A 52,831-nucleotide genomic window follows, 5' to 3' on the forward strand; every position below is an offset into this window, starting at 1 on the left:
GGGGAAGGATGCGGGTCCTTTTACTTCGAGGCCCCCCCCGCCCCCGCCGGCTCCGCCGCCGCCCAAATCGGACAAACTCTCCTACAAGGATCAGCGGGACTACGAGCTGCTCCCCGCCCGGATCGAGGAACTGGAAGCGGCGATTGCGCGGGGTGAGACCATCCTCTCCGATCCCGAGCTCTACACCAGTGACCCGCAGAAATTTGCGAATATCAGCAAGGGAATTGAAAACGCCCGAAATGAGAAAGACGCGGCGGAGGAACGCTGGCTGATGCTCGCAGAGCAAGTCGAAGGGTGAATGCCGAAGCGCTGAAACGCGAGATCCGCGCGTGCACCTTCTGCGCCGAACACCTGCCCCTCGGCCCCAAGCCCATCGTGCAGTTCTCGGCCTCGAGCCGTGTGATCGTGATCGGCCAAGCACCGGGGCGCATTACGCATCATTCCGGTATCCCGTTCGACGACAAGGCGGGCGATAGGCTGGCGGGATGGCTCGGCCTGACCTTCGAGCAGCTTCACGATCCCGCGCGGATCGCCATCGTGTCGATGGGTCTGTGCTATCCCGGCAAGGGGAAAGGGGGCGACAAACCGCCGCGCCCCGAATGCGCGCCTTTGTGGCACGAAAAGGTTTGGCGCGAATTGCCCGACGACAGGCTTATCCTGCTCGTCGGGACATATGCCCAGAAAGCCTATCTGCCCGAAACCAAAAGCTGGACGATGGCGAAACGAACCGCCGCTTTTCGCGAATTTCTGCCGCGCTACCTGCCTCTGCCACACCCTGCTTGGCGTAGCGTCCTCTTCATGCGCGACCATCCGTGGTTCGAAGCGGACCTGCTGCCCACATTGCGCCGCGCGGTGGCGGAGAGAATTTCGGCCTAGCTCAACCCTTCTTCGTCCATCGCCTGCTTCACAGCCGGACGCTCCAGGTTGCGAGCGCGAAAATCTTGCAGCGATTGCGGCAGATCGATACCGAATTTATCGGCCCACAATGTCGTGACGAACAGGTAATTGTCGGCCACCGTCGGATTGTCGCCGACCAGCCATTCGCGGCCGTCCATGAGCGTTTCGGCCATCGAAAACTTGTCCGCGACCTTCGCTTTCGCCTTTTCCTTCGCCTCGCCCTCGGCACCGCCGAACAGGGGGCCGAAAGCGCCGTGGATTTCCGTCCCTACGAAGCCCAGCCATTCCAGACGCTTGTAGTGATCGGCGTGGTTCTCGAGCTTGGTGGTGGCGTTAGCGATGTAAGTGAGCACCGCGGGGTTTTCCGTCAGCAGGCCCATATCGTCCGTTTGGATAGCCGGCACATAGCCTCGCGGACTGATCGTGCGGAAATCCTCGCCGTTTTCCGTTTCATGTGAGGCCAGATCGACCTTGGTTTTCTCATAGGGCTCGCCGCTTTCAACGAGGGCGATGTGGCTGGCGAGGCTGCAGGCACCGGGCGAGTAGTAAAGCTTCATTCGATATCTCCGTGGTTGCCTTCGAAGCGCGCGCGGGCATCGGTGGTTCCTTGACCTCAACGTATGCGATAGAAATCCGCGACCCGGTCGAGCCCGAGTTTCAGAACCAGCTTTCCGCTGCGCGCCGGCCACCCCAACTCCTTTTCGGCATCGCTCATCGCCCCGCCCTCGCACACGACACGCCATAGGACATCCTTCAGCCCGTTGCCGGCCTCCGCCATCGCGCCGTCGAACCGATCCTTAGCCGCTACCTGCCTCTCGGACGGCGTAAGGTCGCCACCCCCGCCTCCGTCGACGCGCACTGGGTTCCAGCTCATCGTAATACTGGGCGCGAGCTGCGCGCGTTCGTAATCGAGCCGCAATCGCTCGCCCGCATCGAGCTGCCGATCATCGATATGGCCGCGCGAATGCAGCCAGGTTAGCGGCGATTCGCCGACATTCACCGTTACGCTGCGCGCGCGGCGATCCATACCGCCGACGCGCTTCGGGCCAACCTTCGTAAGTTCTCGCTCTACCAATTGCCGTTTCATCGCTGTCGTCCTTTTCCGTTACGCCTAACCCTTGAAAAGAAATGGTTCCTGTAGGAAAGACCGAAAACCGATTTGGTTATAGGTATGGGACGATGATCAACCGTATTCGCGATATTCGACAGCAGAAATCCATGACTCTCGCCGATGTCGCGGCGGCGTGCGATCCGCCGACAACGGCGCAAACGATCGGGCGTCTCGAAACCGGAATGCGGAATCTGTCCTTGAAATGGATGGAGCGGATCGGCGCAGCGCTTGGAGTCGAGCCGGAATTGCTCGTTCGATCGGAAGAGGCCGCGGCACCGCAAATCGTCGCCAGACTGACCGTGGCAGGACCGGAAGCGCTGAGCGACCCGCGTGATGCCATCCTGGCAACCGATTTCGGCGGCGATGGCGCGCTGGTCGTGCTGACGATCGACTACCCGCATGGTGAATACCGGCAGGGCGACCAGCTTTGGCTGCGGCAGATCGATCCGCAACACGCTGCACGGGCGGTCAATCGGGATGTGCTTGTTCCGCGAAGCGCCGGGCGTTTCGCGTTCGGCCGGTTGATCGATCGTCAGGGCAACCGCGTTGGACTCCTGCCGCCCAGTCACGGCGAGAAGCAGGTCGTCGTCGATAACCCAGCCTGGATCGCGGTCGCCGAAATGCTCGTCCGGCGACTATGACCTAGACTTCGCCTCGGGCGATGCGTTCCTGCCTGTCGGCGACCGATTCCTGCGGCACGAAACTGTTGGAATTGACGCCCAGCCACACCAGCAGCGGCGCCGCCATGTAGATCGAGCTGTAGGTACCGACGAAAATGCCCAGCGTGATCGCCGCAGTAAGACCGAACAGGCTCGCAGGTCCGAACAGAAGAAGCGGAACCAGCGCGATGAGCAAGGTCAACGAGGTCATCACCGTGCGCGCGAGCGTCTCGTTGACCGAGAGATCGAGCAGTTCGGGCAGTGCCATCTTGCGATATTTCTTCAGATTTTCGCGAATGCGATCGTAAACGACGATGGTATCGTTCAAAGAATAGCCGATGATCGCGAGGATCGCGGCGATGATCTGCAAGCTGAATTCCATCTGGAAGAGCGCAAACATGCCGAGCGTCAGCGATACGTCGTGGAACAGCGCGAAAAGGCCGCCGACGCCGAACTGCCATTCGAAGCGAATCCAGATGTAGATCGCGACGGCCAGCATGGCGGCGACGAGGGCGAAGATCGCATCCTGCCTGAATTCGCCCGAGACCTTGCCGGAGACGTTGTCGTTTCCGTCGAGGCGGAAATCGGGATAGTTGGTACGCAATTCGGCGACGATCGCGTTCGCCGCCTGCTGGGCGGCATCCTTGTCGGCCGAAACCTCGTCGGGCAAGCGGACGCGGATCGAGACCTGGTTGTCCTCGCCGAAGCGCTGCACCACCGGGTCGCCATAGCCGAGCTGTGCGACATCGTTGCGCAATTCGGTGACCGGCGCCTGCGCACTTTCGGTAAAGGTCGCTCGGATTTCGAGACCGCCGGCAAAATCGACGCCGTAGTTGAGACCTTGTGTGAATACGAGCGCCCAACTCGCCGCAATCAGCAAAATGCTGACTAGGAAGAACGGCACGCGCCATTTCAGGAACTTGATGTTCGTGTCGTCGGGGACGAGCTTGAGAAGTTTCATCGTCCGGTGCCCTTAGAGATTGAGATCGCTCGGCCGCGCGCGGCGCAACCAGCCGGCGACCCACATCCGCGTGAGCGGAAGCGCAGTGAAAACGCTGGTAAAAAGTCCGATGACCAGGACGACCGCGAAGCCCTTGATCGGGCCCGAACCGAACTGGAACAGCAGCACTCCGGCGATGAAATTGGTGATGTTCGCATCGTAGATCGCGCGGCTCGCTTCCTTGTAGCCGGTTTCCACTGCGGAGATGACCTTGCGCCCGCGTTTTCGTTCTTCGCGAATGCGTTCGTTCACCAGCACGTTGGCATCCACCGCCGCACCGATGGTCAACACGAAACCGGCGATGCCGGGCAAGGTCAGCGTGGCATTGAGCGCCGCCATGATACCGAGCAGCATAAGCACGTTGATGACCAAAGCGACCGTCGCGTAGACGCCGAACCGGCCGTAGGTCACGATCATGAGACCGATAACGAGCAATGTGCCGACCCCCATCGCGATCAGTCCCTGCCGGATCGAATCCGCACCGAGGTCCGGCCCGACCGTGCGCTCTTCCACCACCGCAAGATCGACCGGCAACGCGCCAGAGCGCAGGGAAATCGCCAGCTGATTGGCACCCTCGACGGTGAATCCACCGGAAATCTGCGCACTGCCGCCGCGGATCGGTTCGTTGATGTTCGGAGCGGAAAGCACTTCGCCATCGAGGATGATGGCGAAGGGCTTGTTGACGTTCTCGCTCGTCAGTTTGGCGAAGCGCCTGCCACCGTCGGCATCGAACTGGATATTGACCACCGGCTCGTTGGTCTGCGCGTCGAAGTTCTGCTGCGCCCCCGTCAGGTTGTCGCCGCGGATCCCGCCGAGCCGCTGCACGGCGATCGACTGGCCGGGAAAGTCCGAACTGGCGGCATAAGGGACAATTTCGCTACCCGGAGGCGCGATGCCCTGCTGCACATCGGCGGGAAGCGCATTCAGATCGACGAGCTTGAATTCCAGCCGCGCCGTCTTCCCGACAAGCTCTTTCACCTGTCGCGGGTTCTGGAGGCCGGGCACCTGGACGACGATGCGATTGTCGCCCTGCCGGATGATCGTGGGCTCGCGCGTTCCCAGCGCGTTGATACGGCGGTCGATGACTTCCTTTGCGCTGTCCATCGCCTGATCGACGGCTTCGGTCAGGCCTTGTTCGGTCGGGGTCAGGACAAAGCGTTGGCCATCGACCACCTGCAAATCCCATTCGCGCACCGTGCCGGTGCCGTTGATTAGCGGCAGGAGAAGTTCGCGCGCGCGGTCCACTTCGCTCGCGTCATCAACCATGAAGCTGAGCCGGCCCCCGCGTGTCGACACGTCGCCGATGCGCAGGCGGGGCTCGGCCCCGCGCATGGTGCTGCGCACGCTTTCTTCGAGATTGTCGATCCGCTGCGTCGCCACCTGGGCGGGATCGGCTTCGAGCAGGATGTGACTACCGCCCGCAAGGTCGAGACCGAGATTGATGGTCGGATCGGGCAGACTGTCGGGCCAGCTTGTACCGGTCAGCGAGAGAAGCGACGGCAGAGCGGCCAGCATGCCGAGAACGGCCACCAGCCACAGCATTGCCTTTTTCCAGGTCGGAAAATCGAGCATGAGGTAATGCGTCCCCGGGTCAGTCGTTCGCGGGCTTCGCCGCGTCAGGCGACAGTACGTCCCCGATCGTGCTGCGCACTGCCTTCACCCGCATACCCTTCGCGAGTTCGAGTTCGACGAACTGCTCGTCCACCTTGACGATCTTGCCCACCAGTCCGCCGCCGGTGACGACCTCGTCGCCACGCTTCAATCCGGCAACCTTCTGGGAATGCGCCTTCTGCTGGCGCATTTGCGGGCGAATGATGAGGAAATAGAGGATTAGCAGCATGCCGACCGGCAGCACCCATGCCGTCCATGCCGGCGGCTGCGAAGCGGCGGAGCCGGCGGCAGCGAGAATATCGATCATTCGAACCCGTCCTGAGAAATAAGCGTCCGCGAAATAGGAAAGGGCTAGCGTCCTTCAACCGCTGCCGACCGCCCCACATCGCGTAATGCCGCGCCGGGTAGCAGCATTGCCGATGGAGAGCAACGCGCCTTGCGCTCGCCGAACAACGCCCTTATAGGCCGCGCTTCCACTGGTATCGGGACGTGGCGCAGTCTGGTAGCGCACTATACTGGGGGTGTAGGGGTCGCTGGTTCGAATCCAGTCGTCCCGACCAGTGGAATTCCTCTCGTTATTGTCGTGAAATTGCGCGTCGCCTGTGATGGTGACTTGGGACGCTTCCTCTGCGCGATATCTTTCCGACCGATCCGAAAAAAGTCGCCGCTCGCACCGGGGGTGAGGGATGTGGGGGTAGTTTTCGATGCGAGCGGCGAGGACGAAGGGGCGAGCTAGGCTCGAGCCCCTCCGAAGGTCGGCGTATAGGTCGCCGGCTTCTCGGAAAGACTTATGCTGCGGATCAAGTCGATCCAAGCTGACACGATATTCTCATGCTGCGACAGGACGCCGCGCCGCGCCGACTGGCCCATCTCGTCGAGATCGCATGCCGACAAGGTGCGGATAGCTTCGGCAATGCTCGCAGGGCTCGTCATTGGACAGACAAGGCTTCCACCCTGCGCCGCTTGTTCGGGCAGGCCGTCGACATGGGCGAGTAAAGTGGCCCTGCCCGCCAATCGTGCCTCGGTAGGCACCAAGCCGAATGCTTCGAACTTGGAGGGCACAACGACGGCGTCGCACTCGGCGAGAAACGGCGCGGGGTTGTCCGTAGCCGGTTTTATGCTGATACGCCGGTGCGAAGCCGCAGCGAGGCGCAGTTCCGCTTCCTGCGGTCCGGCCCCGAATACGACAAGTTCCGCAACGCCTTGCGGCAGCGAAGCGACCGCCTGTACGAGTGAGAGAAAACCTTTTTCTTCGGAAAAACGCCCGTATGTGAGGAGTTTCAGAGGCCCCGAATGGTGTTTGCGAGCGGGAACGTTCAGGAGATCGAAACGACCGCTCCACGGATGGATGACCGACAACTTTTGGTCGGACACGCCAACTTCCGCCAGCCAGACAGACTGCGCTTTGGATACAGCGATGACTTCGTCGACGAGCCTGCTGGCCAGCCGTATCAGACGGCGGAACCGGCCCGGCGCGGAGACCCTGTGTTTCTCGAACCCTCGTGTATAGCTGTGCTCGACCTGTACGATCCGTGTTCTCGGGTTCAACGCTCGCAAGGCAACCAGATATGGCAGCCTTTTCCAACGCGGGGGAACGTGGATCACAATCAGATCCGCATTCAGGTGCCTCGCGTCCGTAACCGCGCTTCCGATCAGCTTCACTTCGGAATTCGCATGAGCGCGAATACGCGGATCGTCGAACAATGAGAGTGCGCGTGTCACTCCGCCCATTCCGAAGTCGTCGAGGAGATGAACGATACTGATCATGCTGCTGCCTTCAGATACGGTTTCATGAGTTTGCGGAAACGGTCTTGTCCTACCAATCGCACGGCTTGGACCGCAGCCCATGTCACCGCCGTGCGTTTCGGCTCTTCCATGAAGATTTTGGGATCGGCATCCATCGCGCGTTTGAAGAACGCGTGAGCCAGTTCGCTATCGCCCAGTTGCACAGCGCGACGGGCAAGATAGCGCAACTGGTAGGCGCGCGCGGTCTCGCCATGTTCTGCTATCAATTCAGGCGCCTGCTCCTTTGCGATCGCAAGCATCTGTGTCCACGTGTTGTATTGCTTGACTACACTGGCGGACAGCGCGTTGCGGATAATCCGGTATTCGGTGAGAAGACCCTCGATCCCTTCGAACTTCACGCCGTGAACAGCACTCAGACGCACCCAAAGTTCGATATCCTCGGATTGGCGGAAATCCTCGTTGAACCAGCAGAGGCGATCGGGATCCTGGGGATGCGGAGAAACCGCCGCATTCAGCGCCTCGCGGCGGAGAACCGGAGCGCTGCCATTGCCCACGGGATTGCGACACAAAACGTCGCGCGGCGTTATACCGGTTAGCTTGGGCCGCATGGCAACGCGCATCGGAACGCCGTTGGCATCTATCAATTGCGAGCCCGAATAGCTGACACCGACATCCGGACTCGCACGCATGTGTACGTAATGCAGGAGTAATTTGTCCTGATGCCAGCGATCGTCGGAATCCAGCAGTGCGACGAGCGGAGCGGACGAATTGGCGATCCCCGTATTGCGTGCACCTGCCAAGCCGCGATTTTCCTGTCGTACGATCTTGATCCGATCGTCGGAGAATGCAGCTGCGATCGCCATCGAATTGTCATTGCCACCATCGTCGACGATGATCAGTTCGAAGTTCTCGAAGGTCTGATCCAGCACCGACTGTATGGCTTCTTCGATATATGCCTCGACATTGTATACGGGCATGACGACGGATATCTGTGGAGCGGACACATTAGGTCTCCTGATAGAGCGATTACGCGAAAAGAGCGGCTCGAGCGGGTTTCGGAACGGCCGACGCCACCACCGCGGCGCCTGCGGTAAGCAATCCCCGTGAACCGCCGGAAAGGAACGCGCGGTGATCGCTCGACAAACCTTGGCGCACGAAATTGCGAGCCACAGTCGGCGCACCGCCCGAGCGGAGGGAGCGGCGGGCGAGATAACGGCAATAAAGGGCCTCGCCTTTGCGCAGGTCGATCGACTCTTCCCATCGACCGGCCAGTTCGCGCCATGCCGCGTACATGCTCTTGAAATCGCAGCTTAGCCCGTCCTCGCTCAGGCGATAGCCCACGAACGTCTGCGGAATGCCCCGAACCAGATGGCCCGCACCCACGAAGCGAGCGAGCAAATCCTGATCTTCGACATGACGCATGCTTTCGTCGAAGCCGCCCAGCTCCAAAAAGGTATCGCGCCGCATCACAAGATTGGACATCGTGCAGACGGCATTCTCGATGAGGACGTCCTCAAGCGTACAGAACCGGTCTGGAACGGCGGACTTGGTTCGTCCGGCCTTCAGTTTGCCATCGACTTCCGTACAGAAAGCGACACGTGCGAAGCTTGCTTTCAATTCAGGGTTAGCGGCGTGGAGATCACGGTGGGCCTGGAGTTTCTCGGCGTGCCAGATATCGTCTGCATCCAGAAACGCGAGATAGGTGCCCCGCGCTTTCATCACTCCATTGTTTCGCGCTGCAGAGACCCCGGCATTCGGTTGCGCGGCGACCTTGATGCGAAAGTCGTCCGACGCTTTTGCAAGACAGGTCGCCAGCGTCCGATCGGTCGAACCATCGTCGATGATGATGAGCTCGAAATTCTCTTCAGTCTGCGAGAGGACGCTATCGATGGCCGCGCCGATCGTGGCATCTGCATTGTACGCTGCAATTACGACCGAAAACATCAGTTCTTTCATGAGACTTATCCCCTCGCTATGGTTTTTGCAGAAAAGCTGAATTTTTCGGATGTCAGGCTCGCGGCCGCGATCGGCACGAAGACGATGGCCAATCCGGAAGCGAAGCCGATGCATACGCCGATCAGTCCCGATTGCGCTCCGACCGTCAGGCCGATCATCGCGGCAGCAGTAGCGCAGCCTGTCATTATGGTTTCGTGCTGCGGCAGGCCGACAGTCCGAAGCTTCGCTCCTACGAGCGAGCCGGCATAAAGCGGCAAGGCAGCGCAGGACAGCAAGGCTACATAAGGAGCGGCTACGGTCCAGTTGTCGCCGAACACGATCGGAACATAGATCGGAGCGAGCAAGGCTTGCGCCAGACAGACCGGGCCGATGAACGCCAGACCGATCGCAAAAGCCTTTCGGTATTCTTTCAGACTGTCTTTCGCGGCTGCCTTAGCGAAGTGGGGAAAGACAATCAGGTTGCACGCGGCGACAAAACTTTGAGTCAAACCAAGCCCGGCGTTGAACGCGAAATAGTAAATGCCCAGCATTTCCTGTCCGAGCAGCGCGCCGACCACCAACTTGTCGCCATGCAGGCGCACGGCTGTCAGTATTTCGGTTCCGAGAATAGCGATCCCGTACGTCCGAAACTCGGAAGCTGGAGCCAAGACAATTCCCGAAGGAGCCCACGCGCTGGTACGGCGCGCCAAAATCGTCCAAACCGGCGCGGTCAACAATTTGGGCAGCACGATAGCCCAAGCTGTCGGCCAAACGACGACGAGCATAACCGTCAGCAAGCTATCGGCGATATTCTGCGCAGAGGTGATGCGCGCGACGGCGCCCATACGATTGGCCCGGATGGTCAAAAAGATTTGAACAAGCCCAGGCGGCATGATCACATATACCAGCGATAAGATGGCGAGCATCGCCGCCGGTTCGTGTAGCGAGAAGAAAGCTGCGAGTATCGCTGCCACCGAAAGCTGGACTGCTGCAGTCGTCAGGCAAACGGCCCAGAACAGCCTGTAAGCAGTCTCGCAGAGAGCCGGCAGGTCCTCGTCGGAGGCGATCACCAGCCGCTGACCTATTCCGACGTTGGTCAGTACGCGAACGAGCTCGAACAGGCTCAATGCCAAGGCCGCCGCGCCAAAAATTTCCGGTGTTACCAGTCGTGCGATTATCAGCAGCGACATCAAACGCACGATGCGCGTGGCGGCTTCGGCGGAACCGAATGCGATGAAGGCTCGGACCAGCGGCGAGCTGGCAACCCCTCCAATATGTGCGCGAAAGCTCTGCATCGTGGTCCTCGGAAACTGTCGACATCGGCTATTCAAGGATCGTGCCAAGGCCGGAAATCTGGGCGCTCCCCTTTATAGATACCGAGAACTTTCGGTCTTTTTGCGATTTGCATCCGCAATTGTCGCAGGTTGCGACAAAACACATTTGCAAATTGCGAAATCTCGCCATTCAAATCTGATCGGACAGATTTTCTTACGTTAAATCAGCTTCTTGCAAATTTGGCACGCGCATTGCGAAGGATCGGGCAGAACTGAAGGAGCCCGGTCATGAAATACATTCCAGCGTCTGCTATCCGTGCAAAAGATCTGACGCAGATCCTGAGCCGCAGCGTGCATTATCGCGCTGCCAAGACCTGTAGTGTTTTCGGTCTGTCGCTTTCTTACGACAAACCGCAAATAATGGTCGACCGTATCTTTAACATGGTAGAGTCCGGTTCGCGTTCGGTCATTAATTTCGTCAATGCACACTGCATCAATACAATGAACGACGATGCAGACTATCGCCGTGTTCTTGAAAAGAGCGACATGTTGCTGCCCGATGGTATCGGCATCGATATCGCCGCGCGCGCATTCAAGCAGGAGAAGCCCGATAATTTGAACGGCACCGATCTTTTCCCGCTGCTGTGCGATCGCGCTGCCGTGGAAGGCGCCGGTATCTTCCTATTGGGGGGCAGCCCCGGAGCCGCCGAAGGCACGGCCGCCTGGGCTCGCGAGAACTGGCCCTCTTTGCGCGTCCGCGGCACGCAGCACGGCTTTTTCGATCCTGCTGACGAGGAGGCGATCATCGAACGGATCAACAACTCGGGCGCCGCCATGCTGTTCGTCGGAATGGGAGTGCCGCTTCAGGAAAAGTGGATCGCGCGCAACCGCCACCGTCTAACCGTACCGGTTGCGCTCGGTGTAGGTGGCCTGTTCGACTACTATTCCGGCCGTATTCCCCGTGCCCCGGCAGCGGTGCGCGCCATGCGCTCCGAATGGATCTGGCGCCTCGCCATGGAGCCGCGCCGGATGGCGGATCGTTATATCGCGGGCAACGCACGCTTCCTGGGCCGCGTGGCGAAGGAAGCCGTGCAAGTCCGAGGCTTTGCAAAGACCTGCGATGACGCTGCAAAACGCGCTTTAGACATTGTCGCCGCAACGCTTGCGATCATCGGCCTATTGCCGATCTTCCTCGCCACTGCTTTGGCTATCCGGTTGGAGGACAAGGGGCCGGTATTCTTCAAGCAAATGCGTATCGGAGTGAATGGCCGCCCCTTCGGAATGCTGAAGTTCCGTTCCATGTTCACAGATGCCGAAAAGCGCCGGGCGGAATTATTGGCACAATCGGATCGCAAGGGAACATGCTTCAAGATGCAAGACGATCCCCGGATTACGAAGACAGGAAAGCTCATCCGTCGCTATTCGATCGACGAATTGCCCCAGTTGATCAATGTCCTTCGCGGGGACATGTCCCTCGTCGGACCGCGGCCCGCCCTAGCCACGGAAGTACGGGAATATGCGGGTCGTCAAATGGAGCGGCTGCGCGGCAAACCCGGCATCACATGCAGCTGGCAGGTCAAGGGTCGGGCAAGTATCCCCTTCCATCGTCAGGCCATCATGGATCGCGCTTATCTTCGCAAGCGCAACTTCATCACCGATCTGCGACTTCTTGCAGCAACAATCCCGGCCGTCGTCACAGCCCGCGGCGCCTATTGAACCTAAGTAATAAGCTCGTCGTAGAGGTCGTCGAAAGCCAGCAGGCTTGCGGCGACTTCGGCGCGAAAGGCTTCGGGAGATGTGCGAGGCTGAGGCGTCTCCCGGTACTTCGTCAATTCCTCGACTATACCGATTGCCCCGACATTCATCGCTACCCCGGTAAGCGAATGTGCTGCGCTGGATAGCTGGCCGTCGTCCTTCGCGTCGATCGCTTCCAGAACTTCGGATGCATACCGGGTGATGTCGATTTTTGCAGCGTCGCGCATTCGGGTCCGAAAAGCCGGCGGCAAATCGTAAAAGGTTCGGCGAAACAGTTCGTGGTCGAAACGAGGCTCGAGGCGTCGCGCATTTCGCCCTGCGAGCAAGGAAGTGCGAATGGCTGTGGCTAATGCATCGCGGCGGATCGGCTTTGCGAGGCAGGCGGTCATCCCGGCAGAAAGTAGTCGCTCGCGTTCATCCTGAAGGCTGTGTGCCGTTATGCCGATGATTGGCGTTCGTGCAGCGCCGCCCTCAAGATTTCGGATGGTTTGTGTCGCTTCCTCGCCATCCATGATCGGCATCATCACATCCATGAGTACGGCGTCGAATTCACCCGTGCGAACCGCCTCGACCGCGGCCGCACCGTTATCGACAGATACGACTATGCAATTCATCTCCTCGAGCATCCGTTCGATGACATAGCGATTGCTTGCGGTATCTTCAGCGAGGAGAATTTTTGCGGGCGCCTCTTCCTCCTCGGAAGAAACGTTCGAGGAAGCTCCTTCCTCATCAACTGATGTTGGAAAATCTTCCCCAATATCCTCAACCGTATCGGATTCTTCTATCAGGGACGTCGCGATTTCCTCGAGATCGGCGAGAGACGCCAAGGCCACGGCCATATCCGGATCTTCTGCCGGAACCTTCGTCGTCAGCAATTCCAAACCACCGACAAGCCCTCCCAGCGGTGTCCTGATTTCGTGCGCCATACGTGTAAGAAAACGGGTTTTTCGCCCCAGAGCATTGGCGACTTCGCGGTTCGCCTGAATGATCTCCTGCTGAAGTTTTCCGAGTTGCGTTACCCGCCGTTCCGCGCGCAGCTGTAAAGCTCGGACCTGGCGTCGGTTCTGCCGCTCTTCCGTGATATCGCGCACGGAGCCGAGAACATAACTCGGGCGATCCCCATTGCCCCTCTCTCGCTTGATGGACCAGCTCAACCAGCGAGTTTCGCCTGTATTGAAACGTTTTATGCGGTGCTCATACGTATAGGCCGTGCCAACTTCAGCATCCTTGAAGAAGGCATTTCCCTCTCGCAGGATACGCTCTTTGTCCAAAGGATGAAGGGATTGGATGAGGTGAAGAAGCTCGGCCTGCGACCCAGACGGCAAACCGAGCATTGCCGCCGCTCCGCTCGAAATCGTGAAGCCACGATCCCGTTCTCCGTAAATGGTCACCATGGACACGGTATCGAGGGCGCTGAGTAGCAAAGAGCTTTCTATGGCAAGACGACGGGCAAGCTCGCTTTCGCGGACTTGCAACTCTTCGTTAGCCTCGAACAGCTCCCTCATCCGTTTCTCAAGAGCGGCCTCGGCATCCCGCAACGCGCGTTCGCTCCGCGCAACGCGCTTCTCAAGAATTTCGGCCCGCTGCTCCGCAGGAAGGTTAGACAAACTATCCACCGCAAGCCTCTCTCAAAAGCCCCGGGAGCTCTGCGATGAGATCGTTGTCGTTCTCGAAACGATAGCTTGACGAAGAGAATTTAACTTCGACAGTGTTTTCGCATTCGTTCACGATTTCGCAGACTGCTTCTTCGCCATCGACGGAATTCGGTGCGAGCTCGAAGGTCTCGAACCCAAGTTCGCATGCAACCGCTTCGACCTTAATCGCGAGGGTCATGCTTTTTATCTTGAGGGCGATCTTGCCCTTGCATTCAATCTTGTCCGAATGGCTGATCACATCGTCCAACGGCAAGGTGAGGATCATGCGGGTACCCGTCGATCCATCGCTCAGCGCTTCTAGTTCTCCATCCATGTCGCGCGCGAGTTCGCGGGAAATGGACAGGCCCAGACCACTCCCGGAATGGCGCCCCAAGGTGTCCGCGTTGCTTCCTGCGAAGGGATGAAAAATGCGAGCGAGCCGATCCTTCTTGATGCCAGTTCCGGTATCCGAAACAACGAACTCCCACAGGTTTTCCGTTCCCTCCAGATGTCGGCAACTAATGCACACCTTACCCTTGGCCGTGAATTTGATAGCATTGGAAGCGAGGTTTGCGAGGATCTGTTGTATACGCGCCGGGTAGCCTGAAACCGATCCTGCATCCGAAGCCATTTCTATCAACAACCCCTTCCGACGTGCCAAGGGTCGAAAGAGCTCCGCCACGCGCTCTACGAGACTACGCGGTTCGAATTCCTCTTTGCTTTCCGAAACGGTTTCGCGCTCAGACCGCATTCGCTGGAGCGTGGAGTCCAGGGTGGTCAGCAAAGCTTCCGCCGAATCTTCAATTAGCGCCAAAGCTCTTTCTTTATCCCTCTGGGAATGATCGCGCCGCATCTGTTCGATAAGGCCAAGAATGCCTGAGACAGGTGTACGTATCTCGTGTGAAACTACGGCAAGCAAATTGCTTCGGGCTGTTGCCTCGGCCTGCGCTTCCTCCGTCGCCTGGCGAAGTGCGCGCTCGCTGGCTTTTTCGGCGGAGACGTCCCGCACTATTCCCAGGACTTTCAGACCGTCTTTGAACGGCGAGGCTTCTTCGATGGTCCCACTCACCGCCACGTCGATAAATCCGTCGACTGAGCAAAGGGTGGTTTCGATCGTGAAATCGTCTCGCGCGATGATTGCTTCGCGAAACGCTTTCCTCGTAGCCCTACTTACGGGTTTCGCGATGAATTGCGCAGCTTCACGAACCGTCAGACTGTTTTGAGAAACCCCTAGATGGCCTGCAATCCAATCCGAAACGATTAGATGGTCGTTTTTTAAATCCAGCGCGAAGTGTCCGATACCAGCACTGGTTTGGCCTAATTCCAGATACTTAAGGTTCTTTTCTATCTCAATTTGCGCTTTCAACTGGTGGGTTACATCGTGCGCAATGAAGGCGGTGCCGAAAACGTTTCCATCATTATCTTCCAGCGGAAGGATAGCTTCTTCGAGCCAAAGAGGCTTGCCTGCCCAAACTGTTCGATCTGAGATCTGTGGCGGCTTACTTTCGAGGGTTCTGCTTGCTCCTAAAAATTTGGCTTCCATCATCGAAGCCAGAATTTTTAGCCCCCGTTCGCCGATTAATTTTTTAGCACCCTGATTACTACGAACGATCGTTCCGTTGTCGTCAAACAGGACCATCACGAAATCGTTCGCTGCATCGATGATCGTATCGAATGACCTTCGTTCCTTGAACTTTTCTTCCTCCAACCGCCTTTCCATAGCGTCGAATGCTTGCTCGAGCTGCTGGATCTCGTTTCCATGAACATCGTCGCGTACGACGAAGCCCCTTGACGAAATGCTGGTGGCTCTATTGGCCAATCTGGATATTTTCGAAGCGACGGTCCTGTCGAATATCACAGCAAGAAGCATCGCAAGAATTGCGATCCCTAGACTTGCCGCTAGAATAACCTCGCGGGCAGTTTTCCATGCCCGTCCCGCCAGCGCCGATCGCGGCAGTGCAGTCAGCACAACCCAATCGGGAGTTTCGAGGTCGCGAGCGACGATAAACGAGTCTATCGATGAGGAAAATCCGTCGAGATCCCCGCCTCGTTCAAGCAAAAGGGGAATGTTTTTCAGCAGAGCGTCCCCTGAAGATGAGAGGTCGCTGTTTGCTTCGATGCTTCCCTGTCTTTCGACCAAGCGGCTGTCATGGATCAGTTTTCCATCACGGCTGACGATGACGGTTCGCGCATCGGGCGGCGGCGCCCTCAGGTTATCGACCAACTTCGTCAACGGTATGCTGGTGCCCCACGCCCCGCGTCTAGCTCCGTCAAATTCGAAGGGCGTCATACATCCGGTAGTCCAATTCGAACCGCTTTGGTCGTAGATTGGCTTCTGCAGGCTCGTACAACGCATTTCTCCGCCAGGGTTGAAAGACGACGAAACGATTTCACCCAATTCGGAGTTCTGGAATTCGAAATCCGCAGGGGCGGTTCTGTAGAAACTGAGTTTGTCCCCCCTTCGGGGAGCGAACATGAGCAGATCGTTCTGGGGAGTGTAGAAATAAAGACTTTCGATTACCGAGGGCAAACCCGATCGGAAATCGATCAATGTGGCAAAGGCGTTAGCCGATAACTTGTCGCGTCCATCCTTCGTGGCTCCGGGCGCAACAAACCCCCCCATCCCGCTTACGATCGATCCGTCGGCCATCCTTCGGCCGTCCCACAGATCGTCATAGGTATGATAAGCTCCATCATCGGCTTCGGCGAAAAACCGACCGAATGATGGCGGAGAACCGGCTGAAAGCCGGCGGCCAAGATCTGCTGACGCTTTCCGATGCGTTTCGGCAATCATACGGATTTCCCGCGCCAACGCCTCGTAGTTTGCATCGTTACTATTGCGCAGTTCGACAACTGCGAGGTTGCGATACGATGATACCGTGGAAGTGTATGCCAGCCAGGTCAAACCACCGATTACGAGCGTGATCAGCGGTAATGCGATCAGCAATCCTCGCAAGGAGAGCGTCAAATGGGGTACTTGAATGCGTCGCCAGCGTGTCATTTTCTTGCAGCTTCTATTCGAAGCGATGAACCCTTAAACGAGGAATGCGACATTGGCGTTCTCATTCCTTATGCTGGCGAGATCGCCCGGAAGCACACAACCAATTTATGCCCAAAATGGCCTAAATACCGCCTTGCGTAGTTTTACGCAGTCTCCTCTAGCCGACGTAAACGCCCACAGGTTTCCGCTTTCATTTTCAAGAAATATTCGAGGTTTGAAATGACCCTTTCGCGCACATCAACCAATCAGCCATGCTGCGTATCGAGTGCAGAACCAATGGAATAGCCTCGACTGCGACTATTGAGGTGGTTTTGTCTCGGTTCAGACGTACTTGTACGATCAGACAAGGACTTACCGATGATTAGAAGAGCCGGCCAAAACAAATATGCTAATATTTCAAGATTTTCACCGAACGAATAGATAATAAGCACGAAGACCATCGATAGTGCGGTTTTGTGCAATGCGCCATGCCGCGCCTTCACCAGCAAGACAGCTAACGTCGCGAACAATGGAATTGCGAGCGACAAGGCTCCCGTAATCCCTTTCACGAACAGCAATCCGTACCAGCTATGATGGCTTCCGATTGGCATATATTCGACGAGGTGCGGTCCATTCTCCACCACACCATGACCGAACCAATACGCCTCGGTCTGCCACCTATCCACGGCAATCCGACCGAGTGCCGCACGCACACGGCTGGAATCCGCGCGTGCCGAAGAGAAGTCGTTCATCAGCTGTTCGATGAGGATCAGCAGATCGTTTCCGAATATTCCCAGCAACAAGATAGCCGGTGCAGCCAGGAACCATGTGGATGGCCTGTCGACGCGCGCAATTGCCCAAACGATCGGTATGAGCAGGGCCAATGCAACAAGGGCCAAGCGGGACTGCGACAAGATCGCGATCATCAGGAAGGCCGAGATTCCAACGATCTTCAACCACCGGTCTCGCTCCTGCGCAGCCAGGAAAATATAAACAACAGCCACCATACCGGCAGCTGGCGACCACGGCGCGAAGAATTGCCAGCGTGGCGTGCCGACCCCCGGCTCCTTGGTATACAGGATCGTCGCAAAATATTCCGGCCCGGGTCCACCAACTGCTTTGAGAGGCGACACCCACAGCATTTCAGGCAATCCGATAAACGGTGCGGCCACGAAGAGCGGAAGCATCACCCACGTCCAGACGCCCAACCGACATACGGCGCGTGCAATAACCTCCAACCGGATATCGAGAATTGCGCCGGCGAACGGGAAAAGGGCGATAAGTGCCCAGCCTTTTGCCCAACCGATCGAGCTTTTTATCGTTGCGCCGGTTCCGAGAGAGAAATTGCGGTGGCCGGCCCAGAGGATGACCAGCATCGCGGCCATTCCGATCAGCCAGAGGACGATTGGCCAGGTAATGCGCGCAGCGGGTTTTAAACCCAGATAGAGATAGGCGAATGCCATTCCGGCGAGAATCCAACAAATGACCGGCCCGGCAATGTACAAGGCGCCGACCAGCCACAGCAGCCACGTGGCTGCTATCGTCCTGCCGACTATCCGTTCGGCAGGAGTTTGCGGATCAAGGGCTGGCGCAGCCACAGGAGCAAGAACCCTAACAGAGTGATGACGCTCGCCCCGATCGCGCCCGCGATCGCCAGCAGCGGTGATGGGGCGGACCGATCCCGGGGCAATGACGGTTCCTCCAAAGTCTGTACCAGAGGATAGGATGCGAAGGGATCGGACTTGTTGGTATCCAGCCGCGCAAGCGCCGAACTGAACACGGCCTCGGCCACGCGCAGGTCGCGGAGCAATTCGGCGAGGCGCGACGCCTGCTCGACCTGTTTGCGCGTACTTTCGCCCTGCTCCGCGATCTGGTTCCTGAGCTCGCCCAAAGCCGCCGCGTGGCCCGACGCGTCGGCATCGCGTTCCGTCAACGTCGCGAAAAGCTGCTCACGCGTATTTGAGACCGTCAGGTCCGCGAAAGACAGCACGCTTTCCGGACGCAATCCCGAAACCGCCGTGCCCCTTTGTGCCAAAGCCGATCGCAAATCGGCCGTCTCGACGGAAAGTTCTTCGATCACCGCATGCCCGCGGCCCAATGTCGCGCCGCGTTCCGTACGTTCGGCGCCGGTCCGGGCGTATCGTGCAAGCAATTCCTGGAAGACGGGATCTGCCTTCATTTGCATGGCCATGCGCGCCTCGCGAAGGGAGATACCCAGGGTATTGGCCAACCGGCGTTCGTTTGCAGCAGTTTGGCTGAGGATGACCCTTCGATCCCGCGCACTCGCTTTCAACTGGTCGAGTTCGCTTACGCGGGACGCAAACTGATCGAGGGACACCAGGCCGGTCAGTCCCTGAAAATCCAGCAGGGCCTTCTGCGCCTCGTCGACCTTCGCTTCCAGTTCCGCGATCCGCGAGGCATCCGCATTCTCGCGCCGGTTGGCTTCGTCTTCGCGCAGATTGTCCAATGCCGACAGAAATGCTGCCTGCAAGGCCTCCATCCTGCGATGCGCCTGCTCCGGCGAGCCGGCGGATAGTTCGAGTTCGATCAGGTTCGTCTGATCGATCAGTTTGATGGCTGGCGCGGGAAATTCGCCTTCCTCCTCGTCGGCGCGGCGCGCCGCATCGCGCAGCACGACATCCGAGGTGAGCAACCGTTTGTAATTTTCGGTCGGACTCAAAGAAGGGCTGGAAAAGGCGGACGAGGTATTCGTCGTCGCTTGTCCAATGCTTTCGACGTTCAGCGATCCACCCACCCCGGTTCCCGGCAAAATCAGGGTCATTTTGCTGTCGAAACGATCGGGCGCAAACAGAATGTAGGCGACTGCTATGCCCCAGATTGCAAGCAGCGGCCCGGCCAATGAAAGGATATAGCGGCGGTACCGCCCCACGGACGGCAACCCGTCACGAACCACCACCCACAGGCGCACCAGCAGGCGCGGCCGCGGCGGCCTTTCCGGAGGGCGGACAAATTCCATTAAAGCGCGTTATCCAAGAGTATCGCTGGCGTGACCGCACCGACGCCCTGCGACACCATGCCGATGGCCTCCGTCAGGTTCGTCCACCGGCTGTCATAGCAAGCGATGGCGTCACCGGGCATCAGGAAGGGGTCGTACGCATCCCGGTTCGCCTCGCGAACGAGACTTTCGATATCGCGCTCGATCACCACGCTCTGACCGTTGATCCGGTTGCGAGACATCAGGATCGCCCGGCGATCGGATTGCATGTAACTGCCACCGACGCAGTTGGCTGCGACCAACCCTTGAAGAAAGCGCGTTCCGTACGGCAACGAGGTCGTCTTCTCGCCGATTGCAGCCCCGGCATTGTTATTCGCACTGCGCGTCAGGTTGGACATGAAAACGCGGATACCCGGCGGGGTCAGCGGGGTCGGCCGTGCAAGATTGGCATCGAAGCACGATCGGCTCGGAACGATGATCCGGTCGCCTTCGGTTACGGGAACGTCCTGGCTGGTCCAGCCGTGAACCAGACCGGAAAGATCGAGTTCGACATATGTATCGCCGCGTAGGAGGTAGATACGCTGGATATCGGCATCCGGCCGAACACCGCCGGCGGCGCGAATGGCGGTTGCCACGCTCCGCCCCGCATTCGCATCGCCCGATGATGCGCCCTCCTTCAGACCGATACGGCCTTCCGGCGAACGCTCGCCCGCGCGCACGGCATGTGCTTCGAATACCGCCCCGCTTACGCCGACCGCCACGCCAGAGGCTTCGATCAGCGAGACGGAAACACTGTTTCGCAAAGGGCGGACCAGTTCTGCCGCCACCAGCCGGTTGCGCAGGGCGCTTTCGAGAACGGCAAGGGAAGTGCCGCCGGCGTGGACGCGATCGATGCCGGGTACATCGATGGTGCCGTCGCTGTCGATTACATAAGTCCCTGAAAGGCCGTCGGGGTCACCCATCACGCGAATGGCCAGCCTGTCCCCAGCGGACAAAGGCGGCGTATGAGCGACGAATTCCTCTATGCGGACGCGCCGGTAGTGATCCAGTTCGCGCGGCACCCGCCAATCGCAGGTGGGCGCCCCGCGCGCAACCGGAGTTGCCTCGATCCAGTCTCCCGTTGGATGGCCACTTCCAAAGTGCGCCTTTTGATGAGGGGCGTATTGGGCTTGGGTGTAATTTCGAGGAGCAGGCCCGGCTGCGCAAGCTGCCACCAACGCGGCGCACATCGAGGGAACCATGATTTTCCGAAGAATTGTAAACCGCATTGGAACACCCGCACCTCAACCTTGCCGCAGCTCTTCAAGAAGCATGCCAGCACCCGCACCCTCTCCCTAGTGCTTGCATCAGGTACGGTAGGGTTGTGGTTAATTCGCAAATTGGGAATTCCCCTTATTGCAAAATGCGAAAAATTTTGCATTTTGCGACGAATGAGATGTTCGAGACCACCGGATTACGACTGAAAAAGCGTTGGCACGATGCCTGCATCCATTTCGACCTTCAGCAATGCAAACTGGTCGAGGGCATAATGAAAGGCATCGTTTTCGCAGAATTGACGGGGTTTCTCGATAAAACGGGGGGTGAGTTGTTTACCGAGAATGTTCTCGACAAGGCAGGCCTGGAGCATGGCGGGGCATATTCCCGCGTCGGTAACTATCCGTTCGCGGAAGCCGAACGGATCGTCGGCATCGCATCGGAGATGACCGGAAACCCGGCCAGCGAATTGTGCCGCGCATTCGGCATATATCTCTTCGAACGGTTTACCGTGCTCTATCAGGATATCCTGAGTGCCTATACCGACGCCGAGAGCCTGCTTCGCCATGTGAATGATCACATCCATCGCGAAGTACGCATGATGTACATTGACGCTCGTCCCCCCCAGATCGAAACGCACGTCGAAGGTGACGAACTGATCGTGACGTACGCATCGCATCGTCCCTTCGCGCACATTGCCCATGGTCTGATCGAAGGGGCGATGAAGCATTTCGGCGACGACCGTCAGCTGGTTTGGCGCAATTGCGCCGAAGACGGTCGCGCTGCCTCGTTTGCTTTGGAGACGACTTCGAGTGGCTGACGGAAAAGTACTGATAATCGAGGACAGCGCATCGCTCGCTCTGGGTTACTCCGCCCAGTTGTCGGAAGCGGGCTATGACGCAACTTGGGTGGGAAACCTTGCCGAAGCGCGGGAAGCGATGCACGCGGCCGAGTTCGACGCCGCGCTGCTCGATCTGCAACTGCCCGATGGCGACGGTTTGAGCTTGCTGGAAAACCGTCCCGCAAATGCCCCATCGTTCATCGTGGTTACCGCCGATGGATCGCTGAACCGTGCGATTACGGCCATGCGGTCCGGTGCTTTCGATTTCCTGGTCAAGCCGGTCGGCGGCACGCGGTTGCTGTCCACCGTCGAAGCGGCGGTCGCAAACAAGAAGCGCAAGGTCGAAGTCGAGCCGGTCAAGGCGCGTTCCGATGCGGGTACGTTCCATGGCTTTATCGGCCAGTCGCCGCCCATGCGTTCGATCTATCGCACGATTGAGCAGGTCGCGGATTCCCGCGCGGCAGTCTTCGTGACCGGGGAAAGCGGAACCGGTAAGGAAGTCACAGCCGAGGCCATCCACCTCTCCAGTCGGCGGAACAACAAGGCGTTCGTTGCGATCAACTGCGGCGCCATTCCTGAGAACCTGCTCGAAAGCGAACTGTTCGGCCACGTGAAAGGCGCGTTCACCGGCGCGGTCGAAAACCGTATCGGGGCTGCGAAGGCGGCGGATGGCGGCACCCTGTTCCTCGACGAATTGTGCGAAATGGAGCTGAAACTGCAGGTCAAACTTCTGCGTTTCCTGCAGACCGGCACCATACAGCGCGTGGGGTCTGCGCAGGCAGAACCGGTGGATGTCCGCATCGTTTGCGCCACCAATCGCGATCCGATGCGCGAAGTTGCGGAAGGGCGCTTTCGCGAGGACCTGTTCTATCGGCTCAATGTCATACCGATCCATCTGCCGCCTTTGCGCGAGAGAGGCGAAGACGTCCTGTTACTCGCCGAGCGCCTTTCGGAACGCATCGCGAGGGAAGAGGGCCGCGAAGATCTCAAACTGAGTGCGCGAAGCAAGGCGATCATCCAGTCGGACCCATGGCCGGGGAATATTCGCGAACTCCAGAATGTCTTGCGGCGGGCCGTGGTCACGGCATCGGGTTCGTCGATCGAAATCGAGCGTGGCTATCCCGGAGCTGCGCCAACCCGGGTTCTGCCGTTTCAGCAACCCGAACAGCCGGCAGTTAATGACGACGTATCCTTGATGCCGCCGACGTGGGCCGACATGAGCCTGGCGGAAATCGAACGCCACGCCATCGAAGCGGCAATATCGCGCTGTTCCGGCAATGTGACCAAGGCGGCCTCGCATCTCAAGGTCAGCGCCTCGACCCTTTATCGCAAGATGGAACGTTGGCGGGCGGCTTGAACCTTCGTTATCGGCCAATCGATGGCGCGGACTGCGCTAGGTAGTTTTTCGAATAGTTCGGGTGATGCCCCTTTCAGACGCTTCGGCTAGTGTTCGGATATGGCGAGAGGATTGTCGGCATCCATGGACCTACAGCGATCGGAAGAGTGCCGCCTCGCCGCCCTGAAATCCTATGATCTGTTCGACAGTGGCTCGGGCGAAATCTTCGACGCCCTGACGGCCTATGCAGCAGATGCATTCGGTGCGGACTTCTCGTTCGTATCGCTGATCGGCGAGCATGACGTCTGGCTGCAAGGTTCGACGTTTCCGGAGCGTGTGCGAATAGATCGCGAGACGTCGCTTTGCGCCCGCACGCTTCTTTCGAATGAGCCGGTTGTCGTGCCGGATGTCTCGACTCAACGTCCGGATCAGACCGCAATCGGGTTTTACGCCGGCGCGCCGCTGATCGATGCCGAAGGGTTTCACCTCGGCGCTCTTTGTGTGTGCGACAGTCGGCCCCGCGCGAAGTTCGACGACGCAGATCGCCAACGCCTGACCGAACTCGCCAAAATGGCGGTGAGTTTGATGGAGCATCACAAAGCCAACAAACTCCACCGCGCGATCGGCAGTTTTGCGAGTGTGATGAATGTCGCGCTGCTTACCTCGAATTCCGATGGCATCATCACATTCTGGAACGATGCGGCAGAACAGATGTTCGGCCACAGCGCGGCAGACGCCGTCGGCAAACCCATCGAGATCATCATCCCCGAACGCTTCCGCGCCCAGCATTCGGAGGGCATGAAACGGACCGTGAGTACCGGCTTTTCCAAGCTGGCCGGAAAGACAGTAGAACTGGCCGCCGTCCGGGCCGATGGCTCGGAATTTCCGATCGAACTGCGGCTCGCCAGCTGGAATGGACCTTCGGGCCTGGAGTTCGGTGGCCAGATTTACGACATTTCGGCCCGGAAAGAACGCGAGCGCCATCTCGAGCATCTGGCGCATCATGACCCGCTGACCGGGCTCATCAACCGAAGCGGGTTCATCGAACAGCTTGACCGTTCGATGAAAGACGGGACGACCGCAGTCTTCGCCATCGATCTGGACGGCTTCAAGGAGGTCAACGATACGTTCGGCCATGCCGTCGGCGATAGCCTGCTCCAATCGGTTGCCCTGCGGCTGGTCGGCCTGCTGGAACGCACCGGCACCGTCGCCCGGGTAGGAGGGGACGAGTTTGCAGTCTTCCTGACGAACTTCGCCGATATCGGAGATGCTTCGAAAACTGCGCAATGCCTGTGCGAAGCGTTCGAAGAACCTTTCCTGATGTCGGGCCACAAGATTTTCGTCGGCCTGAGCATCGGCATGGCCTTTGCACCGCTGCATGCGGAAGACGCCGAGGAGCTTTTGTTGAAGGCGGACGTGGCACAACTCGCGGCTAAGAAGCGCGGCGGGCGCATGCTGCAGGTGTTCGACCGCGCCCTATCGAACAAACTCCAGGCCCGCCGCGCTTTCAAGGACGAGATGCGTCGAGCGACCGAGGAAGGACAATGGAAGCTTCTGTATCAACCGCAGAACCGCTTGTCCGACGGCTCGCTGATAGGTGTCGAAGCCCTGTTACGCTGGGAACATCCCGAGCGAGGTTTGCTCAAGCCGGCCGATTTTCTCGAAACGCTCGAGACCCATCTGGTCGCGAGCGAGGTCGGTAGCTGGGTGATAGACGAGGCATGCCGACAGTTGAATTCCTGGAGGATGCAGGGGTTCGATGTGCCTCGAATAGGCATCAATCTCTTTGGGGTGCAGTTCAAGAAAGCATCGCTAGCCGAAACGATCGGCAATGCGATCGAAGAATATGCGCTGCAACCTCACGATCTCGAATTGGAGATCACCGAGACGATCGCTCTCCGGTCCGATGACATGATCCTTGGCGCCCTAAACGATCTGCGGAATTCCGGCGTTCACATCGCTTTCGACGACTTCGGTACGGGGTTCGCCTCACTTTCGACGTTGGCGAAGTTGCCTGTGTCGCGGTTGAAAATCGATCGCTCGTTCGTCAGCGACCTCGGGCTACGACCGCATGGCGCCGCCATTATTTCCGCGGTCGTCACGCTGGCGCGACAGCTCGGGCTCGAAGTCATCGCCGAAGGTGTCGAGACAGATGATCAGCGTCTTCGTTTGATGGGCCTAGGCTGCATGGACGGGCAGGGATATCTGTTCGGGAAACCTGTATCCGGCTCCGTACTGTTCGATCGTCACAGGATTGCCGCCTGAAGCAAGCCGCCTTGCGGACCTACGCGTTGCCGACCACGAAGCACGCAGCCGCGACGAGTGCGCCTGCCCAGCGGTTCGAACGAAAACGGTCGAGGGGATTGCCGGGATCGCCGCCGTCGAGTGTGGCGACCTGCCAGCCCAGATGGCAAGCGGCGGGAAGCAGGGCGAGCAGCGCCAGCCAGTCTGCGCGGTAAAGCCAGAAGGCCAGTCCCCACAGCGCTACCGCCCCGCAATAGAACCCGGCCACCCCGCCCCTCACATGCCCACCGAGCCGCAGGGCGGACGAGCGGATACCGACCAGGGCATCGTCCTCGCGGTCCTGCATGGCGTAGATCGTATCGTAGCCGATCACCCATAGCGCCGCGCCTGCATACATCGCGGCGAGCGCATCCCAATTATCGGCGCGCAGCTGCGTCCAGCCGACCAAGAGACCCCAGGTAAACACCATGCCGAGCCACGCCTGCGGCCACCATGTGATACGCTTCATGAAAGGATAGGCGGCAACCAGCGCAATGCTCGCCAGAGCAACGGCCTGGGCCAGCGGCCGCAATTGGAGAAGGACCAGCAGGCCGACACCGCACAAGGTCAGCAGCCAGGCCCAGGCCAGCTTCCGCGATACCCGTCCGCTCGCCACCGGGCGGCTGGCCGTGCGGGCAACCTGCCGGTCCAGCTTGGCATCGACGATGTCGTTGTAGACGCAGCCGGCGCCGCGCATCGCGATGCTGCCCGTCAGGAGCCATGCCAGCAGTTCCCAGCGCCAGCCCGCACCGGTCAGCCATACGCCCCAAACACAGGGCCAGAACAGAAGCCACCAGCCGATTGGCCGATCGAACCGGGCAAGCTGCGCCAGATCGCGCAACCGCTGCGGCAGACGGGCGACCAGCCCGCGATGCTCGCTATCGGGCACGATATCTTCGCCAGGGCGCGTCTCGTTCATCGCTTGCGTCCTATCCGCCATCGCGCCAACAGGAAAGCCATGGCTGCCACCCCATCCTGGCCCCCGCGAAGCGCGCCGCGCCTGTTCGTGGACGAACCGCTCGATACGGCGTCCGCAGTACGGATCGAGGGGAACCAGGCGCATTACCTCACCAAGGTCATGCGCATCGGTCCGTCGTCGGTCGTCATGCTGTGCGACGACCGGACGGGTGAATGGTCCGCCATCGTGTCTGAAATCGGCAAGCGATACGTGACGCTCGAACCCATGAGCCGGTTGCGCGAACGCGAGGAGGTCCCGGATTTCTGGCTGTGCCCGGCGCTGCTGAAGAAGGACCGGTTCGACACCGTGCTGGAAAAGGCGACCGAACTCGGTGTTGGGCGGATCGCGCCCGTGCTGACGCGGCGCTGCGTTGCGGACAAGCTGAACGCCGAACGGGCGAAGACCATCGTCATCGAGGCGGCCGAACAGTGTGCGCGAACCGCCCTTCCCGCGGTGGATGCGCCGGTTGCGCTCGATCGACTGCTCGCCGAATGGCCGCAGTCGCGCACGCTCTTTTTCGCCGACGAACAGGGCGGACGATCGGCTGCGGATGCTTTTGCGGAGCGGAAAGGCGCATCCGCCCTACTAATCGGGCCGGAAGGAGGGTTCGACGATGCCGAGCGCGCCGCGATCCGCGCCCACCCACGCGCCCGCCCCATATCGTTAGGACCTCGCATCCTGCGCGGCGAAACTGCCGCGATTGCCGCAACCGCATTGTGGATGGGTATCGCTGGCGATTGGGCAGGCGATGCGGAGGGTAGCTGAACAAAACCCTTTCCTCGGCCCGCGCGGTTTCCTAACGCGCGCTCGATGAGCACACGCGAGACTTCGACCGCCGACGACCCGATTATCGAAAGCTTCGACCAGCTGGTCGCGCCGATGATCGGCGGAGAAAAGCCGAAAGCCGACTGGCGGATCGGCACCGAGCACGAGAAGCTCGTCTTCAATACGCGGGACCATCATGCGCCGAGTTACGACGAGCCCGGCGGTATCCGCGATATCTTGCTCAGCCTGAAGGAGTTCGGGTGGGAGCCGGTGGAGGAAGGCGGCAAGGTCATTGCCATGCGCGGGTCGGACGGCACCGTCAGCCTCGAACCCGCCGGTCAGCTTGAATTGTCCGGTGCGCCGCTGGAGAACCTGCACGAGACCTGCGCGGAAACCGGGCGGCATCTCGCGCAGGTAAAGGCCATCGGCGAGCGGTGCGGCGCGGGCTTTCTCGGCCTCGGCATGTGGCCCGACAAGACGCGGGAAGAACTGCCGTTCATGCCCAAGGGGCGCTACGACATCATGAAGCGGCATATGCCGCGCGTCGGCGATCTCGGGCTCGACATGATGCTGCGCACCTGCACGATCCAGGTCAATCTCGACTATGGCAGCGAGGCGGACATGGTGCAGAAGTTCCGCGTCGGCCTTGCCCTGCAACCTTTGGCGACGGCGCTGTTCGCCAACTCGCCGTTTACCGAAGGCAAACCGAACGGCTTTCTATCCTTCCGCAGTCACATCTGGAGCGATACCGATCCGCAGCGCACCGGCATGCTTCCGTTCGTGTTCGAAGAGGGCTTCGGCTACGAGCGCTGGGCGGAGTACCTGCTCGACGTCCCGATGTATTTCGTTTTCCGCGACGGCAAATATATCGACGCAGCGGGCTTGAGCTTTCGCGACTTCATGGACGGCAAGCTTTCGGTGCTGCCCGGCGAACGGCCGACCCAAAGCGACTGGTGGGATCACCTCTCCACCGCCTTTCCCGAAGTGCGTTTGAAAAGTTTCCTTGAAATGCGCGGCGCGGATGGCGGGCCGTGGAGCCGAATCTGCGCGCTGCCTGCCTTCTGGGTTGGCCTGTTATACGATCAGACCGCGCTCGATGCGGCATGGGACCTGGTCAAGGATTGGTCGATGGAAGAGCGCGAGGCTTTGCGCAACGCGGTGCCGAAGCAGGCGCTCGATGCGCCGGTGCCGGGCGGCCGGACGCTGCGCGAATTCGGGCGCGAAGTGTTGAAGATCTGCCGTGCCGGATTGACCGCGCGCGCGCGCCTCAACGCCAGTGGCGACAATGAAACCGGGTTTCTGGAAACGCTCGACGAGATCGTGGCGAGCGGCAAGGTGCCCGCCCAGGTCCTGCTGGACCGATATCACGGGGATTGGAACGAGGATATCAGCCGGGTCTACAAATACGCCTTTTGAGCGACCCGGCTTCTTATCCTAGCGGAACGCAGTGACGCGGCCCGTGTCGTCCATCACATACAGGGTGTTGTCGGCGACAACGGGCGCCATGCTGATTGGTTGATCGAGTTCGGTGAACAGGCTTGCCGATCCCTCGCCCGTGCCGACCCGATAGACCTGGCCTTCCGAGTTCGTCAGCCACAGCGCTCCACCGGCGAGGACGGGGCCGCTCCAGTAGATCTGGCCCTTCTTATCCTTCGGCTTGCGATATTGCGGCAGTTGCGTGAGCCAGCGGACCTTGCCCGTTTCGCGCGCTATCGCCAGCAGGCGGGCATCGTCGGTCAGCACGAAAATCCAGTCGCCCGCCACCGCGGGGGTCGAAATCCCGGCGAGGTTGAGCTCCCAGATGCGCTGGCCCGAAAGCAGTTCGTACGCCGCCATGCGGCCGCCCTGCCCCAAGGCGTAGACGCGGCCGTTGTCGATGATCGGATCGGCATCGATGTCGCTCAGCGTCCCGACCTGTGTGGAGATCGAGGTCTGCGCCAAGGCGTCGGCCCACAGGTTCCGGCCATTCTCGTAGCGATAGGCGACCAGTTCGCCCGAAGTGTATCCGGCAACCACGGTGCCCTGCCCGGCTGCGGGCGCGGCCACGCCGAACACGCCGGCCTGGGTGGTCGAACCCGATTCCTGCCACACGATCGCGCCGTCGGTGGCATTGAGCGCGAAGAGCTGGTTATCCTGCGTCATCACGAAGACGGTATCGAAGGCGATGGTGGGCGATCCGCGCAGGGGACCGGCGGGTTTCGCCTTCCACAGTTCCGCGCCGGTATCGGCATTCAGGGCGAAGACATCGCCCGCGCCGTCGGTGCCGTAGATCTTCCCGTCTGCAAAACTCACGCCGCCTCCGAAGGCAGAGGGGCGCTGGTCACCGGTCAATTCCGCCTGATAGCTCCAGGCGCGTGCCCCGGTGGCGCTGTCGAATGCGCTGACCCGGCCATCCGTGCCGACGACGAACAGCTTGCCGCCGCCGATCACGGGTGCCGAACCGAGACGACGATCCTTGCCCGAACCTGCGACGCTCACAGAAAAGGCGCGGCTCGGGGTTTCGGCCAAGGCAAGGTTGCCGTAACTCTTGCTGGCTGTACCGCCGGGCTGGCCCCACTCTGCATTGACCTGCGGCGCAGGCAGGGAAACCGCGACATTCGCGAGTGCCGGTTCGACCTGCGCCCCGCTTTCGACCCGTGACAGGATGGGCTGACGGTCGCCGATGGTCGGCGTCGTTTTCTTGTCGCCGCCGCCGAAGAGGCCGCCCGAGCAGGCCGACAGGCTCAGGACGAGCGCGCCGCCAAGCAGGGTTCGTGAAAACAAGGTTCTACGTAATTCGGTCATCAAAATTCGTTTCCGTTTTGCTTCACGGGGTTATTGGACGGCGCCCGCCGGGTCGGCGAGTTCGGCTTCGCCGCCGCCCGCCGGGTCGGCGAGTTCGGCTTCGCCGCCGCCCGCCGCCTGCCGATCGAGCAACTCCTGCACATCATCCACCGCATCGACGCCGAGAATTCCGGCCATGTTGAGCATGCGGGCCCGCGCGCTTTCCGGCGTATTCTCATCGCGAGCGATCTGGGCGAACAACGCGCCCGCCTGATCGCGATTGCCCTGCGCAAGATAGGCATGGCCGACAAGTTCGCCGGCGCTGGCGAAGAAGGGCCGCCCCGGCACGGCAAGCGGTTTCAGGGCGGTGATAACCTGCACAGGCTCCATATCATCGTAACGCGTGGCGATTTCGCGGACGCGGGCGAGATCGCGCAAGGTTTGCGGAGCATCGGCGTTGCTGGCGACCGAGGCGAACAAATTCGCCGCCTCGTCCGCATTGCCCTGCTCAGCCGCTATCCCGGCACGCAGGAGTACCGCGTTGATCGCGGCAGCGCCCTCGCTATCGGCGGACAGTTCGGCGAGCCGTTCGTCGGCGGCTGCGAGATTGTTCGCTTCCAGCTGATCGATGGCCGTCACGAGCACTTCGCTGTCCCGCTCCATCGCCTGCTCCTGCCGGTGTTGCCAGAACAGGTAGGCACCGAACGCAAGAATCAGCAGGATTACCGCGGCCGCCAGAGGCTTTCCGTAGCGTGCCATGAAGCTTTCGAGATCGCCCTGGCGGACGGCATCGTCCACCTCGCGCAGAAGGGCATCCTGCTGGGCGGCTTCGGCTTGCGCGCGCTTATCCTCGCGCGAAAGGGCAGTCGTCGGTGTACGGGCCACTGGTGGCGGGCTCCAGTCCTTTGGTTACAATCGGCGCGTCTTTAGGCAGCGGTCCGTTCGAGGGCAATGCCTGCGACGGCATGGCTGGGTCCTGTCTCCCCCGCGGTGAACGCGCGATGAAATGACCGATCAGAATTCGCGCTTCATCGCACTGGTCATGAGGCGGCGGAAGGTCGCGATTATCTTGTCCCGATCGTAATGCTGCATGGCCTTGGCGCGGTTTGCCTGGCCCAGCGATTGGCGCAGGTCCTTGCTCCGCGTCAGGTCCTCCATGACCACGGCATAACGGCTCGCATTACCGGGCTCGCCAAGAAGCTGTGCGTTCTCGTCCGACAGTATGCCGCGAATCGTCTTGGTACCGGGGGCCGCAACCGGCAGGCCCGCCGCCATCGCCTTCGCCATCGCGAAGGGAAACGGCAGGTCGTCGGCAGCAGATGCGAAGATATCGAAAAGGCCGAAAGCGCGATCCGGATCCCGGCCCGGACCGGGCAAGTGCACGTGGTCGTTGATCCGCAGGCGATCCACCTCTCGTTCGATCGCCTCGCGCCCCGGCCCCTCGCCCAGAATGACGAGATGCCAGCTATCGTCCTTCAATTCGGCGAAGGCACGCACGATGGCTGCAATATCGGCAGCGTCCGCGAAATTCGTCTGCGTACCGATCCAGTATTCGCCCGGTCGCTTGATCAAACGCAGCGCCTCCGGCTTGGGTCGCATGGCGAACAGCTTGGTGTCGATGCCGTACGGAATGTGCTTCACCCGACCCATCGGCTGCTGCCATTCGACCAGCGCAAGTTCCTCCAGCCGCTCCGTCGGCACGACGAGACCGGCCGTCTTGCCCAGCGCGATGCGGCGATACCATGTGCGCGCGCGCTTCGGCCTGGCAGGGCTTTCCTCGCCCAGATCGTCTTCGAAATGGATCAGTGGCGGCAAGCCGAACGCGTCCTTGAACAGCGTATGCGCCATCGCCGCATCGATCGCGCCGTAATTGTACGACAGGACGAGGTCGAACGGCTGCATCGCCTTGGCGATCCGCGTCATGCGTCCCGGTGTCGGGTGGCCTTCGAGCGAGGGAAAATCGGGCGAGAGATCGACATCGATGCCCTTCCCGAAATCCTTGTATCCCAGCATCGCGCCGTCCTCTGCGAAGGCGACCGAATGGCGCAGCTTGGGACCAAAGGCGTTGATGAGTTCGCCGACCCTGCGCACCTCGCCCTCTTCCGTGACTCCGGAATAGAGGTGCAGGATATGCGGAAGGTCCCTGCTCATGCGATGCCCGCGAGGAGCGAGTCGATGGCGGCGTGCACTTCCGGTTCGTCCAGCGTCGGCGCATGGCCCGTGCCCGCCACCGTCACGGCATCGGCATTCGGCGCCCTGCGCTGCATTTCCGCAAAGGTCGCTTCGCTCAGCAATTGCGACGTCTCGCCGCGAACCAGCACGAGTGGCTTGTCCGCCAAGGCGTCGAAAGCGGGCCACAGATCCGGCGGGACGGCGCCATCGTCCGCCTCGAGAAACGGCTCGGCGATCTTCATATCGTAGTCGAAGGAGATGCGGCCGTTATTGCACAATATCATCGACCGCTTCGCCATGTCGATCCAGTCCTGGGTATCGAACCCGGGATGTACCTCGCCATTTGCATCCTCGAGCGCGCGCGCGGCATGCATCCAGGTGGGGAAGCTGCGGCTTTGCCCGATATAGCCGCGGATATGGGAAAGACCCGCCTCGTCCACGATGGGGCCGATATCGTTGAGCAGCGCCCCGACGATCCGCTCCGCGCCGCCCGCTGCCATCAGCATCGTCATCAATCCGCCCATCGACGTTCCGATGGATATGAAGCGCGCGATGCCTTCCTTTGCCAGCAACGCTTCCACGTCCGCTATGTAGGTGGGAACGGCATAGGTCTCGCTGTCTTCGGAGTAGTCGCTGTTTCCGCGCCCGCGCATATCCGGTACCACGACGCGCCAGCCCTGTGCGGCAATATGGCGGGCGAGCGCATCGAAATCGCGGCTATTCCGGGTCAGGCCATGAAGGCACAGCACAGGCGGGCGGCCCAGGGCGCGTTCGCCGCCGTCGTAATCGCGGAAATACAAGGTCAAGCCGTCGGCGCTTTGCCACTCGGCTTCGTTATAGGCACTGTCCATCCCTGCGCGTTAGCGAAGCCGCGCGCTAAATTCGAGCGATAGGTTGCATGACCCGGTGCGTGTCCCCACCCTCGGCTCATGCCCGATGCGCCACCGCCTTCGCCCTACCGTCCCGACACGCCTATCGCAGAGCTAGCCGGGTGGCTGGGCGATCCGGTCGAGCCGGCGGACTTCCCGCGCACGACTTTGCGCTTTCGCAACGATCGCTGGGCCACTGCGGTCGGAGTTGACGACCTGAGCGAAGGCGATTGGCTGAAGCATTTCGGTCGTTTCGACCCGCTGCCGGACAACCTGCCAAAGCCGCTCGCGCTGCGCTATCACGGCCACCAGTTCCGGGTGTACAATCCGGAGATCGGCGACGGTCGCGGGTTCCTGTTCGCACAGCTTCGCGATGGCGGGAACCGCTTGCTCGATCTCGGCACGAAAGGTTCGGGGCAGACGCCGTGGAGCCGGCAGGGCGATGGACGACTAACGCTCAAAGGCGGGGTTCGCGAAATCCTTGCGACTGAGATGCTGGAAGCGCTCGGCGTGAATACCAGCAAGACGTTTTCCATCATTGAGACGGGCGAACAACTGCAGCGCGGAGACGAGCCTTCGCCCACCCGTTCCGCCGTGATGACCCGGCTGAGCCATGGCCATATTCGCATCGGCAGCTTCCAGCGCCTGCTTGCGCTCGAGGAAGCCGACCATATGCGCAGCCTCGTCGACTATTGCCTCGCGCAGTTCCCCGGCCCGCCCCCACCCGAAGATGCGCCGGGCCGCGACGAACCGGCGGTGCGGCTGCTCCATCTCGTGGTCGAGCGCCTGGCCGATCTTGCCGCCAGCTGGATGGTGGCGGGCTTCGTCCACGGCGTGCTCAACACCGACAATATGAACATCACCGGCGAGAGCTTCGATTACGGCCCCTGGCGCTTCCTGCCGCGCTGGCAACCGGGCTTCACAGCCGCCTATTTCGACCATTCCGGCCTCTATGCCTTCGGTCGGCAGCCCGAAGCCCTGCACTGGAATTGCGGGCAGTTGGCGGTCGCCCTGCGGCTGATCGCGGACGCTCCGCCCCTGATCGCCGCGCTTGAGCGCTTTGGTCCTCTATACTCGGCGGCTATCGGGCGGCGCTGGTGCTGGCGGGTGGGCATAGAAAGCCTCGGCCCCGAAAAAGACGCCGAACTGGTCGGGCAATGCGAAGCGTATCTAGCAGAGAGCGATGCGCCGCCCGATGCTTTCTTCCATGCCCATCGGGGCGGTCGGGACCTGCCCGATGCCCTTCGCACGCTTTTCGAAGGTCGCAGCGCCCTCGATAGCAGTCACCCTTATTGGGACGATGCCGAACCGCAGACCATGCTGATCGAAGAGGTGGAGGCTATCTGGCGTAGCATCGACGAGGCCGACGACTGGTCGCCCCTGCACCGCAAGGTCGCGGCCATCCGCCGCATGGGCGAGGCTCACGGCGCTGCGCCCGAACCTGCGGGACATAGCGCCTCCGGTTGACGCGCCGCCGTTTCCGTCACACATCCGCCCCGCTGCCATCCGGCGGCATAATACGCCAAGAGAGAGGCCCTCCAACCGTGTCGCAAACCCAAATCGTCTCGACCGAACCTGCCACCGGCAACGAATTGTGGCGTGGCGAGGTCGGCGATCTCGACGAAGCGATCGAACGGGCGAACAATGCGCGCCGCAATTGGGGACAACAGCCGGTCGGCCAGCGTATGGAACTGGTCCGGCGCTTCGCCAACGAGGTGCGCAAGCAGGCGGAACCCTTCGCGGAACTAATTGCGCGCGAGACCGGCAAGCCCCTTTGGGAAGCACGCACCGAAGTCGAAGCGGTGATCGGCAAGGTCGAGATTTCAATCAGCGCCTATGCCGACCGTACGGGGCAAAAAAAGCTCAACAGCGCGCTGCAGGGCACCGCGGCGCTGCGCCATAAGCCACACGGCATCATGGCGGTGCTGGGGCCGTACAACTTCCCCGCCCACCTCCCTAACGGTCACATCGTGCCCGCCCTGATCGCGGGCAATTGCGTGATCTTCAAGCCGAGCGAGAAGACCCCGGCCGTGGGCGAATTCCTGGTGAAGTGCTTCCACGACGCCAAGGTCCCGCAGGGTGTGATCCAGTGCCTTCAGGGTGGCGCGGATATCGGCAAGGCGCTGGTCGAACACTGGATGATCAACGGCGTACTGTTCACCGGCTCGGCCCGCGCTGGCATCGCGATCAATCGCAAGCTTGCCAGCGATCCTGGAAAAATCCTTGCGCTGGAGATGGGTGGCAACAATCCCATCGTCATGCTCGATACCCCGAAGATCGAGGATGCGGCGGTCACCATCATCCAGTCCGCCTTCACCACGGCGGGCCAGCGTTGCACCGCGGCGCGCCGTCTTGTGGTGGTCGACAGTATGTTCGATCAGATCGTGCCGGCGGTGAAAAAACTGGCCGAGCGCCTGATCGTGGGCGAACCCTTCGCCGATCCCCAACCGTTCATGGGTACGGTGATCGACAACCAGACCGCCGATCTCCTGTCCGAAAGCTTCGTCGCGCTGATGAGCCGGGGCGGCAAGCCGATCATGCATATGAAGCGGCCGGACGAGAACCTGCCCTTCCTCAGCCCGTCGATCATCGATGCGACCGATATGGACGACCGGCCCGACATCGAGCTGTTCGGTCCGCTCCTGCAAGTCATTCGCGTCGCCGATTTCAACGAGGCGATCATGGAAGCGAACAATACGCGTTATGGCTTGTCCGCATCGCTGATCGGCGGCGGTCCGCAGGATTTCGAGCTGTTCTGGAACGAGAGCCGCGCCGGCATCGTCAACTGGAACCGGCCGACCAACGGCGCCTCCTCCGCCGCCCCGTTCGGCGGGATCGGCCTGTCGGGCAATCACCGTCCCGCCGCCTATTACGCCGCCGACTATTGCGCCTACCCCGTCGCCAGCACCGAGATGGAGCAGCCGCGCGCCAGCCTCGGCATCGGTCTGCGCGACCAATAGGTCCGACATAAGAAGGGCGCCGCCTTCCCCCCGAAGGGTTCCGACGACGCCCCACGACCCCCATTCAAGGATCGCGCTATCGGCCGTGGGTGGGCACGGCCTCAAGCTCGTAAAGTGTTATCCGCAGCGTGTGCTGGACCGGTCGATGGTCCGACCGAGCAATGCCCCTGCCGCGCCGCCGATGATGGCGCCCAGCGTCCGGTCGCCGCCGCGGCCCGCGACCTCGTGGCCGAGCAGCGCGCCGACGCCCGCACCGACCAGCAGACCGGTCGTGCCGTTATCGCGGCGGCAGTAATAGCGGCCGTCGTCCCCGCGCCAGATGCGCGTATCGCGGCGGACCGGCTGTCCGTAATTGCGATCGTAATTCATGTAATAGGGCCGTGCCGAGCCGCGATAGCTGTAGCGGTCGTTGTAGCGCCGATCTTCGTAGCGATCGTACCGGTCGTAACGATCGTTGCGATGGCCGCGCTTCCAATGTTTGCGCTTGTGCTTCGGACGGTGTTCGAACACCATATCGCCGGTCGTCGCTGTATACGCCGGCGCGCTTTTCGCTGGCAGTTCGGCAGCGCTCGACGGTACGGCGACAGTCAGGCTTGCAGCGGCGAATGCCATTGCGGCGGGTTTGAAAATCTGCGGCATGTCGGTGTTCTCCTCATTCGCGCCGACTCGGTTATGTGTTCGACCTGTTAAGGTTTAGACGCGGTTACCTGAACGATATGCAACCGCCGTGTCAGATTTCGATTTTGCGATCAAACGACCCTCAGGGTGCGATAAGTCGAGGCTTGTGAAGCCCCGCATGCAGGCTTACGTGCGGCCTGTTCATGAGCCTGACAGAGACCGACAGCCGGAAAAGCGGCCTTGCTGCCGCGTTCGGGGCCTATGTCACATGGGGGTTCCTGCCGCTCTACCTGATTCTTGTGCGCAGCGTTCCGGCCTTCGAATTCGTCGCCTGGCGGATCGTGTGGACGCTGCCGATCTGCCTCCTCATCGTCGCTTTCCGCAAACAGGGCGTGCAGGTCATCGAGGCCCTGCGCAATCCGCGCGTGCTCGGCTGGCTGGTTCTGAGCGCCACTCTGATCGCCGTGAACTGGGTGGTGTATGTCTGGGCCATCCAGCAGGGCCAGGTGTATGCCGCCAGCCTTGGCTATTATATCAACCCGCTGCTCAACATCCTGCTCGGCACGGTTTTTCTGAAAGAGAAACTGAGCCGCCTGCAATGGGTCGCGGTCGGTTTGGCGGCAGTCGGTGTCGCGTTGCTCGCAGGCGGCGCTTTGACGACCTTGTGGATCAGCCTGACGCTCGCGGCGACATTCGGAACCTACGGCCTGGTACGCAAGCAGGTGCCCGTCGGCTCGCTACCCGGCCTTACCATCGAATCGCTCCTGCTGCTTCTCCCGTCGATCGGCGTTACCCTGTATTATGCGGGGCTACCGCAGGGCTCGTCCTTCGAAGTCAGTCTCGGGCTCAGCCTCGCCATCGTACTGGGCGGATTTCTCACCGCAATTCCGCTGCTACTGTTCGCAGTCGCAGCGCGGCGCATGCCCTATTCCACCTTGGGCTTCATCCAGTTCCTTGCACCCAGCATCGTGTTCGTGCTGGGTCTGACCGTGTTCGGCGAGGATCTGAAACCTGCGCAGGCCGCATGCTTCGCCTGCATCTGGGCGGCAGCAGCGCTCTTCATTTACGATCTTCTCAGCCGGCGTCGGGCAGCCGCCAGCGCATAGTCTCTCCGGCATGGAACGGGACGATGGTTTCCCCGCCGCAATCGATCTCGTCTGCAACTTCGACATCGACCTTTTCCAGCGTAATCGTGCCTTCGTTCAGCGGCAGGCCGTAAAAGCGCGGACCGTTTTCGCTGGCGAACGCTTCGAACTTATCGAGCGCCCCTTCCTCTTCGAACACGCTGACATAGCTTTCCAGGGCGTGCGGCGCGTTGAAGATGCCCGCGCAACCGCAACTCGATTCTTTGGCATGGCGCGGATGTGGCGCACTATCGGTGCCGAGGAAGTATTTGGCCGAACCGGACGTGGCCGCCTTGCGCAGCGCCAGCCGATGCTCTTCGCGCTTGGCGACGGGCAGGCAGAACATGTGCGGCCGGATGCCGCCGACAAGGATTGCGTTGCGGTTGATCTGCAGATGCTGCGGCGTGATCGTCGCCCCGACCCGGTCGCCCGCGCTTTCGACGAATTCGACCGCCTGCCGCGTGGTGATATGCTCGAAGATGACTTTAAGCTCGGGCAGCTTCTCGACCAGCGGCGCCAGCACCCGCTCGATGAACACGGCCTCACGGTCGAAGATGTCGATGTCGTCGCTCGTCACCTCGCCGTGAACGCATAGCGGCATGCCGATCGCCGCCATGCGTTCCAGCACCGGCATGATGTTGGCGACATCGGTCACGCCCTGCGCGCTGTTGGTTGTCGCGCCCGCGGGGTACAGCTTTGCGGCCGTCAGCACGCCGTCGGAAAAACCGGCCGCCATGTCGTCCGCATCGGTTTCGTCCGTCAGGTAGGCGGTCATCAGCGGCGTGAATTCCATGACCTCCGGCACCGCCGCCAAGATCCGCTCGTGATACGCGTCTGCCAAGACGCTCGTCGTCACCGGCGGCGAGAGGTTCGGCATCACGATCGCCCTGGCGAACTGGCGCGCGGTATAGGGCACGACGGCCCGCATTATCGCACCGTCGCGAAAGTGGAGATGCCAGTCGTCGGGGCGGCGGAGAGTCAGCGATTCGGCCATGCCGCCGCGTTACCGTGCCCCGCCCTGTTCCGCCATCCACACCGTCCCGTCGCGAACACCCTGTTCCCATGTCCGGCTGACCCTGGAAGAGTCCGCGAAGTCGATCTTGTCGGCGGCGACCTCGCTCGAGGGCTGCACATATACGCGCCGTTCCATATCGGGCAGGTTGCGATAACGGCTGGTGAGTAGCACCAGCGTCTGCCCCTCGTCCGGTTCGGGCGGCGGCGCCTTGTCGAGCATTCCACCATCGAGCACGCGGCATTCGCCCCATTGCGGCACGTCGAACACCGGCGGAATCGTCGCCGCTGCGCATATCAAATCGTGCAGCGTACCGTTACGCGCCGCCTCTCGCGCATCCACGCGCAGGCGCTGCAAACCACCATCCATCGGCAGCCTGAGATGCGGCGTGGAGCGAAGCAGCTGGTCGAGTTGGTAAAGGACGAGGTAGAATACGGCGCTCAGGCGTGGCGGGATACCTTGCGGCGGAACCGAGAGCGACACCTGATAAGCGGGTCCATCGGCAATGCGCGCGATCGCTTCGCTATCGAGGGTCGTCTCGACCACCGCGCGATAGATCTCCTGATGGGGGGTGAAATTGTCCCGCCCGAGCGCGAAATTCGATGCGTTGATCTCGAACGCTTCTTTCATCAGCGTCAGCAGATCGTCTTCCCGCCCGCCGATCCACGCCGCCGCGCTCAGCGCACCGCCCGATACGCCGCTGATCCGGCTGGGGCGCAAGTCATCGAAGCCGCCGACTTCGCTCATGAAGCCGCCGTGCCAGAAGCAGCGGATCCCGCCGCCGGAAAATACGATTTGCTCGAACCTCTCCTGCATGGGTTTCGCTTTGGCGTAGGCGGCCTACATTGTCACCCATGACAGCCAGCCGCCTTCAAGACCGCGCCATGATCCGCCTCGAAAGTCCCGATGGTTCGGAGGACGTCCCCGCCTTCCTGCAAGGTTTGGTTACGAACGATGTCGCGGGCGAATTGCCGGTCTATGCGGGGCTGCTGACCCCACAGGGGAAGATGCTGTTCGATTTCTTCGTCTGGCCCGCACCGAATGGCGGTCTGCTGCTCGATTGCGAAGCGGATGCCGCCGAAGATCTGGTCAAACGCCTTTCGCTGTATCGCCTGCGCCGCAAGATCGACATTGCGCGGGACGAGAGCCTGACCGTTCATTGGGCCGCGGAGGCGGGCGATGGCGGCGCGCGCGACCCGCGCCTCGCGGCGCTGGGCCAGCGCTGGATCGCGCCAATGGACGACGGCGAACCGGTCGACGACGCCTATCTTAAACACCGGCTTTCTCTAGGGGTGCCGGAAGGGCGGCGGGACATGGCCGACACCCTCTGGCTCGAGACGAATGCCGTCGAACTCAACGGCGTCAGCTTCAACAAAGGCTGCTATATCGGGCAGGAGAATACCGCGCGGATGAATTGGCGGCAGAAGGTCAACCGGCGTCTGGTCGTCGTTCCACTCGACCAGTCGGAGGACAAGCGGCGCAAGGCGGACTATTCCGACCTCAGCTACGCGATCGACCATCTGCGGGTCGCGGATATCGATGCCGACCGCGCGCCCGAATGGATGCGCGCGGGCCTTACTCCGGCGGAATAGCAGGTTCGAGCGAACTCATCAGCATCCGCTCCGCCCGGTCGCGCGCCGCCGTGTCCGGCAGGCCGAGGGACCTTGTGAGGGCAGAGCCGATCAGCGCATCGCCCATTGCCATCAGCACGAGTGCCAGCGTTTCCTCGTGAATGCGAAGGGGATTGCCGGAATGGTCCGCCTCGTGCGGGGCGATCTCGTCGACCAGATCGTGGATCGTTTCGACGATCGGGGTCAGCGCGTCCTCGTTGCCGGTCAGGATCATCCAGCTCGCCAGCGCCCCCGCCCCTTCGCGGTCGAAAGCATCGAACGCGAGGTCGACGACTTCGCGCGGACTGCCGAGCCCCGCCTGGGTGGCACGCACCGCATCGGCGATAGCATCGCACACATTGGCGGCGAGATAGCCCGCGAGCGCCTTTTGCAATCCGGCGGCGGAACCGAAATGGTGCAGCAGATTGGCATGGGTCTTCCCGATCCGGCTGGCCACTGCCTTCAGCGTCACCGCTTGCGGGCCCGCCTCGATCAGCAAGCCACGCGCGGCTTCGAGCGCGGCGAGGCGTGATTCTTCGGGACTCAGTCTTTTCCTGGTGGCCATCGTGGGAGTGCGGTAGCGGATCGGTGCGCATCCGCAAAGTGACGGGCGCGCACCGTCCATGATCAGGCGGCCTGTTTGAGATCCTCGGTCGGTCGGTGTTCGACAAGGGGCATCTCGAATTCCACCAGGGTCGCCGCTTCGCCGCGCCCGGCGCTGTAGCGCTGACTGCGCCGCCCGGTGGGCCGGAACCCTATCTTGCGAAGAACCTTGCCGGATGCCGGGTTGTCGGCGAAATGCCCGGCGACCAGTCGGCTATGCCCGAGCAACGGAGCCAGCGAAACGAGGGCGCGCGCCGCCTCGGTCGCGAAGCCGCGGCCCCAGAAGCGTCGGGCAATCCAGTAACCGATTTCCGTCTCCCCATCGCTCGAACCGAAACCGGCGCTGCCGATCACGCCTTCGCCGGGAAGGTGGACGAGGAAATGCGGTACGCACGCGTCCTGCGGACGGCGCGCGAAATCCTGCGCGTCGGCGAGTTTATAGGGCCACGGCGCATGGGCGAGGTTTCGAACGATGGCCTCTTCGCCGATGCCAGCCAGAATGGCGGGCGCATCCTCGATCCAGGCGGGCCGCAAAAGCAGGCGCTGCGTCTTGTGGAACATTGGTATTCTCCCTTCGGCCGACGCTCCGGGGTCCTAATCCGGCTGCGTGACAGTTGCATGATGACGAAAGGAAATTTCGCCACGAAGCGAAGAGGGAGAAACGACAAGAGGGAGACAGGTCGGCCCCATCTCCCTCTTCGTCTGCCGGATCGTTAGCCCGGCTGGGACCGTCCTGCTTGGACGTTCCCGTTATCGAACCGTCCGGTTATTCTGCGGCTTCCGCCATCATGTCGACCGACACGTATTTGCGGCCGAGCTTGCCCGAGTGGAATCGGACGACGCCGTCGGTCAGCGCGAACAGAGTGTGGTCTTTGCCCATGCCGACATTCACGGCCGGGTAGAACTTGGTGCCGCGCTGGCGCACGATAATGTTGCCGGCGACGACGTTCTCGCTGCCGAACTTCTTCACGCCGAGACGGCGGCCTGCCGAATCGCGACCGTTACGCGACGAACCGCCTGCTTTTTTATGTGCCATCGTTCGCGCTCCTTACTTCTTGTCTTCGGTTTTTTGATCTGCCGGATGTTCGCCCGACTTCGAAGCAGCTGCGTCCTTCTTCGGCGCAGCCTTCTTCGCCTTGGGCGCGGCCTTCTCGGCGCTGTCATCCTGCTTGGGCGCAGCAGCCTTGGCGTCCGCCTTCGGCGCATCGTCGGTCTTGACGGCTGCCTTCGCCGGAACGGCCTTCTTTTCCGCCTTGTCGTCGCCGACGGCGGTGATGCGCAGCAGCGTCATCTGCTGACGATGGCCGTTCTTGCGGCGATAATTGTGACGGCGACGCTTCTTGAAAACGACGACCTTCTCGCTTTTCGCCTGCGCGATGATTTCGGCCGAAACCGTTACCTTGGCGGCGTCTTCCAGACTGTCGCCATTGCCGACGAGCAGAACGTCGCCCAGCGTAATGGTATCGCCCGCCTCACCGGCAAGCTTTTCGACTGCGATCTTGTCTCCGGCGGCAACCCGGTATTGTTTGCCGCCCGTGCGCACTACTGCGAACATGGTGGTTGTCTCTCGTTCAATATGCTGTGCCATGTTCTTGCGAAAGCACGGCGCGCCCGTCAACCCGCCGTTTGGCGAGGCCCGGAAAGAAGGGTGCCGTTAAGCGAAAGCCCGGCCCAAGTCAACGCTGCCCGCTCTCATTTTTAACGTCGCACGACTGGCGAGCGGCGCCGGCCGTGCTATGGGGCGGCGATGCCGCGGATCGCAAGCCTTGCCCTGCCCCTTGCCAGCCTGATCGCCGTATCGGCCTGCACCAGTACGCAGGGCGATTATCCCTCACTCGCCGTTCGCGATGTCGAACGGGCGCAGGGATCGTTCGAGCCGACCGAAAGCAGAAGGCTCGATGTGCCGGCAGTCGCGGTTGATCTCGAAGGCGGGGTCGAAGCACGGCTTACCGCATTGGTCAGCGCAGCGCGAGCAGCACATGAAACCTTCCTCAGCTTAGTGCCGGAAGCGCGGCGGCGGGTCGGTGCGGCGGGGTCGCGTTCGATCGCGAGCGACGCCTGGGGGGCGGCGCAAATTTCGGTGGCGGAAATGGAAGCGGCGCGAAGCCAGGTGGCGATCCCCCTCGGCGATCTCGATGCGATCTATATCAGCCGTGCGGTGCAGGCGGAGGAGGCTGACGCTATCGTTTCCGCGCGGGAGCAAGTCCTCGGCTGGATCGCGGAAGAAGATGCGGTACTGGAAGAACTTGGCGCACGGTTGGGCAATTAGTCCGTTTTCCAGCGCGCAAGGTCGGCGTGATCCTGCCCACGCGGTTCGATCCAGTGCCAGCCATCGTCGCGCCGTTCGCGCTTCCAGAACCACGCGGCGCTTTTCAAATGGTCCATCATGCTATCGGTCGCCTCGAAGGCGGCGCGGCGATGCGGCGCGGCGGCCGCCACCAGCACGATCGCCTGCCCCGGCGTCATCACGCCGACACGATGCCAGGCGAGCAGGCCGTCGAGCGCGAACCGCTCTGCCGTCTTTTCTGCCAAATCCCGCATGGCCGGCAGCGTGATCGGTTCATAATGGCTGAGTTCGAGCGCATGCGCTTGCCCGCCGCGCACCTGACCCACGAAGCTTGCAATGCCGCCGCTTTCCTTATGCGCCTTGGCGAACAGGCCGAGCGGATGGCCGGGCGAGAAGCCTGTCTCCTTTAGCCGTACATCCAGCGGCGTCTCGATCCGGAGCGAGGGTTCAGCCACCACTGACCGGGGGCAGCAGCGCGACCTCATCTCCGTCCTGCGCAAAGAGTTGGCGCTTGTCGGCGAGCACCTTCCCGGCGCAGACGACATGGACGCGGTCGTTTTCGAGTTGCGCCGCGAGCGGTTCGCCGACCGCGTCGATCAGCGTGTTCCAATCCAGCGGTGCGGGCAGCGAGGTAGGGGCCTCGCCCGCCAGATCGGCAAGCGGCCCGAGATAGACGATAGTGACGGCCATCAGGCGGCCTCGTCCGAATGGAGCTTAAGATACTGCCCCGTAATGCCCGGCGCACCGGCCAGAAACCGCTCCGTTTCGTCCAGCATCTTGCCCTCGCCAGCCACGACGAACGCCCGCTGCGGCACGCCGACCCGCGCCAGCATCGCTGCTGCTGCGCAGCGCCATTCGGAGTGCGTATGATCGGCATGCGGCAGGGCGATGAGAAGATCGTCGCCGGCGAGAAGTGTCCGCGCCTTTCCGAGCCATTCGGCATGGAACATCCGGCTCGCCTCCAGCGGGGCTTCCGGCAAGTCGGAAATCGTCAGCCGCTTCATGCGGGCCGCTCGCGGTGGAGGGTAATGCCGATCTTTTCGTCCGCCTCGGCGATGGCGAGCTTTACGATCTTAACCGTGACCGCCTCCAGCCGCTTGTCCTGCAGGAACAGCGTTTCGCACACATGATCGGCCACCGCCTCGATCAATTTGAAATGCACGCCTTTCGGTAGCGCTTCGGACGCGGCGAATTTTAAATCCATGTAATTCTTGGAATCGTCCAGCGAGGTATCCGGCTCATACTGATGCAACGGCTTCATCCGCACCGAGATGGTGAAGCGCAGCGGCTGGGGTTTGCCGGTCTCCTCGGAATAGATGCCGGTGAGGACGTCGTGTTCGAAATCCTCAACCTCGAGCTGCAGCGAATCGGGCATGGCCAAGCTTCTAGCGCGGATTGGACCAGCGCGCGAAGATCGCGGTGGGAAGTAGACGATCGTCGGGTCCGTCTTCCCGAACGGCGAGGTCGCCGTGTTCGATCCGGCCCGGCAATCCTGCGAACACCTCGTCCAGCAATCCGGCCAGCGCGAGGCTGCTCATCCGGACGGCGTAAACGGTGAGGAAGAGGAAGCGGCTGTTCGCGTCCAGCAGCTGGCGGCAATCGGCGACCAGCGGGGCAAGGCCTTCCTCGATGCGCCATGTCTCGTTCTTGGGCCCGCGCCCGAATTTGGGTGGATCGAGGATAATGCCGTCGTAGCGATTGCCGCGCCGCACCTCGCGCGCGGCGAATTTCGCCGCATCGTCGACAAGCCAGCGGATCGGGCGATCCTCCATATCGGAAAGCGCGGCGTTCTCGCGCGCCTGTGCCACCGATTTCTTGCTCGCATCGACATGGGCGACGCTGCCGAAGCGGCTAAGCGCGAGGCTGCCGACGCCGGTATAGCCGAACAGATTCATCAAAGTCGGGTCGTCGCAGCCATCGAGCTGCCCGCCCATCCAGCGCCAGACCGGCGCCATGTCGGGAAAGAAGCCGAGGTGGCGGAAGGGTGTACATTGCGCCATAAAGCGCACGCCGTCGTCCCATTCGAGCGGCCAGCCTTCTTCCGGCACCCGGGGATCGAGTTGCCAGCGGCCGCCACCATCTTCGTCGCTGCCGGGGACGAATTCCCCATCCGCCTGCCAATCGTCCAGCCGCGGCGACCATAACGCCTGGGCCTCGGGCCGAATGAAGCGATAAGGGCCGTATTGTTCAAGCTTCCGGCCGCGCCCGCTATCGAGCAGGCGGTAGGCATCCCACCCCTCGCCCACCATCAGCACCGGATTGCGATCGAGTTCCGCCATCAGGCGGCGTTGTCCATGATATAGTCGCGCACGGCTTCGTAATTGCCGGGAAGCTCGTCGTAGCGTTCCTCGCGCTGGAAGAGGTCGCCGATCCGGTTCGGCAGGCTCGGGCGGATGCCGGTCGCCTGCTCCACCGGGTCGCGGAATTTGGCCGGGTGAGCGGTGGCCAGCGTGACCATCGGTACACCTTCGGGCACATCGGTGCAGCGCGCGGCGTGCAGACCGATGGCGGTATGGGGGTCGATCAGCTCGCCCGAATCCTCCCACGTGCGCCGCATTGCGAGCAGCATGTCGTCGGCGTCGGCGCGCACACTCATGATCCGTTCGCCCGCCCCGGTGCGCTGTCCATCGGTAAGCTTCATCGCTCGCTTGGCGTCGAATTCGGCCATCTGCTGGGCCATCGCCGAACCGTCGCGCCCGCCGACGTCGAACAGCAGCCGCTCGAAATTCGAACTGACCTGGATGTCCATGCTGGGGCTGGCGGTCGGCGTCACTTCGCCAGCGGAATAGTCACCGCTGGTCAGGGCGCGGTGCAGGATATCGTTGACGTTGGTCGCGACCACCAGCTTTTCGATCGGCAGACCCATCCGCGCCGCAACATGACCGGCGAACACATCGCCGAAATTGCCGGTCGGCACGCTGAAGGCGACCCGGCGGTCGGGCGCGCCCAATTGCAGGGCGGCGGCGAAATAATACACCACCTGCGCCATGAGCCGCGCCCAGTTGATCGAATTGACCGCGCCGATCCGGTGGCGCGCGATCACGCTTTCGTCGGCGAAGATGCGTTTCACCATGGCCTGCGCATCGTCGAAGCTGCCCTCGATCGCGATATTATGGACATTCGGCGCAAGCACTGTGGTCATCTGCGTGCGCTGCACGTCGCTCACCCGCCCCTTGGGGTGGAGCATGAAAATCTCGACATTGTCACGCCCCGCCACCGCATCGATCGCGGCGCTGCCGGTATCCCCGCTGGTCGCGCCGACGATCGTCAGGCGCCCTCCATCGCGCGCCAGGAATTCCTCGAACAGCAGGCCAAGCAATTGCAGCGCGACATCCTTGAACGCCAAGGTCGGCCCGTGGAATAGCTCCAGCAGCCAGTCCCGTTGGTCGAGCTGGACGAGCGGGGTCACCGCCTTGTGTGCGAAGCGGGAATAAGCCTGCTCGCACAATTCGCCGAGGCGCTGCTCGGTCAGGCAATCCCCGACGAAGGGCTGCATGACACGCTGGGCAAGCTCCGCATATGGGAGGCCGCGCATGGCGGCGATCTCGGAGGCTGTGAAGTGCGGCCAGCGTTCGGGCAGATACAGCCCGCCATCGCTGGCAAGGCCGGCCAGGGTGACTTCGCTGAAGTTCAGCGCCTTCGCGCTGCCACGGGTGGAGACGTATCGCATCGGGCTCGGCGGTTAGCGAGCCGCGCCAGTACGGGCAAGAAAGGAGCGCTTTGAACCACCCAAACCGAGGGGCTTATTTTCGCACCGGCCTATCGCCGCCGCAGGGCAAGCCAGTAGATCACCACTGCGGTCAGCGCGAACAAGAACCACTGCACCGCATAGGCGAGGTGATTGTTCGGCAGGTCGCGCGGGTCGGGCCGGGCCATCGGTTCGAGATCCGCGACGGGCGGCGAGGCGACCAGCCGCACTGCGCCCTCGCCTGCATTGCTGACATATCCGCGCACTTCGCCCCCGCGCCAAGCAATCGGTTCGGGTGAGCGGGAGAGGCCGAGCGCGACTTCGGACGTGCCGCCGCCTTCAAGATCGCAGGTCACGATCTGCGCCAGTCCCTGCTCGCCATTCGGCCCGGTGCCTGCAGTCGTCCGACGAGCGGTAATCTCGTCGCATACGATCTCGCTCTTGCGATAAAGCGCTTGCGGTATCTCGTCCGCCGTTCGTGGAAAGGGGATTTTCCCCGAAAGTTCGACCGCATCGGCGTACCGCGCAATCATCGCTTCCTTCTCGCCTTTGCGTGCGAGTTGCCAGAAGCCGAGGGCGATCATCGTGGCCACGGCGGCGGCAACTACGACTGTCGGAATGACAGGAAGGCGGCTCATCGGCGGGGTCGGTGAAGCAAAGCGAAAAAGGGCAGCCGCGGGCGAACCGGGCTGCCCTTTCGGCATTCGATTATCGGGCAGGTCACCCGTGCATTTCGGCGCCCCAGCCGCCCCAGACATAGACGACGGCGAAAAGGAACAACCATACCACGTCGACAAAGTGCCAGTACCATGCGGCTGCTTCGAAGCCGAAGTGCTGGCGCGGGGTGAAGTGCCCCTTATACGTACGGGCGAGGCAGACGATCAGGAAAATCGTGCCAACCAGCACATGGAAGCCGTGAAAGCCGGTCGCCATGTAGAAGGCCGAGCTATAGGTGTTGGTGCCGAATTCGAACGGCGCGTGCGCATATTCATACGCCTGGATGACGGTAAATACCGCACCGAGCAGGACAGTGAGCCACAAGCCGCGCTTCAGGCCTTCGCGATCGCCGTGGATCAGCGAATGGTGCGCCCAGGTGACGGTCGTGCCGGAGCACAGCAGGATCAGCGTGTTGAGGAGCGGCAGCGAGAACGGGTTGATCACCGCCTCGATGGCGGCAGGCGGGAATTCGCCCCCGATCACGTCCGACAATTCGCTCGGGAACAAGGCGAAATCGAACCAGCTCCAGAACCAGCCGACGAAAAACATCACTTCCGACGCGATGAACAGGATCATCCCGTAACGCATGTGAAGCTGCACGATCGGCGTGTGATCGCCGCGCTGCGCTTCCTTCACGATGTTGCCGAACCAGCTGAAGAAGGTCGCGATTAGGCCGGCGATGCCGAGGCCGAGAATTAGGTAGCCGCCCGCCATATCGTGCATGAAGAACACGAGACCGGTCGTGAAAACGAGCGCCGAAAACGATCCGACCAGCGGCCAGATATCGGGTTCGAGAATGTGATATTCGTGATTGACGTTGCCGGCCATCTAACTCGCGTCCTGTAACTTGCTGCCGTTGCCCTTATCGCCCCGAACCGCGCGGGTCCAGACCCTACTGCGCCGGATCCAGCGCCTTATGGAAGGTATAGGACAAGGTGATCTGCTCGACGCCTTCCATGTCCGGATCCTCCAGCGCCCTGGGATCGACAAAATATAGCACGGGCATGCGTACTTCCTGCCCGGGCTCCAGCTTCTGTTCGGTGAAACAGAAACACTGGATCTTGTTGAAATACGCGCCTGCCTGCTCGGGCTCGACATTGAACGTCGCCGTGCCGGTGATCGGCTGATCCGAATTGTTCTTCGCGATGTAGATCGCCATGTCGCGCTGGCCGATGGTCACGGTATCGGTCACGTGTTCCGGTTTGAACGCCCAGGGAAGATCGGGCGCAACCGTACCGTCGAATCGGATGGAGATTGTCTTCGCACCGGCCGACTTGCCCAGTCGCTCGGCAATCGCGGCATCGCTTTCCGTCGCCCGCTGTGTCGTCCCGGCGAAGCCGGTAACCTGGCAGAACATGCGGTAAAGCGGCACGGCGGCGAAGCCGACGCCGAGCATCGCCGCTGCCGCAAAAAAGGCGAGGATTGCGGTACGGTGTTTGCCGTCGCTGAGCGAAAGCGTACTCATGGATCAGCCCATCCGCACGATCGTGATAGCGTAGAACAGGACGACCAGGAACAACAGAATTGCGCCGACCACGAGGTTGCGACTCTTCTGGCGGCGCTTGAACTCGGTTTCTTCTTCGGGGGTCATGCGAAAACTCCGTTATGGGCCAGCACCCGGTCCACCACCAACGCACCGAACAAGGCGAAGAGGTAGACTATGCTGAAGCCGAACAGGCGCTTTTCCGGAGCCATCCGGTCTCCCTCCACCGCCTCGCGAAAGGCCACCGGGATGGATAGGGCAAGGAAGGCCAACGAAAGCGCTACGGCCGTTATCCCGTATATAGGGCCCGTACCCCCGATCATCCAGGGGGCGGCGGCAATCGGTACCAGGAGGACGCAATAGGCGAGGATTTGTCGCCGGGTCGATTTGGCGCCGCGGACCACCGGCATCATCGGAATGCCGACCTTGGCGTAATCGCTCTGCACAAACAGGGCGAGCGCCCAGAAATGCGGCGGGGTCCAGAAGAAGATGATCGCAAAGAGCAGGATCGGCATCGCCGTCACGTCACCCGTCACGGCTAGCCATCCGATCATGGGCGGGAAGGCGCCCGCGCCGCCGCCGATCACGATATTCTGCGGCGTGCGGGGTTTGAGCCAGATGGTGTAAATGACCGCGTAATAGACGATCGAAAGCGCTAGTATCGCCGCGGCCAGCCAATTCACCGCCAGCCCCATCGTCATCACGGAAAAACCGGCGAGCAGGAACCCGAAATTGCGCGCGTCTTCGCGCAACATCCTGCCCATCGGCAGGGGCCGCGCGGACGTCCGCTTCATTCCGGCATCGAGATCGGCTTCCCACCACTGGTTGAGAGCCGCGGCGCCGCCCGCCCCAAGCGCGATGCAAAGAATTGCGGTGAAACCGATCACAGGGTTGATGCTGCCGGGCGCCGCCAACAAGCCGCAAAGGCCGGTGAAGATTACGAGCGTCATTACACGCGGTTTGGTCAGCGCGTAGAAATCGCGCCAGTCCGCGGGGAGCTGGGTGGGGACGACCTGTGTCATGGGATCGCACCGCCTATACCCGGCTATTGCGCCGGAATAAAGCGTTACAGTTTGGCCAGCCAATCCGTCAGGAGGCGATTGGCCGTATCCGGACGTTCCTGCTGGGTCCAATGGCCGCATCCGTCAAGGATATGACCTTCGACATTCGGCACGAACGGCTTCATCATCGCAACAGGATCTTCGACCGCCCCGAACATGAAGGTCGCCGGATCGCGCGTGCCGCCGATGAACAGTGCGGGCTGCTCGATCTTTGCGTCCTTCCAGTTCTGCAACCATTCGAAGTCGCGTTCGTGGTTGCGGTAGCGGTTGAGGGGACCGCGAAAACCCGAGGCGGCGAACTCGGCTTCGTAGAAATCGAGATCGTCCTCCGTCAGCCATGCGACGGGCGCCGGATCGGGAAGGCCTTCGAGAAACGTCGATCCGAGCGGCTTGTCGAAGTGATTGCCTGCCGGCGCGTCGCCGCTGATGGCATACATCATGCGTTGCACGAAATCGCGCGGGTCTTTCTCGGCCTCCGCTTCTGCGATGCCGGGCTCCTGGAAATATTCTTGGTAGAAGAATTTGCCCTTGCTCGTGAAATGCTGGCGAAAAACTTCGGTGAACGGGCGGTTAGGTACGCCTGCGAAAGGGACCGAAAGGCCGGCAACGGCACGGAAGTGCTGCGGGTTGGTCAGTGCGCTGTTCCAAACGATGGGTGCGCCCCAATCGTGGCCGATCAGGATGGCGGGGATGTCTCCGTTGAGCGCCTGTTTGAGACGGACAAGATCGCCGACGATATGTTCAAGAGAGTACGCCTCGATCGCTTCGGGTTTGTCCGACCCGCCATACCCGCGCACATCGATGGCGCAGGCGGTGAAACCGGCTTCGGCGATCGGACCGAGCTGATGCCGCCAGGAATACCAGCTTTCCGGAAAGCCGTGCACGAGGATGACGAGCGGCGCGTTTCCGGCCTCTGGGCCTTCGATGGCGCAGCGGAGCGAAACTCCCCCCGTATCGATGGTTGTCATACGCGGCATTCGGCTCTCCCGGGAAGTAAGTGGTAGTCAGAAACACGATGGCCGGCACCCCATGGGGCACCGGCCAATGTATCAACCTCGGCGAGCAAGCTGCGAATGTTACGCCGGCTCCTGCTCGCGCGGCATGTGGTTGTGATAGTCGTGATGCTCTTCGATCACCGGCAACGTTTCGAACTGGTGATACGGCGGCGGGCTCGACAGCGTCCATTCGAGCGTCGTTGCGCCTTCGCCCCAGTAGTTCGCTCCAACCTTCTTGCCGGCCGTGAAGGCGTAGATGATGTTCACGAAGAACGGGATCATCGAAGCAGCCATGATGTGATAGCCGAACGAACTGATCTCGTTCCAATACGCATAGGCGTCCGCATAGTCGGGATAGCGACGCGGCATGCCCTGCCAGCCGAGGAAATGCTGCGGGAAGAAGATCACGTTCACGCCGATGAAGAAGCCCCAGAAGTGGATGTGGGCAAGCAGTTCGGAATGCATCCGGCCGCTCATCTTCGGGAACCAGTAGTAAAAACCAGCGAACAGCGAGAACACCGCACCCATCGAGAGCACGTAGTGGAAGTGGGCAACCACGAAATAGGTATCGTGCACCACGTCGTCCACACCGCCATTCGCGAGATAGACGCCAGTGACGCCGCCCACGGTGAAGAGGAAGATGAAGCCGAGTGCCCAGACCATGGGCGACTTGAACTCGATCGAGCCGCCCCACATCGTGGCGATCCAGCTAAAGATCTTCACGCCGGTCGGAACCGCGATGATCATCGTCGCGGCGGTGAAATACATCTTCGTGTTCACGCTGAGGCCGACCGTATACATGTGGTGCGCCCACACGATGAAGCCGACCACACCGATCGCTACCATGGCATACGCCATGCCGAGATAGCCGAACACCGGCTTGCGGCTGAACGTCGCGACGATCTGGCTGACCATGCCGAAGCCCGGCAAGATCATGATGTAGACCTCAGGGTGACCGAAGAACCAGAACAGGTGCTGGTACAGGATGGGATCGCCCCCGCCGGCCGGATCGAAGAACGTCGTGCCGAAATTGCGGTCCGTCAGAAGCATGGTGATTGCAGCAGCGAGAACCGGAAGCGCGAGCAGCAACAGGAACGCCGTGACCAGCACCGACCATACGAACAGCGGCATCTTGTGCAGGGTCATGCCCGGCGCACGCATGTTGAAGATGGTGGTGATGAAATTGGTGGCCCCGAGGATCGAACCTGCGCCTGCCAGGTGAAGCGCGAAGATCGCGAAGTCTACGGCGGGCCCTGTCGAACCGCTGGTCGAGAGCGGTGCATAGACGGTCCAGCCCGTGCCGGCACCCATGCCCACGCCGCCGGGCACGAACATCGAGAACATCAGGCTGCAGAAGCCAGCGACCGTCAGCCAGAAAGAGATGTTGTTCATGCGCGGGAACGCCATGTCCGGCGCACCGATCATGAGCGGCACAAACCAGTTGCCGAAACCGCCGATCATAGCCGGCATGACCATGAAGAACACCATGATCAGGCCGTGCGCCGTAATCAGCACGTTCCAGTGATGCAGCGCCTCGTCGAGGGCACCGGGGCCGACGCCGACGAAGGGAATGACCGAATCGAGGATTTGTATGCCGGGTTCGGCCAGTTCGGCGCGCATGATACCCGAGATCGCACCGCCGACGATTCCGGCGAAGATCGCGAAGATCAGGTAGAGCGTGCCGATGTCCTTGTGGTTCGTCGACATGAACCAACGCGCGAAGAAGCCGGGCTTGTGATCGGCATGATCGTGCGCATGATCTTCGGTGTGAGCCTGAAAGGCATCGGCTGTAGTGGCCATGATCGTCTTACTCTCGGTCTATCGTAATCGGCTAATCAGGTCGTCGGGTCGATATCGGCGGGCGGGGGGGCACA

52 protein-coding genes, 1 tRNA gene and 1 pseudogene are annotated in these 52,831 nt (G+C 61.3%); 15 read left to right on the top strand and 39 right to left on the bottom strand.

The window, feature by feature from the left end; all coding sequences use genetic code 11:
- Both E3U23_RS14045 and E3U23_RS14050 read left to right on the top strand, forming a co-directional pair.
- Positions 1–298: pseudogene (locus tag E3U23_RS14045) on the top strand (ABC transporter C-terminal domain-containing protein); the annotation flags it as partial.
- Entirely contained in the window at positions 295–876 is a 582-nt protein-coding gene (locus E3U23_RS14050; RefSeq protein WP_279351931.1) for a uracil-DNA glycosylase family protein, read from the top strand. The pseudogene E3U23_RS14045 and the gene E3U23_RS14050, both read left to right, overlap by 4 nt.
- Here the strand turns inward: E3U23_RS14050 and E3U23_RS14055 are convergent.
- Both E3U23_RS14055 and E3U23_RS14060 read right to left on the bottom strand, forming a co-directional pair.
- Positions 873–1,454 carry a glutathione binding-like protein gene (locus tag E3U23_RS14055; protein WP_279351932.1) on the bottom strand — a complete coding sequence of 194 codons (582 nt, stop codon included), beginning with the start codon at positions 1,452–1,454 and terminating at the stop codon, positions 873–875. The genes E3U23_RS14050 and E3U23_RS14055 overlap by 4 nt on opposite strands.
- Before the next feature lie 56 nt (positions 1,455–1,510).
- On the bottom strand, positions 1,511–1,984 hold the full coding sequence (locus E3U23_RS14060; RefSeq protein WP_279351933.1) for a DUF6456 domain-containing protein: 474 nt from the start codon (positions 1,982–1,984) through the stop codon (positions 1,511–1,513).
- A 92-nt stretch (positions 1,985–2,076) separates the two neighbouring features.
- Between E3U23_RS14060 and E3U23_RS14065 the strand changes: the two genes are divergently transcribed.
- A complete protein-coding gene (locus E3U23_RS14065; RefSeq protein ID WP_279351934.1) occupies positions 2,077–2,649 on the top strand; it encodes a helix-turn-helix domain-containing protein in 573 nt (190 codons plus the stop codon).
- Between the two features lies 1 nt (position 2,650).
- Here the strand turns inward: E3U23_RS14065 and secF are convergent, their stop codons facing one another.
- Genes secF through yajC form a run of 3 tightly spaced genes read right to left on the bottom strand, consistent with a single transcriptional unit; the run spans position 2,651 to position 5,585 of the window.
- On the bottom strand, positions 2,651–3,628 hold the full coding sequence (secF, locus tag E3U23_RS14070) for a protein translocase subunit SecF (RefSeq protein WP_279351935.1): 978 nt from the start codon (positions 3,626–3,628) through the stop codon (positions 2,651–2,653).
- 12 nt (positions 3,629–3,640) lie between these two features.
- Positions 3,641–5,239 (bottom strand): protein translocase subunit SecD, encoded by a 1,599-nt coding sequence (gene secD / locus E3U23_RS14075; protein WP_279351936.1) that lies wholly within the window; start codon positions 5,237–5,239, stop codon positions 3,641–3,643.
- Between the two features lie 19 nt (positions 5,240–5,258).
- Positions 5,259–5,585, bottom strand: coding sequence for a preprotein translocase subunit YajC (gene yajC, locus E3U23_RS14080; protein ID WP_279351937.1), 327 nt, complete (start codon positions 5,583–5,585; stop codon positions 5,259–5,261).
- Positions 5,586–5,761: 176 nt separating this feature from the next.
- Here yajC and E3U23_RS14085 point away from each other — a divergent pair.
- Positions 5,762–5,838: transfer RNA gene (locus E3U23_RS14085), tRNA-Pro, on the top strand.
- A 172-nt stretch (positions 5,839–6,010) separates the two neighbouring features.
- On the opposite strand, the gene E3U23_RS14090 is transcribed toward E3U23_RS14085, so the two are convergent.
- The 4 genes from E3U23_RS14090 to E3U23_RS14105 are packed head-to-tail and all read right to left on the bottom strand — an operon-like array spanning position 6,011 to position 10,254.
- A complete protein-coding gene (locus tag E3U23_RS14090; protein ID WP_279351938.1) occupies positions 6,011–7,045 on the bottom strand; it encodes a glycosyltransferase family 4 protein in 1,035 nt (344 codons plus the stop codon).
- Positions 7,042–8,028 carry a glycosyltransferase family 2 protein gene (locus E3U23_RS14095; RefSeq protein WP_279351939.1) on the bottom strand — a complete coding sequence of 329 codons (987 nt, stop codon included), beginning with the start codon at positions 8,026–8,028 and terminating at the stop codon, positions 7,042–7,044. The genes E3U23_RS14090 and E3U23_RS14095 overlap by 4 nt, the downstream gene beginning before the upstream one ends.
- A 22-nt stretch (positions 8,029–8,050) precedes the next feature.
- Positions 8,051–8,980 (bottom strand): glycosyltransferase family 2 protein, encoded by a 930-nt coding sequence (locus tag E3U23_RS14100; RefSeq protein ID WP_279351940.1) that lies wholly within the window; start codon positions 8,978–8,980, stop codon positions 8,051–8,053.
- A gap of 5 nt (positions 8,981–8,985) precedes the next feature.
- Entirely contained in the window at positions 8,986–10,254 is a 1,269-nt protein-coding gene (locus E3U23_RS14105; RefSeq protein ID WP_279351941.1) for an oligosaccharide flippase family protein, read from the bottom strand.
- A 267-nt stretch (positions 10,255–10,521) separates the two neighbouring features.
- Between E3U23_RS14105 and E3U23_RS14110 the strand changes: the two genes are divergently transcribed.
- Positions 10,522–11,949: a WecB/TagA/CpsF family glycosyltransferase gene (locus E3U23_RS14110; protein ID WP_279351942.1), complete on the top strand. Its 1,428-nt coding sequence runs from the start codon at positions 10,522–10,524 to the stop codon at positions 11,947–11,949.
- A 2-nt stretch (positions 11,950–11,951) separates the two neighbouring features.
- On the opposite strand, the gene E3U23_RS14115 is transcribed toward E3U23_RS14110, so the two are convergent.
- From E3U23_RS14115 to E3U23_RS14135, 5 genes are all read right to left on the bottom strand, one after another.
- Positions 11,952–13,595 (bottom strand): response regulator, encoded by a 1,644-nt coding sequence (locus tag E3U23_RS14115; protein WP_279351943.1) that lies wholly within the window; start codon positions 13,593–13,595, stop codon positions 11,952–11,954.
- Between the two features lies 1 nt (position 13,596).
- Positions 13,597–16,569: an ATP-binding protein gene (locus E3U23_RS14120; RefSeq protein ID WP_279351944.1), complete on the bottom strand. Its 2,973-nt coding sequence runs from the start codon at positions 16,567–16,569 to the stop codon at positions 13,597–13,599.
- 299 nt (positions 16,570–16,868) lie between these two features.
- Positions 16,869–18,065 carry an O-antigen ligase domain-containing protein gene (locus tag E3U23_RS14125; RefSeq protein ID WP_279351945.1) on the bottom strand — a complete coding sequence of 399 codons (1,197 nt, stop codon included), beginning with the start codon at positions 18,063–18,065 and terminating at the stop codon, positions 16,869–16,871.
- An 89-nt stretch (positions 18,066–18,154) separates the two neighbouring features.
- Positions 18,155–19,579, bottom strand: coding sequence for a GumC family protein (locus E3U23_RS14130; RefSeq protein WP_279351946.1), 1,425 nt, complete (start codon positions 19,577–19,579; stop codon positions 18,155–18,157).
- Entirely contained in the window at positions 19,579–20,619 is a 1,041-nt protein-coding gene (locus E3U23_RS14135) for a polysaccharide biosynthesis/export family protein (protein WP_279351947.1), read from the bottom strand. Before E3U23_RS14135 ends, E3U23_RS14130 begins: the two co-directional genes overlap by 1 nt.
- Before the next feature lie 374 nt (positions 20,620–20,993).
- Here E3U23_RS14135 and E3U23_RS14140 point away from each other — a divergent pair, with 374 nt between their 5' ends.
- The 3 genes from E3U23_RS14140 to E3U23_RS14150 all read left to right on the top strand — a co-directional run bounded on the left by E3U23_RS14140 (position 20,994) and on the right by E3U23_RS14150 (position 25,254).
- Positions 20,994–21,632 carry a heme NO-binding domain-containing protein gene (locus E3U23_RS14140; protein ID WP_279351948.1) on the top strand — a complete coding sequence of 213 codons (639 nt, stop codon included), beginning with the start codon at positions 20,994–20,996 and terminating at the stop codon, positions 21,630–21,632.
- A complete protein-coding gene (locus E3U23_RS14145; RefSeq protein ID WP_279351949.1) occupies positions 21,625–23,010 on the top strand; it encodes a sigma-54-dependent transcriptional regulator in 1,386 nt (461 codons plus the stop codon). The genes E3U23_RS14140 and E3U23_RS14145 overlap by 8 nt, the downstream gene beginning before the upstream one ends.
- A gap of 123 nt (positions 23,011–23,133) precedes the next feature.
- Positions 23,134–25,254, top strand: a complete 2,121-nt coding sequence (locus E3U23_RS14150; protein ID WP_279351950.1) for a putative bifunctional diguanylate cyclase/phosphodiesterase — start codon at positions 23,134–23,136, stop codon at positions 25,252–25,254.
- 19 nt (positions 25,255–25,273) lie between these two features.
- Here E3U23_RS14150 and ubiA read toward each other — a convergent pair whose 3' ends face one another.
- Positions 25,274–26,191 carry a 4-hydroxybenzoate octaprenyltransferase gene (gene ubiA, locus E3U23_RS14155; protein ID WP_279351951.1) on the bottom strand — a complete coding sequence of 306 codons (918 nt, stop codon included), beginning with the start codon at positions 26,189–26,191 and terminating at the stop codon, positions 25,274–25,276.
- A gap of 39 nt (positions 26,192–26,230) precedes the next feature.
- Here ubiA and E3U23_RS14160 point away from each other — a divergent pair, with 39 nt between their 5' ends.
- Both E3U23_RS14160 and E3U23_RS14165 read left to right on the top strand, forming a co-directional pair.
- Positions 26,231–26,995, top strand: coding sequence for a 16S rRNA (uracil(1498)-N(3))-methyltransferase (locus E3U23_RS14160; RefSeq protein WP_279351952.1), 765 nt, complete (start codon positions 26,231–26,233; stop codon positions 26,993–26,995).
- Positions 26,996–27,040: 45 nt separating this feature from the next.
- Positions 27,041–28,411 (top strand): glutamate--cysteine ligase, encoded by a 1,371-nt coding sequence (locus E3U23_RS14165; RefSeq protein ID WP_279351953.1) that lies wholly within the window; start codon positions 27,041–27,043, stop codon positions 28,409–28,411.
- An 18-nt stretch (positions 28,412–28,429) separates the two neighbouring features.
- Here E3U23_RS14165 and E3U23_RS14170 read toward each other — a convergent pair whose 3' ends face one another.
- The 4 genes from E3U23_RS14170 to E3U23_RS14185 form a co-directional block, all read right to left on the bottom strand.
- Positions 28,430–29,779, bottom strand: a complete 1,350-nt coding sequence (locus tag E3U23_RS14170) for a PQQ-binding-like beta-propeller repeat protein (protein ID WP_279351954.1) — start codon at positions 29,777–29,779, stop codon at positions 28,430–28,432.
- Between the two features lie 30 nt (positions 29,780–29,809).
- Complete coding sequence (locus E3U23_RS14175) at positions 29,810–30,643, bottom strand: tetratricopeptide repeat protein (RefSeq protein ID WP_279351955.1); 834 nt, start codon at positions 30,641–30,643, stop codon at positions 29,810–29,812.
- 129 nt (positions 30,644–30,772) lie between these two features.
- Positions 30,773–31,909, bottom strand: a complete 1,137-nt coding sequence (locus tag E3U23_RS14180; RefSeq protein WP_279351956.1) for a glycosyltransferase family 4 protein — start codon at positions 31,907–31,909, stop codon at positions 30,773–30,775.
- On the bottom strand, positions 31,906–32,781 hold the full coding sequence (locus E3U23_RS14185; protein WP_279351957.1) for an alpha/beta fold hydrolase: 876 nt from the start codon (positions 32,779–32,781) through the stop codon (positions 31,906–31,908). Before E3U23_RS14185 ends, E3U23_RS14180 begins: the two co-directional genes overlap by 4 nt.
- Positions 32,782–32,859: 78 nt before the next feature.
- Between E3U23_RS14185 and E3U23_RS14190 the strand changes: the two genes are divergently transcribed.
- Positions 32,860–34,266 carry a protein adenylyltransferase SelO gene (locus E3U23_RS14190; protein ID WP_279351958.1) on the top strand — a complete coding sequence of 469 codons (1,407 nt, stop codon included), beginning with the start codon at positions 32,860–32,862 and terminating at the stop codon, positions 34,264–34,266.
- 77 nt (positions 34,267–34,343) lie between these two features.
- A complete protein-coding gene (gene astD / locus E3U23_RS14195; RefSeq protein ID WP_279351959.1) occupies positions 34,344–35,759 on the top strand; it encodes a succinylglutamate-semialdehyde dehydrogenase in 1,416 nt (471 codons plus the stop codon).
- A 117-nt stretch (positions 35,760–35,876) separates the two neighbouring features.
- On the opposite strand, the gene E3U23_RS14200 is transcribed toward astD, so the two are convergent.
- Positions 35,877–36,398 (bottom strand): glycine zipper 2TM domain-containing protein, encoded by a 522-nt coding sequence (locus E3U23_RS14200; RefSeq protein WP_279351960.1) that lies wholly within the window; start codon positions 36,396–36,398, stop codon positions 35,877–35,879.
- Between the two features lie 182 nt (positions 36,399–36,580).
- Between E3U23_RS14200 and rarD the strand changes: the two genes are divergently transcribed.
- Complete coding sequence (gene rarD / locus E3U23_RS14205) at positions 36,581–37,483, top strand: EamA family transporter RarD (RefSeq protein WP_279351961.1); 903 nt, start codon at positions 36,581–36,583, stop codon at positions 37,481–37,483.
- On the opposite strand, the gene pyrC is transcribed toward rarD, so the two are convergent.
- Both pyrC and E3U23_RS14215 read right to left on the bottom strand, forming a co-directional pair.
- The gene (pyrC, locus tag E3U23_RS14210) at positions 37,452–38,495 is read right to left on the bottom strand and encodes a dihydroorotase (protein ID WP_279351962.1); all 1,044 of its coding nucleotides are present in this window, start codon (positions 38,493–38,495) and stop codon (positions 37,452–37,454) included. The genes rarD and pyrC overlap by 32 nt on opposite strands.
- Positions 38,496–38,504: 9 nt before the next feature.
- Positions 38,505–39,329, bottom strand: a complete 825-nt coding sequence (locus E3U23_RS14215) for a patatin-like phospholipase family protein (protein WP_279351963.1) — start codon at positions 39,327–39,329, stop codon at positions 38,505–38,507.
- A gap of 38 nt (positions 39,330–39,367) precedes the next feature.
- Here E3U23_RS14215 and E3U23_RS14220 point away from each other — a divergent pair, with 38 nt between their 5' ends.
- Positions 39,368–40,105 carry a YgfZ/GcvT domain-containing protein gene (locus E3U23_RS14220; protein ID WP_279351964.1) on the top strand — a complete coding sequence of 246 codons (738 nt, stop codon included), beginning with the start codon at positions 39,368–39,370 and terminating at the stop codon, positions 40,103–40,105.
- On the opposite strand, the gene E3U23_RS14225 is transcribed toward E3U23_RS14220, so the two are convergent.
- The 4 genes from E3U23_RS14225 to rplU all read right to left on the bottom strand — a co-directional run bounded on the left by E3U23_RS14225 (position 40,089) and on the right by rplU (position 42,281).
- The gene (locus E3U23_RS14225) at positions 40,089–40,688 is read right to left on the bottom strand and encodes a TetR/AcrR family transcriptional regulator (RefSeq protein ID WP_279351965.1); all 600 of its coding nucleotides are present in this window, start codon (positions 40,686–40,688) and stop codon (positions 40,089–40,091) included. The genes E3U23_RS14220 and E3U23_RS14225 overlap by 17 nt on opposite strands.
- 62 nt (positions 40,689–40,750) lie before the next feature.
- Entirely contained in the window at positions 40,751–41,287 is a 537-nt protein-coding gene (locus E3U23_RS14230) for a GNAT family N-acetyltransferase (protein ID WP_279351966.1), read from the bottom strand.
- A 205-nt stretch (positions 41,288–41,492) separates the two neighbouring features.
- The gene (gene rpmA / locus E3U23_RS14235) at positions 41,493–41,762 is read right to left on the bottom strand and encodes a 50S ribosomal protein L27 (protein ID WP_279351967.1); all 270 of its coding nucleotides are present in this window, start codon (positions 41,760–41,762) and stop codon (positions 41,493–41,495) included.
- Positions 41,763–41,774: 12 nt separating this feature from the next.
- Positions 41,775–42,281, bottom strand: a complete 507-nt coding sequence (gene rplU / locus E3U23_RS14240) for a 50S ribosomal protein L21 (RefSeq protein ID WP_279351982.1) — start codon at positions 42,279–42,281, stop codon at positions 41,775–41,777.
- Positions 42,282–42,473: 192 nt separating this feature from the next.
- Here rplU and E3U23_RS14245 point away from each other — a divergent pair, with 192 nt between their 5' ends.
- The gene (locus E3U23_RS14245; protein WP_279351968.1) at positions 42,474–42,995 is read left to right on the top strand and encodes a hypothetical protein; all 522 of its coding nucleotides are present in this window, start codon (positions 42,474–42,476) and stop codon (positions 42,993–42,995) included.
- Here E3U23_RS14245 and E3U23_RS14250 read toward each other — a convergent pair.
- The 13 genes from E3U23_RS14250 to ctaD all read right to left on the bottom strand — a co-directional run bounded on the left by E3U23_RS14250 (position 42,992) and on the right by ctaD (position 52,757).
- Complete coding sequence (locus E3U23_RS14250; protein ID WP_279351969.1) at positions 42,992–43,468, bottom strand: molybdenum cofactor biosynthesis protein MoaE; 477 nt, start codon at positions 43,466–43,468, stop codon at positions 42,992–42,994. The two genes, E3U23_RS14245 and E3U23_RS14250, sit on opposite strands and share 4 nt — an antisense overlap.
- Complete coding sequence (locus E3U23_RS14255; RefSeq protein WP_279351970.1) at positions 43,461–43,703, bottom strand: MoaD/ThiS family protein; 243 nt, start codon at positions 43,701–43,703, stop codon at positions 43,461–43,463. The genes E3U23_RS14250 and E3U23_RS14255 overlap by 8 nt, the downstream gene beginning before the upstream one ends.
- Positions 43,703–44,017 (bottom strand): Rossmann fold domain-containing protein, encoded by a 315-nt coding sequence (locus E3U23_RS14260; RefSeq protein ID WP_279351971.1) that lies wholly within the window; start codon positions 44,015–44,017, stop codon positions 43,703–43,705. The genes E3U23_RS14255 and E3U23_RS14260 overlap by 1 nt, the downstream gene beginning before the upstream one ends.
- Positions 44,014–44,388: a dihydroneopterin aldolase gene (locus E3U23_RS14265; RefSeq protein ID WP_279351972.1), complete on the bottom strand. Its 375-nt coding sequence runs from the start codon at positions 44,386–44,388 to the stop codon at positions 44,014–44,016. Before E3U23_RS14265 ends, E3U23_RS14260 begins: the two co-directional genes overlap by 4 nt.
- A gap of 10 nt (positions 44,389–44,398) precedes the next feature.
- Positions 44,399–45,292 carry a class I SAM-dependent methyltransferase gene (locus E3U23_RS14270; RefSeq protein ID WP_279351973.1) on the bottom strand — a complete coding sequence of 298 codons (894 nt, stop codon included), beginning with the start codon at positions 45,290–45,292 and terminating at the stop codon, positions 44,399–44,401.
- A complete protein-coding gene (gene thrC, locus E3U23_RS14275; RefSeq protein ID WP_279351974.1) occupies positions 45,292–46,683 on the bottom strand; it encodes a threonine synthase in 1,392 nt (463 codons plus the stop codon). The genes E3U23_RS14270 and thrC overlap by 1 nt, the downstream gene beginning before the upstream one ends.
- A gap of 89 nt (positions 46,684–46,772) precedes the next feature.
- Positions 46,773–47,339 carry an SURF1 family cytochrome oxidase biogenesis protein gene (locus E3U23_RS14280; RefSeq protein ID WP_279351975.1) on the bottom strand — a complete coding sequence of 189 codons (567 nt, stop codon included), beginning with the start codon at positions 47,337–47,339 and terminating at the stop codon, positions 46,773–46,775.
- An 82-nt stretch (positions 47,340–47,421) separates the two neighbouring features.
- Complete coding sequence (locus E3U23_RS14285) at positions 47,422–48,246, bottom strand: cytochrome c oxidase subunit 3 (protein ID WP_279351976.1); 825 nt, start codon at positions 48,244–48,246, stop codon at positions 47,422–47,424.
- A 64-nt stretch (positions 48,247–48,310) separates the two neighbouring features.
- On the bottom strand, positions 48,311–48,883 hold the full coding sequence (locus E3U23_RS14290; protein WP_279351977.1) for a cytochrome c oxidase assembly protein: 573 nt from the start codon (positions 48,881–48,883) through the stop codon (positions 48,311–48,313).
- A 3-nt stretch (positions 48,884–48,886) separates the two neighbouring features.
- A complete protein-coding gene (locus tag E3U23_RS14295) occupies positions 48,887–49,009 on the bottom strand; it encodes a hypothetical protein (RefSeq protein ID WP_279351978.1) in 123 nt (40 codons plus the stop codon).
- Positions 49,006–49,923: a heme o synthase gene (locus tag E3U23_RS14300; RefSeq protein WP_279351979.1), complete on the bottom strand. Its 918-nt coding sequence runs from the start codon at positions 49,921–49,923 to the stop codon at positions 49,006–49,008. Before E3U23_RS14300 ends, E3U23_RS14295 begins: the two co-directional genes overlap by 4 nt.
- 44 nt (positions 49,924–49,967) lie before the next feature.
- Positions 49,968–50,939 carry an alpha/beta fold hydrolase gene (locus E3U23_RS14305; protein ID WP_279351980.1) on the bottom strand — a complete coding sequence of 324 codons (972 nt, stop codon included), beginning with the start codon at positions 50,937–50,939 and terminating at the stop codon, positions 49,968–49,970.
- Between the two features lie 99 nt (positions 50,940–51,038).
- Positions 51,039–52,757 carry a cytochrome c oxidase subunit I gene (gene ctaD / locus E3U23_RS14310; RefSeq protein ID WP_279351981.1) on the bottom strand — a complete coding sequence of 573 codons (1,719 nt, stop codon included), beginning with the start codon at positions 52,755–52,757 and terminating at the stop codon, positions 51,039–51,041.
- Between the last annotated feature and the right edge of the window lie 74 nt (positions 52,758–52,831).

This window comes from Erythrobacter litoralis, assembly GCF_029760855.1.
Classification (GTDB): domain Bacteria; phylum Pseudomonadota; class Alphaproteobacteria; order Sphingomonadales; family Sphingomonadaceae; genus Qipengyuania; species Qipengyuania litoralis_A.

What these genes read in the sequence shown, in the direction of transcription:
- E3U23_RS14170 (WP_279351954.1), bottom strand. Translation starts at nt 29,779, where the DNA reads ATGACCGAATTACGTAGAACCTTGTTTTCACGAACCCTGCTTGGCGGC.
- ubiA (WP_279351951.1), bottom strand. Translation starts at nt 26,191, where the DNA reads ATGAACGAGACGCGCCCTGGCGAAGATATCGTGCCCGATAGCGAGCAT.
- E3U23_RS14305 (WP_279351980.1), bottom strand. Translation starts at nt 50,939, where the DNA reads ATGCCGCGTATGACAACCATCGATACGGGGGGAGTTTCGCTCCGCTGC.
- E3U23_RS14055 (WP_279351932.1), bottom strand. Translation starts at nt 1,454, where the DNA reads ATGAAGCTTTACTACTCGCCCGGTGCCTGCAGCCTCGCCAGCCACATC.
- E3U23_RS14090 (WP_279351938.1), bottom strand. Translation starts at nt 7,045, where the DNA reads ATGATCAGTATCGTTCATCTCCTCGACGACTTCGGAATGGGCGGAGTG.
- E3U23_RS14200 (WP_279351960.1), bottom strand. Translation starts at nt 36,398, where the DNA reads ATGCCGCAGATTTTCAAACCCGCCGCAATGGCATTCGCCGCTGCAAGC.
- secD (WP_279351936.1), bottom strand. Translation starts at nt 5,239, where the DNA reads ATGCTCGATTTTCCGACCTGGAAAAAGGCAATGCTGTGGCTGGTGGCC.
- ctaD (WP_279351981.1), bottom strand. Translation starts at nt 52,757, where the DNA reads ATGGCCACTACAGCCGATGCCTTTCAGGCTCACACCGAAGATCATGCG.
- E3U23_RS14165 (WP_279351953.1), top strand. Translation starts at nt 27,041, where the DNA reads ATGAGCACACGCGAGACTTCGACCGCCGACGACCCGATTATCGAAAGC.
- E3U23_RS14225 (WP_279351965.1), bottom strand. Translation starts at nt 40,688, where the DNA reads ATGGCCACCAGGAAAAGACTGAGTCCCGAAGAATCACGCCTCGCCGCG.
- E3U23_RS14270 (WP_279351973.1), bottom strand. Translation starts at nt 45,292, where the DNA reads ATGGCGGAACTCGATCGCAATCCGGTGCTGATGGTGGGCGAGGGGTGG.
- E3U23_RS14280 (WP_279351975.1), bottom strand. Translation starts at nt 47,339, where the DNA reads ATGAGCCGCCTTCCTGTCATTCCGACAGTCGTAGTTGCCGCCGCCGTG.
- E3U23_RS14265 (WP_279351972.1), bottom strand. Translation starts at nt 44,388, where the DNA reads ATGCCCGATTCGCTGCAGCTCGAGGTTGAGGATTTCGAACACGACGTC.
- E3U23_RS14110 (WP_279351942.1), top strand. Translation starts at nt 10,522, where the DNA reads ATGAAATACATTCCAGCGTCTGCTATCCGTGCAAAAGATCTGACGCAG.
- E3U23_RS14300 (WP_279351979.1), bottom strand. Translation starts at nt 49,923, where the DNA reads ATGACACAGGTCGTCCCCACCCAGCTCCCCGCGGACTGGCGCGATTTC.
- thrC (WP_279351974.1), bottom strand. Translation starts at nt 46,683, where the DNA reads ATGCGATACGTCTCCACCCGTGGCAGCGCGAAGGCGCTGAACTTCAGC.
- E3U23_RS14215 (WP_279351963.1), bottom strand. Translation starts at nt 39,329, where the DNA reads ATGCAGGAGAGGTTCGAGCAAATCGTATTTTCCGGCGGCGGGATCCGC.
- E3U23_RS14140 (WP_279351948.1), top strand. Translation starts at nt 20,994, where the DNA reads ATGTTCGAGACCACCGGATTACGACTGAAAAAGCGTTGGCACGATGCC.
- E3U23_RS14255 (WP_279351970.1), bottom strand. Translation starts at nt 43,703, where the DNA reads ATGGCCGTCACTATCGTCTATCTCGGGCCGCTTGCCGATCTGGCGGGC.
- E3U23_RS14230 (WP_279351966.1), bottom strand. Translation starts at nt 41,287, where the DNA reads ATGTTCCACAAGACGCAGCGCCTGCTTTTGCGGCCCGCCTGGATCGAG.
- E3U23_RS14260 (WP_279351971.1), bottom strand. Translation starts at nt 44,017, where the DNA reads ATGAAGCGGCTGACGATTTCCGACTTGCCGGAAGCCCCGCTGGAGGCG.
- E3U23_RS14245 (WP_279351968.1), top strand. Translation starts at nt 42,474, where the DNA reads ATGCCGCGGATCGCAAGCCTTGCCCTGCCCCTTGCCAGCCTGATCGCC.
- E3U23_RS14190 (WP_279351958.1), top strand. Translation starts at nt 32,860, where the DNA reads ATGCCCGATGCGCCACCGCCTTCGCCCTACCGTCCCGACACGCCTATC.
- E3U23_RS14100 (WP_279351940.1), bottom strand. Translation starts at nt 8,980, where the DNA reads ATGAAAGAACTGATGTTTTCGGTCGTAATTGCAGCGTACAATGCAGAT.
- pyrC (WP_279351962.1), bottom strand. Translation starts at nt 38,495, where the DNA reads ATGGCCGAATCGCTGACTCTCCGCCGCCCCGACGACTGGCATCTCCAC.
- E3U23_RS14220 (WP_279351964.1), top strand. Translation starts at nt 39,368, where the DNA reads ATGACAGCCAGCCGCCTTCAAGACCGCGCCATGATCCGCCTCGAAAGT.
- E3U23_RS14285 (WP_279351976.1), bottom strand. Translation starts at nt 48,246, where the DNA reads ATGGCCGGCAACGTCAATCACGAATATCACATTCTCGAACCCGATATC.
- E3U23_RS14060 (WP_279351933.1), bottom strand. Translation starts at nt 1,984, where the DNA reads ATGAAACGGCAATTGGTAGAGCGAGAACTTACGAAGGTTGGCCCGAAG.
- rpmA (WP_279351967.1), bottom strand. Translation starts at nt 41,762, where the DNA reads ATGGCACATAAAAAAGCAGGCGGTTCGTCGCGTAACGGTCGCGATTCG.
- E3U23_RS14105 (WP_279351941.1), bottom strand. Translation starts at nt 10,254, where the DNA reads ATGCAGAGCTTTCGCGCACATATTGGAGGGGTTGCCAGCTCGCCGCTG.
- E3U23_RS14290 (WP_279351977.1), bottom strand. Translation starts at nt 48,883, where the DNA reads ATGAGTACGCTTTCGCTCAGCGACGGCAAACACCGTACCGCAATCCTC.
- E3U23_RS14150 (WP_279351950.1), top strand. Translation starts at nt 23,134, where the DNA reads ATGGACCTACAGCGATCGGAAGAGTGCCGCCTCGCCGCCCTGAAATCC.
- yajC (WP_279351937.1), bottom strand. Translation starts at nt 5,585, where the DNA reads ATGATCGATATTCTCGCTGCCGCCGGCTCCGCCGCTTCGCAGCCGCCG.
- rplU (WP_279351982.1), bottom strand. Translation starts at nt 42,281, where the DNA reads ATGTTCGCAGTAGTGCGCACGGGCGGCAAACAATACCGGGTTGCCGCC.
- E3U23_RS14160 (WP_279351952.1), top strand. Translation starts at nt 26,231, where the DNA reads ATGGCTGCCACCCCATCCTGGCCCCCGCGAAGCGCGCCGCGCCTGTTC.
- E3U23_RS14130 (WP_279351946.1), bottom strand. Translation starts at nt 19,579, where the DNA reads ATGGAATTTGTCCGCCCTCCGGAAAGGCCGCCGCGGCCGCGCCTGCTG.
- E3U23_RS14065 (WP_279351934.1), top strand. Translation starts at nt 2,077, where the DNA reads ATGATCAACCGTATTCGCGATATTCGACAGCAGAAATCCATGACTCTC.
- E3U23_RS14185 (WP_279351957.1), bottom strand. Translation starts at nt 32,781, where the DNA reads ATGGACAGTGCCTATAACGAAGCCGAGTGGCAAAGCGCCGACGGCTTG.
- rarD (WP_279351961.1), top strand. Translation starts at nt 36,581, where the DNA reads ATGAGCCTGACAGAGACCGACAGCCGGAAAAGCGGCCTTGCTGCCGCG.
- E3U23_RS14180 (WP_279351956.1), bottom strand. Translation starts at nt 31,909, where the DNA reads ATGAGCAGGGACCTTCCGCATATCCTGCACCTCTATTCCGGAGTCACG.
- secF (WP_279351935.1), bottom strand. Translation starts at nt 3,628, where the DNA reads ATGAAACTTCTCAAGCTCGTCCCCGACGACACGAACATCAAGTTCCTG.
- E3U23_RS14125 (WP_279351945.1), bottom strand. Translation starts at nt 18,065, where the DNA reads ATGGCATTCGCCTATCTCTATCTGGGTTTAAAACCCGCTGCGCGCATT.
- E3U23_RS14295 (WP_279351978.1), bottom strand. Translation starts at nt 49,009, where the DNA reads ATGACCCCCGAAGAAGAAACCGAGTTCAAGCGCCGCCAGAAGAGTCGC.